This is a genomic window from Streptomyces sp. NPDC006134 (assembly GCF_040628835.1).
GTDB lineage: Bacteria > Actinomycetota > Actinomycetes > Streptomycetales > Streptomycetaceae > Streptomyces.
In genome coordinates, this window is the sequence record NZ_JBEXTV010000064.1 from 1 (window position 1) to 43,696 (window position 43,696).

At 70.9% G+C, this 43,696-nt stretch carries 36 protein-coding genes and 1 pseudogene; 15 read left to right on the plus strand and 22 right to left on the minus strand.

Annotated features, from left to right (window positions below; all coding sequences use genetic code 11):
• Positions 1-119: 119 nt before the first annotated feature.
• The gene (locus tag ABZ340_RS30865; protein ID WP_358785156.1) at positions 120-1,583 is read right to left on the minus strand and encodes an MFS transporter; all 1,464 of its coding nucleotides are present in this window, start codon (positions 1,581-1,583) and stop codon (positions 120-122) included.
• A gap of 210 nt (positions 1,584-1,793) precedes the next feature.
• On the opposite strand from ABZ340_RS30865, the gene ABZ340_RS30870 reads away from it, so the two are divergent.
• Entirely contained in the window at positions 1,794-2,231 is a 438-nt protein-coding gene (locus ABZ340_RS30870; RefSeq protein WP_358785191.1) for a MarR family transcriptional regulator, read from the plus strand.
• Here ABZ340_RS30870 and ABZ340_RS30875 read toward each other — a convergent pair.
• From ABZ340_RS30875 to ABZ340_RS30950, 16 genes and pseudogenes are all read right to left on the minus strand, one after another.
• On the minus strand, positions 2,150-2,713 hold the full coding sequence (locus ABZ340_RS30875) for a helix-turn-helix domain-containing protein (protein WP_358785157.1): 564 nt from the start codon (positions 2,711-2,713) through the stop codon (positions 2,150-2,152). The two genes, ABZ340_RS30870 and ABZ340_RS30875, sit on opposite strands and share 82 nt — an antisense overlap.
• A gap of 191 nt (positions 2,714-2,904) precedes the next feature.
• The gene (locus ABZ340_RS30880; RefSeq protein ID WP_358785158.1) at positions 2,905-3,396 is read right to left on the minus strand and encodes a MarR family transcriptional regulator; all 492 of its coding nucleotides are present in this window, start codon (positions 3,394-3,396) and stop codon (positions 2,905-2,907) included.
• Between the two features lie 123 nt (positions 3,397-3,519).
• Positions 3,520-3,984, minus strand: coding sequence for a DUF6069 family protein (locus ABZ340_RS30885; RefSeq protein WP_358785159.1), 465 nt, complete (start codon positions 3,982-3,984; stop codon positions 3,520-3,522).
• Between the two features lie 161 nt (positions 3,985-4,145).
• A complete protein-coding gene (locus tag ABZ340_RS30890) occupies positions 4,146-5,000 on the minus strand; it encodes an SDR family oxidoreductase (protein ID WP_358785160.1) in 855 nt (284 codons plus the stop codon).
• Between the two features lie 333 nt (positions 5,001-5,333).
• Entirely contained in the window at positions 5,334-5,708 is a 375-nt protein-coding gene (locus ABZ340_RS30895; protein WP_358785161.1) for a DoxX family protein, read from the minus strand.
• A 293-nt stretch (positions 5,709-6,001) separates the two neighbouring features.
• Positions 6,002-6,862, minus strand: a complete 861-nt coding sequence (locus ABZ340_RS30900; protein ID WP_358785162.1) for a triphosphoribosyl-dephospho-CoA synthase — start codon at positions 6,860-6,862, stop codon at positions 6,002-6,004.
• A gap of 216 nt (positions 6,863-7,078) precedes the next feature.
• Complete coding sequence (locus ABZ340_RS30905; RefSeq protein WP_358785163.1) at positions 7,079-7,981, minus strand: intradiol ring-cleavage dioxygenase; 903 nt, start codon at positions 7,979-7,981, stop codon at positions 7,079-7,081.
• 162 nt (positions 7,982-8,143) lie between these two features.
• Positions 8,144-8,458, minus strand: a pseudogene (locus ABZ340_RS30910) (ATP-binding protein); the annotation flags it as partial.
• A gap of 84 nt (positions 8,459-8,542) precedes the next feature.
• A complete protein-coding gene (locus tag ABZ340_RS30915; protein ID WP_358785164.1) occupies positions 8,543-10,309 on the minus strand; it encodes a sulfatase in 1,767 nt (588 codons plus the stop codon).
• A 37-nt stretch (positions 10,310-10,346) separates the two neighbouring features.
• On the minus strand, positions 10,347-11,297 hold the full coding sequence (locus ABZ340_RS30920; protein WP_358785165.1) for a formylglycine-generating enzyme family protein: 951 nt from the start codon (positions 11,295-11,297) through the stop codon (positions 10,347-10,349).
• Between the two features lie 188 nt (positions 11,298-11,485).
• On the minus strand, positions 11,486-12,394 hold the full coding sequence (locus ABZ340_RS30925) for an ATP-binding cassette domain-containing protein (protein ID WP_358785166.1): 909 nt from the start codon (positions 12,392-12,394) through the stop codon (positions 11,486-11,488).
• Positions 12,391-14,166, minus strand: coding sequence for a dipeptide/oligopeptide/nickel ABC transporter permease/ATP-binding protein (locus ABZ340_RS30930; protein ID WP_358785167.1), 1,776 nt, complete (start codon positions 14,164-14,166; stop codon positions 12,391-12,393). The genes ABZ340_RS30925 and ABZ340_RS30930 overlap by 4 nt, the downstream gene beginning before the upstream one ends.
• Positions 14,163-15,125: an ABC transporter permease gene (locus ABZ340_RS30935; RefSeq protein ID WP_358785168.1), complete on the minus strand. Its 963-nt coding sequence runs from the start codon at positions 15,123-15,125 to the stop codon at positions 14,163-14,165. Before ABZ340_RS30935 ends, ABZ340_RS30930 begins: the two co-directional genes overlap by 4 nt.
• A 44-nt stretch (positions 15,126-15,169) precedes the next feature.
• Positions 15,170-16,723, minus strand: a complete 1,554-nt coding sequence (locus tag ABZ340_RS30940; protein WP_358785169.1) for an ABC transporter substrate-binding protein — start codon at positions 16,721-16,723, stop codon at positions 15,170-15,172.
• Between the two features lie 108 nt (positions 16,724-16,831).
• Positions 16,832-17,161, minus strand: a complete 330-nt coding sequence (locus ABZ340_RS30945; protein WP_358785170.1) for a hypothetical protein — start codon at positions 17,159-17,161, stop codon at positions 16,832-16,834.
• Positions 17,162-17,179: 18 nt separating this feature from the next.
• Positions 17,180-18,466, minus strand: coding sequence for an aromatic ring-hydroxylating dioxygenase subunit alpha (locus tag ABZ340_RS30950; protein WP_358785171.1), 1,287 nt, complete (start codon positions 18,464-18,466; stop codon positions 17,180-17,182).
• 254 nt (positions 18,467-18,720) lie between these two features.
• Here ABZ340_RS30950 and ABZ340_RS30955 point away from each other — a divergent pair, with 254 nt between their 5' ends.
• The 5 genes from ABZ340_RS30955 to ABZ340_RS30975 all read left to right on the plus strand — a co-directional run bounded on the left by ABZ340_RS30955 (position 18,721) and on the right by ABZ340_RS30975 (position 23,025).
• Positions 18,721-20,040 (plus strand): cytochrome P450, encoded by a 1,320-nt coding sequence (locus ABZ340_RS30955; RefSeq protein ID WP_358785172.1) that lies wholly within the window; start codon positions 18,721-18,723, stop codon positions 20,038-20,040.
• A complete protein-coding gene (locus ABZ340_RS30960; RefSeq protein ID WP_358785173.1) occupies positions 20,037-20,228 on the plus strand; it encodes a ferredoxin in 192 nt (63 codons plus the stop codon). Before ABZ340_RS30955 ends, ABZ340_RS30960 begins: the two co-directional genes overlap by 4 nt.
• 27 nt (positions 20,229-20,255) lie before the next feature.
• Positions 20,256-20,597: a DUF1330 domain-containing protein gene (locus ABZ340_RS30965; protein WP_358785174.1), complete on the plus strand. Its 342-nt coding sequence runs from the start codon at positions 20,256-20,258 to the stop codon at positions 20,595-20,597.
• A gap of 39 nt (positions 20,598-20,636) precedes the next feature.
• Positions 20,637-21,623 (plus strand): LLM class flavin-dependent oxidoreductase, encoded by a 987-nt coding sequence (locus ABZ340_RS30970; RefSeq protein ID WP_358785175.1) that lies wholly within the window; start codon positions 20,637-20,639, stop codon positions 21,621-21,623.
• 124 nt (positions 21,624-21,747) lie between these two features.
• Entirely contained in the window at positions 21,748-23,025 is a 1,278-nt protein-coding gene (locus ABZ340_RS30975; RefSeq protein WP_358785176.1) for a GDSL-type esterase/lipase family protein, read from the plus strand.
• A 101-nt stretch (positions 23,026-23,126) separates the two neighbouring features.
• Here ABZ340_RS30975 and ABZ340_RS30980 read toward each other — a convergent pair whose 3' ends face one another.
• Both ABZ340_RS30980 and ABZ340_RS30985 read right to left on the minus strand, forming a co-directional pair.
• A complete protein-coding gene (locus ABZ340_RS30980) occupies positions 23,127-24,296 on the minus strand; it encodes an acyl-CoA dehydrogenase family protein (protein WP_358785177.1) in 1,170 nt (389 codons plus the stop codon).
• Between the two features lie 69 nt (positions 24,297-24,365).
• The gene (locus ABZ340_RS30985; protein ID WP_358785178.1) at positions 24,366-25,598 is read right to left on the minus strand and encodes a CaiB/BaiF CoA-transferase family protein; all 1,233 of its coding nucleotides are present in this window, start codon (positions 25,596-25,598) and stop codon (positions 24,366-24,368) included.
• Between the two features lie 126 nt (positions 25,599-25,724).
• On the opposite strand from ABZ340_RS30985, the gene ABZ340_RS30990 reads away from it, so the two are divergent.
• On the plus strand, positions 25,725-26,657 hold the full coding sequence (locus ABZ340_RS30990; RefSeq protein ID WP_358785179.1) for a LysR substrate-binding domain-containing protein: 933 nt from the start codon (positions 25,725-25,727) through the stop codon (positions 26,655-26,657).
• Positions 26,658-26,777: 120 nt separating this feature from the next.
• Positions 26,778-27,650 carry a hypothetical protein gene (locus tag ABZ340_RS30995; RefSeq protein ID WP_358785180.1) on the plus strand — a complete coding sequence of 291 codons (873 nt, stop codon included), beginning with the start codon at positions 26,778-26,780 and terminating at the stop codon, positions 27,648-27,650.
• Between the two features lie 83 nt (positions 27,651-27,733).
• Here ABZ340_RS30995 and ABZ340_RS31000 read toward each other — a convergent pair whose 3' ends face one another.
• Positions 27,734-28,720 carry a LacI family DNA-binding transcriptional regulator gene (locus tag ABZ340_RS31000; protein WP_358785181.1) on the minus strand — a complete coding sequence of 329 codons (987 nt, stop codon included), beginning with the start codon at positions 28,718-28,720 and terminating at the stop codon, positions 27,734-27,736.
• Positions 28,721-28,959: 239 nt separating this feature from the next.
• Here ABZ340_RS31000 and ABZ340_RS31005 point away from each other — a divergent pair, with 239 nt between their 5' ends.
• From ABZ340_RS31005 to ABZ340_RS31035, 7 genes are all read left to right on the plus strand, one after another.
• A complete protein-coding gene (locus ABZ340_RS31005; RefSeq protein ID WP_358785182.1) occupies positions 28,960-30,243 on the plus strand; it encodes an MFS transporter in 1,284 nt (427 codons plus the stop codon).
• 14 nt (positions 30,244-30,257) lie between these two features.
• Positions 30,258-32,810: a glycoside hydrolase family 2 TIM barrel-domain containing protein gene (locus tag ABZ340_RS31010; RefSeq protein WP_358785183.1), complete on the plus strand. Its 2,553-nt coding sequence runs from the start codon at positions 30,258-30,260 to the stop codon at positions 32,808-32,810.
• Positions 32,807-35,176, plus strand: coding sequence for a glycoside hydrolase family 3 N-terminal domain-containing protein (locus tag ABZ340_RS31015; RefSeq protein ID WP_358785184.1), 2,370 nt, complete (start codon positions 32,807-32,809; stop codon positions 35,174-35,176). The genes ABZ340_RS31010 and ABZ340_RS31015 overlap by 4 nt, the downstream gene beginning before the upstream one ends.
• A 67-nt stretch (positions 35,177-35,243) precedes the next feature.
• Positions 35,244-37,727 (plus strand): family 78 glycoside hydrolase catalytic domain, encoded by a 2,484-nt coding sequence (locus ABZ340_RS31020; RefSeq protein ID WP_358785185.1) that lies wholly within the window; start codon positions 35,244-35,246, stop codon positions 37,725-37,727.
• Positions 37,724-38,617 (plus strand): alpha/beta hydrolase, encoded by an 894-nt coding sequence (locus ABZ340_RS31025; protein WP_358785186.1) that lies wholly within the window; start codon positions 37,724-37,726, stop codon positions 38,615-38,617. Before ABZ340_RS31020 ends, ABZ340_RS31025 begins: the two co-directional genes overlap by 4 nt.
• 212 nt (positions 38,618-38,829) lie before the next feature.
• Positions 38,830-39,807, plus strand: coding sequence for a LacI family DNA-binding transcriptional regulator (locus tag ABZ340_RS31030; RefSeq protein WP_358785187.1), 978 nt, complete (start codon positions 38,830-38,832; stop codon positions 39,805-39,807).
• A gap of 323 nt (positions 39,808-40,130) precedes the next feature.
• Positions 40,131-41,588 carry an MFS transporter gene (locus ABZ340_RS31035; protein ID WP_358785188.1) on the plus strand — a complete coding sequence of 486 codons (1,458 nt, stop codon included), beginning with the start codon at positions 40,131-40,133 and terminating at the stop codon, positions 41,586-41,588.
• A gap of 118 nt (positions 41,589-41,706) precedes the next feature.
• On the opposite strand, the gene ABZ340_RS31040 is transcribed toward ABZ340_RS31035, so the two are convergent.
• Together ABZ340_RS31040 and ABZ340_RS31045 are read right to left on the minus strand one after the other, a co-directional pair.
• Positions 41,707-43,182 carry a family 43 glycosylhydrolase gene (locus ABZ340_RS31040; protein ID WP_358785189.1) on the minus strand — a complete coding sequence of 492 codons (1,476 nt, stop codon included), beginning with the start codon at positions 43,180-43,182 and terminating at the stop codon, positions 41,707-41,709.
• Between the two features lie 230 nt (positions 43,183-43,412).
• Positions 43,413-43,696: hypothetical protein (locus ABZ340_RS31045; protein WP_358785190.1), on the minus strand; the 284-nt coding region annotated here is incomplete at its 5' end.

Here is a 43,696-nt window from a genome sequence, read left to right on the forward strand (position 1 = left end):
ACCCCCCAGGTCATCCGTTCGACAGGGGGCAACAGTCATGCCGGGCCCGGAGGCCAGCGGCCCTCTTGCAGGACCGCGGAAAACATAACGGGGGGCGTGCGCACCGGGCGGCGGCAGGCTCAGGCGCGGGCCGGCGCCCGGTCGGCCGGGGCCTTGCCGGCCGCGGAGTCACCGGTGCCGGTGCGCACGGCGGGGATCAGCAGGGCGACAGCGGCCGAGGCCACGGCCACGCCGCAGCCGATCAGCAGCCCGGTGCGGAAGCCGTCCTCGGAAGCGAGGGTGTGGCCGCCCAGAGTGATGGTCATCTGTGCCAGGACCACGCCGATCACGGCCGAACCGATGGTGGTGCCGAGTGAGCGCATCAGGGTGTTGAAGCCATTGGCCGCGGCCGTCTCGGAGACCGGAACGGCGCTCATGATCAGGGCGGGCATCGCGCCGTAGGCGAGGCCGACGCCGCTGTTGATGACGATGCCGACGAGCATCAGCCCCCAAGCCGTCCCCATGAGCGGCAGGGCCATTCCGTATCCGACGGCGATGACCAACGCGCCGCAGATGAGGGTGAACTTGGGGCCGCGGGCGTTGATGAGTTTTCCGCCGAGCGGCGAGACGATCATCATCATCACGCCGCCGGGCGCCATCCAGAGGCCGGCGGCCAGCATCGACTGGCCCAGGCCGTAGCCAGTGGCCTCAGGGAACTGGAGGAGCTGCGGTGCGATCAGCATGGACGCGTACATGCCGACGCCGATGAGAATCGAGGACGCGTTGGTGAACAGGACGCGGGGCCGGACGGTGGTGCGCAGGTCGACCAGCGGTTCCCGGGTACGCAGCTCGTAGAAGCCCCAGATGGCGAGGGTGACGACGGCCAGGGCGAACAGGCCCAGCGTGGTGCCGGAGTTCCAGCCCCAGTCGCCGCCCTTGGAGATCGCCAGCAGCAGCGAGACCAGGCCTATGGCGAGACCGACGGCGCCCGGCGCGTCGAAACGCTGCCCCTTCGCGCCGGCCGGCACGTCAGGGACGAAAACGAAGATCAGCGCCCCGACCAGCAGGGCGAGACCCGCCGACCCCCAGAACAGCACACGCCAGTCCGCGTACTGCGCGACGGCCGCCGCCAGGGGCAGGCCGATCGCGCCGCCGATGCCCATGGAGGCGCTGACCAGGGCGATGGAGCCGCTCAGCTTCTCCTGCGGGACGACGTCGCGCAGCAGTGCGATGCCCAGGGGCACCATGCCCATGCCCATGCCCATGCCCATGCCCTGCAGACCGCGGCCGACGATCATCGGCACGACGGACGAGGCGAGCGCGCACACGACCGAGCCCACCACCAACGGGACGGCGCAGACAAGCAGCATCCTCCGCTTGCCCAACAGGTCGCCGAGACGCCCCGAGACCGGGACGCACACGCCCGCTACGAGCAGCGTGACCGTGACCACCCAGGCCGCGTTCGAGGGGGTGGTGTCCAGGATCTGCGGCATCTCCGCGATCAGCGGGGTCACCAGGGTCTGCATGATCGCGGCCACGGTGCCCGCCAGCGCGAGCGTGGCGACGACAGGGCCTGAGCGGGCGGTCGGCTGGGGGCCGTCCATGGTGGGGCTCCCCTACGGATGTCAGTGAGAACCGGCGCCTGAAGGAGGCGTCTTATGCATCGTACATATTATATGTATCTACCACATCACATGTCTGATGCATACGATGGAACCCAGTGAGCTCCAGGGAGTCGCACCGGAGTCGCACCGCAGAGAAGAGGGCACGTGAACACCGCGGACAGGGCCACGGAGCAGGTCGAGTTCGAGCAGATGCTGCTGGGCCGCTACATGCATCTGCACAAGGGCAAGGGGCGCCGCACCGGCAGCGTCCTGGACCGCAGCGCCTACATCCTGCTCAGCCGGATCCGCACGCAGGGCCCGATGTCGATCGGCCAGCTGGGCGACGCCTTCGGGCTGGACGCCTCCACCCTCAACCGGCAGACCGCGGCCGCCATGCGCGCCGGCCTGGTCGAGCGCATCCCCGACCCCGAGGGCGGCATGGCCCGCAAATTCCGCATCACCGAAGAAGGTGAACGGCGCCTCGACGAGGAACGCACTGGCCTCGTCGCCAGCCTGGACCGCATCATGGCCGACTGGCCGGAGGAGGACATCGCGGCCTTCGCCGGCTACCTCCGACGTTTCAACTCCGATATCGAGCGCCTCCACGGGATGCCCTGGCCACGCCCGCACACGACCGAACGGCTCTGAGCCTCGGGACCGGCAGCCACGGTCGTCGGCGCGCCGCCTGCGCGCCCCGGCGACCTGGCCGCTGCGCCTGCGGTCTCGTCCTCAGGTAGGGCAGGGCATCGATAGTTGATGACGGTCACGGGGGCCGAGAGGCGTTCGAGGAACAGCACGTCGTCACCGTCCAGGACCCCCAACTGGACGTGGTGGCCCACGACGTCGTGCACGCCCTCCATGAACGGCATGGCGGCGTCGCGCAGCGACAGCGTCGGCGAGGCCCGGGTCACCAGTTCCCACAGCCGGACGCCGATCCGCACCCTGCGGTCGGCGTCCCGGCCGAGGAAGCCGTGCGCGACGAGTTCACCCACGAGCCGGGACGCGGTCGCCACGTGCAGCCCGGAGCGGCGCGCGATCTCGGAGACGGACAGCACGGGATCGTCCTGACTGAACGCCTCCAGGATACGAGCGGCCCGGGACAGGACGGACTCGCGATGCGGTGTCTTCATACCCGTACGCTCCCGTGATCCGGCGTGCTGCGCCGTCGCTTCCGATGACCGGTGTCCGGAGACCGGGGTGCGGGTCGGTGCAGCTCGAAGAAGCGCCTGGCGAGGCCGGCCAGGTGGCCGTCGCTGACGGTCGGGGCGGGCTGTTCGGGGTGTGGGGCCCGTGCGCCGCTGGTGAACAGCGCTGCCGCCGGTCAGGTGGTGCGCACCGAAGGGCAGGCGCGCTGGTGGCCGATGGCGTCGTTGACGCGGCGGCTGATCTCCCGGAGCTGCTTGGCCTGCGCCTTGGTCAGGGGGTCGATGACGAGGCGCCGTACTTCTGCGACGTGGCCGGGTGCGGTGGCGGTGACCTTCTCCCAGCCCGCGTCGGTCAGGGTGGCCAGAGTGAACCGGCCGTCCGCGGGGTCGGGGCTGCGGGTGAGCCAGCCTTTGCGTTCGAGGCGTTTGGCGGTGTGGGAGAGGCGGGAGAGGGAGGCTTCCGCGAAGTCGGCCAGGTCGCTCATCCGCAGGGTGTGTTCCGGGGACATGGAGAGTCCGGCGAGGACCTGGTACTCGAAGTGGGAGATGCCGGCGTCGCGCTGCAGCTGGGCGTCCAGGGCGGCCGGGAGGCCGACCAGCATGCTGACCATGGCGAGCCAGGTCTGTTCTTCCTCGTCGTCCAGCCAGCGGGGCTCGTCGGTGTTCATCCCCTCACGGTAACTTGACTTCTCAAGCCCGAGGGTGGCCGTTTCGTCGTGCATGGTGGCCTCCCGACCACGGCTGGTCGGATCAAAGGGCTCCTCGGTGGATGACGCCTAAGGCGGCGCGGGTCAGCTCCGAGGCGTGTCGTTCAGGGGCAGGGCACGCTGGTAGGCGAAGACAGCCGCAGCGGCGACCGCCACGTGCATGGCCATGAGTCCGATGATCCCGGCGGCATCGGCGTGCGGCTTGTAGTCGCTGACGAACATCAGCAGGTCGGGCACGAGGGACACGATCACCACGGTGGGGACCAGCCAGGACAGCAAGGCGCGCGGGTCGGCCGAACGCCGGCGGACCACCGCCCAGCCCACCGCGCCCACGAGTACGCCTATGACGGTGAACGAGACGAACGCCCCGGGCTGGAGGGGCTGGAAGTCCTCCGACGCCCCGGCGGCACGCGCGAGGAGAGCGATGATCTCGTTGAGGACGCTTCCCGCCACGATGCCCGCGATCAGCCACCCTGCGACGGCGGCCCGTCCCGGCCCGGTTCTGACGGGATGCGCCGAGGCAGGGGTGTGGGAGGAGGACGTGGACATGGGAATCTCCTTGGACGAGGGGCGGGCAGGCGACTGTCTACGCATCTCGCGTGGTGCCCGGTGGGTGAGGGGTGCTGCCGACAGACGCCTGCCCGGCACGGGGGGCCGCCCTGGAGCCGGACGGTTCCTCCAGGACGAGCTGAACGGCTGTCGTGCCGGGCTCAGTTGCCGAGCGCGGCCGTAAGGGTCTCGCGCAGCGGGGTGGTGGGCCGGCCGATGAGCCGGGACAAGTCGCCGGAGGCGTCGGCCAACTGGCCGTCGGCGGTGCCCGCGTCGATCGCTACGAGCATCTCCACGACGGGCTCGGGCAGGCCGGCCTCGGCGAGGGCCTTGGCGTGGGCCTCGGCGGGCATGTCCTGGTAGGTGACCGGAGTACCGGTGACGGCGGTGATGTCTGCGGCGAGGTCGTCCATGGTGAAGGCGGTGTCGCCGGAGAGTTCGTGGACGGTGTCGGCGTGGCCGTCGCCGGTGAGGACCGCGGCCGCCGCGGCGGCGTAGTCGGCACGCGAGGCTGCGGCGACTCGGCCGTCGTGGGCGCTGCCGATGATGGTTCCGGTGGCCGCGCCCTGCTGGGCGGTGGGGATGTAGTTCTCGTTGTACCAGCCGTTGCGCAGCAGGCTGTAGGTGAGGCCGCTGGCCTTGATCGCTTCCTCGGTGGCCTTGTGCTCGGGGGCGACGGGCAGGGTGGAGGTGTCGGCGTGCAGGACGCTGGTGTAGGCCAGGAGGGAGACGCCGGCGTTCTTGGCGGCGTCGATGACGGCCTGGTGCTGCGGGATGCGGCGGCCGACCTCGCTGCCCGAGATCAGCAGGAGCTTGTCGGCACCCTGGAAAGCGGCCTCCAGGGTTTCCGGGCGGTCATAGTCGGCCTCGCGGACCTGGACGCCGCGCTCGGCGAGGTCGGCGGCCTTCTCGGGGGAGCGGACGGCCGCGACGATCTGGTCGGCGGGGACACGGGTGAGCAGCTCTTCCACGACAAGGCGGCCGAGCTGGCCGGTGGCGCCGGTGATGACGATCATGGTGATTCCTTTCAGGGTTTTGCCTGTCGTCCGCTCCGTCGGGGAGCGGACGGCACGTCGGTACGACCGGTCGGTCGCAGAAACCGACGATGGTCTTGCCGCGCGCGATGCCCGCGGCGATGGGCGAGGCCGTCGGCGGCCTGAGCCGGGGGAAGGACCTGGTGTCGACTTCGAAGGCGCCTGTGGAGACCTGGGCGGCCGGCGGTCCGAGGGTTTCGCGACCGGGACCGCCTGGATGTCGCCGCCGGTCGGTCCGGGCCCCGGCCGGGCCCTGCTCGTCGGCGGCGCCCGAAGTGTCGACGAGGGCGTGAGGCGTGACCGAGGCGGGTCGGGTCAGAAGGCGTAGGGGCCGAACCGGCCCCAGGCCACGACGGCGGCCAGGACCAGGAGAACGACGTTCACGCCGATCATCTGGTTCTCCTTGCGGCGGCCGTGGACGACCGCGGCGCCGAGCATGGTGATGGCCAGCCCGGTGGCCGCCAAGGGCACCAGGATCGGCGCGATGTCGAAGGCGGCGGGCAGGACCAGGCCGAGCGCGCCGAGCACCTCGACCGCGCCGATGCCCTTCACGGCACCGGTGGAGAAGTCATCGGCCCAGGCCATGCCCGAGGCGGCCAGTTTCTCCTTCGGCCGGCCCGCCTTCATCAGGCCCGCCAGGAGGAACGCGACGGCCAGGATGCTCGCGATGATCCAGAGGGTGACGTTCACGGTGTCGGACCTCCCCCAATCACTTGACGTTTCAAGTAACCGTAGAGCGAATCACTTGAAGCGTCAAGTAAAGGCGGGAGGGTGCGGACCGGGCGCTGTCGCGGGTGCCGTCGGGCCGGCTTTTTTTGGGGGCGGGCAGGGCTCGAAGAGGAGCCGGTCCGTGCCCGCGGACGTGTCGCGCGGCCGGTCCGGCCGGGAGAAAGCGCCGTGGCGCACGCCGGCGCTGACCGGAGGTGATCGGTGGGCGCCCTGACGTCCGCAGATCCTTCGCCGCCCGAGAGCCGGCGGTTGGATCAGCGATGGCTTGCCGAGCCCCGCGGCTGGGAGATTCCGGAGCGGGTCTGCGCGGGCAGAGCGTCCAGGAACAGCGCTCCCGCGAGGATTGCGGCGCTGCCGCGGGGGCTCCAGCCCCGTGCGTGCAGATCGGCGTCCAGGGCCGCGAGTGCCTCGGCTCCCTGGGCGGTCGCGGTGCCGCCCGCGTCCAGGACGGCGCGGGCGCCCGCATGGACGTGGCGCAGCCCCATCGGCCCGGCGCTGTAGAGGAGTTCGCTGTCGCGGAGGGTCGACATCACGGTCAGCAGGGCGTCGAGGCGTGCCTGCGTCTCGGTGGCGCCCGCCTTCCGGGAAGCGGCGAGTGCGTCGAGCGCACGGCACACATGCGGAAACCCGGCGCGGGCCTCGCCGCGGGCGCCGGCCGCCCCGTACTTCACCGCCATCGTCGAACCGTGCGAGGGCCGTCGCGGGGCCTTCCGGTCGGGGTACGCGGCGATCCGCTTGGCGGTCGCGGCGACCTCGGCGCCCTTGGCGGACGGATCGAGTGCGGCGCCCGCGACGAGCAGGCCGAGCGTCCACAGGGCCCCCCGGTGGCCGCCGCCGGCCAGGTCCACCGAGTGTTCGGTGCACCGTCCGATGGCGCCCAGTTCCTCGCGCAGCAGGGGCGTGGGCTGCCCGGAACGGCGGGCCGCGGCGGCCATCGCCGTCAGCCCCGGCACCAGCGCCCGCGCCGACCAACGCAGGGCCTGGTGGTCCTTGCCGGTGGTGCGTGCCGCGAGATCACGGGGATCGGGCAGCCCGGGTTTCGGGGCCAGGGCCAGTTGTTCGGTCAGAGCGGATACGGCGATGTCGGCGAGCTGCTCGTCGTGGTGCTTGGTCATGGCCACCTGCGGAAGGAGTGGGGCGGTGGCTTCGCCATGGCGTCGGAAGTGTTACCTCGGCGCAACGCATCACCGCTCGGTCTGGAGGCGTGTGCGGGAGCGGGCCCAGGGGGACCGGACGGTTCCCGACCGGCCGGGCTCCTGTGCCCGCTCCCTGCGCATCCCGGCGTCCGTCAGCGGGCCATGCGGCCCGCCCGGTCACGCCCGCAGCACGCCCTACGCCGACGGCGCGGGCGAGGTGGTGGGAAGGGCCAGTTCGTCACCTTCGTTGGTGGCGTCCTGGTCGACACCCAGCGTGATCGAAGCGGCGACCCCCTTCGCGATCCTCTTCTTGTCGTAGCGAAGGGTGAGCAGGCCGCCCGTGGCGCCGCTGTCGTCGTAGATCACGTCCTCCGGGAGGGTGACACGCCTGACGGTGCTGGTCGAGTACGGCTTCTCCTTCGCGACGGCCAGGACGGCCTCCTCCTCGAAGTAGAGCTGGCCGGTGTGGCAGGTGCGGCCGCCCTCGTAACCGCCCTTGGTCCACTTACCGTCCACGTGCACCTTCGTGTGGATGTGCACGGCCCGGCCCTCGTACCAGCCCGGGAAGATGCTGGTGAAACGGACCTTGCCCGCGTTGTCCGTACGCCAGGTGCCGCGCAGGTACGTCTTGCTGTCGGTGGGCTCCAGGTGCATGTCGCCTCCCTCCGGGGGTGGCGCATCGGTGGCCATGCCGGAGGGCAGGGCGGAACCCTGGGCCTCGTATCCGGAGTAGACGCCGAGCGCGTCGCAGTGCCAGATGTCGACCGCGGCGTTCCGCACCGGCTTGCACGTCTCGGAGTCGATCACCTTGATGGTGAGGGTCAAGGGGACGCCCTTGCGGTCCTCGGTGACGTCCGTACGGATCTGGTCCGCGTCGATGTAGTAGGGGCCCTCGATGGCCTCCGTGCTCAGCCGGTAGCAGGTCTCCCCGGCCCCGCCTTCCGGCGCCTTCGGCTTGGCCTTGGCCGGTGTTTCCTCGCCAAGTGCGTTCGAGGCCAGCACACCGCCCGCGCCGACCGCGGCGACCGCTGCTCCTCCGGCGACGAGGACCCGTCGACGTGACGTGTTCCTCTTGTGCCGCGCGTCGTCCTGAGTCATACCTACCGGCTCCTTCCGCTCGGGTTGGTTCGCTTCGACCGGCCGTGGACCCTCACCCTTGCGGACCTACCTGAGGCGAAACTGAAATGAACCGCGGTCCGGTGCCCCGGGCGGACGATGTGCCTCGTTCCGGTACCTGTGAACGGGGTTCCGCAGGTCTGGTCACACTCTGTGGTTCACCGGCGGCGCGTGCCGGGCCAGCGGCAGCCATACGGTGAACTCGGTGTCGCCCGGTTCACTGCGCGCCTCGACCCGGCCGCCGTGCGCCCTGACGATCGCGGCGGCGATGGCGAGCCCCAGACCGGTGCCGCCCTCCCGGCCGGCGGTGCGGGCCCGGGAGGCGTCGGCCCGGGTGAAGCGTTCGAACACCGACGGCAGGACCGCCGCGGGGATGCCGGGCCCGTCGTCGTGGACGCGGACGACGCACTCGGCGCCGGTCGCCTCCGCGGTCACCGTGCCCCTCGTCCCGGCCGGCGTCCGGCATACGCCGCCTGGAGCGCGGCCCCACATGCCGTGTCCTCCGGGTGCAGGCCGGATGCCGCACTGTGCGTCCTGCCCGTTTCACAGCGCCGCGAGTTCCTCCGCCAGTAGGCGCAGTGTCTTCGTGGGGATCATGCCACCGGACAGGGCGGCGAGGGAGATCAGAGAAGTCGAGCCGATCGTCTGGAGAAATTCGGTGTGGACAAGGGTGGGAAGGCGGGCACGCAGGACCTCGACGGCCAAGGGATCGGCCAGGAGCGCCGAGACCGGGGTGCGCAGGGAGAAGCGGCCGGCGGGGAAGTCCTCCGGGCGCGGCAGCGGCTCGGCGGCCTGCTGCGCCTGGTGGCGTTGTTTGCGCACCAGGAGGTGAGTGGTGCTGACGGGACCGTCAGCGGGCAGGCCCAGGCGTTCGTACTGGCTCGGCGGGGCGTCGTTCGCGCGCATGAGGGCGACGAGCAGGTCGGCCATGCGGAGCTCCACCTCGTCGTCGACGATCGGTGAGCGCTGTTCGGGATCGGTCCGCAGGTCGTAGAGGAGTGTGCCGAACCGGAACGGGTTGAAGAAGGTCCGCCCGGTCGTCCGGATCGTGCGGACGCCCTTGGTGAAGGTGAAGGGTTCGGCCAGTTCGAGGTCGGTCAGTTCCTCGGTGGTGAAGCGCCCGCGCATGTGGGTCGGCATCAACGTGTGCTCGTGCAGCGGTGTGTTGCCGGCACAGACGGGTGCGCGCATGTACACATACCGGCCGTCGGTGACGTTGACGTGTCCTCCGTGGATGCCGAACAGTCCTGCTTCACGGACCGGTCGGTCGGTGGCGACGGGCAGGGGGACGCCCTGCATGTCGGCGGGGCGGTCCACGCCGAAGAACTCCAGCAGGGTGGGTGCCAGGTCGATGGTCTGGACGAGAGCCTCGCGCCGTTTGCCGGCGGCGCCTGTCCGGGGGTCCCAGACGAACAGCGGGAGGTGGACCAGCTCGTTGTACCAGGGCTGTACCGACTTGCCCCACCAGTTCTTCTCACCGAGCAGCAGGCCGTGGTCGGTGCAGACGACCAGCAGGGTGTCCTGCCAGAGGTCGTACTCGTCCATCGCGTCGAGGACGCGGCCCAGCGACCTGTCGCACATGGAGAGCAGCGCGGCGTACTCGAGACGGGCGTGTTCGACCTGTGCGTCGGTCTCGGTGACCTGCCGGTAGTCGGGCCAGTCGAAGTGCGGACCGTCGTAGTCGTGCGGGTAGAGGTCCTTGTACTGCTTGTGGCTGAAGAACGGTTCGTGCGGGTCGAAGGTCTCGATCTGTACGAACCAGCGGTCCTGTTCGTGGTTGGTGCGGATGAACTCCAGTCCCGCGTCGAAGGTGAGCGTCTGGGAGTGGCGGTCCTCCGTCTGCATGTACAGCCGGTTCACCCAGTCCTGCCGGTAGCTGTCCGGGCGCAGCTCCTTGACGTCCTCCTCGGGCATGGGCGGGTTCGCGACGTGCCCTTTCCACGGGTCGCCCTCCTGGCCGCGGAAGAACTCCCAGGTGCTGTAGCGGCCGTGGTAGGTCGCTCCGCCGTCCTCCCAGTAGTGGGGATGGTCGCTCGCCAGGTGGGTGTGCACACCTGCGAGCCTGAGCAACTCGGGCATCGAGTCGTCGAAGGGTTCCAGTGGGCCCCAGCTGCGGTGCAGGAAATGGTGACGTCCGGTGTGGATCTCCCGTCGGGCCGGCATGCACGGCATGGAGCCCGCGTAGCAGTTGTCGAACGTCGCGGCCCGTTCGGCCAGCCGTGTGAAGTGGGGGGCGTGCGTCCAGTCGCAGCCGTACGGCGGCAGCATGTGCCGGTTGAGGCTGTCGAACATCACCATGATGGCTTTCATGCCGCGGTGCTCCTTCGGCTGTCGGATCGCGTGTCTCTCAGGCGTCCCGGGCGCAGCGGAACCCGGTGTGCCCGCTGCCTCCGTCGGGTGTGCCGGCGGTGCGGGCGGCGACGCGATAGCGGTTGCAGTAGGACCGGTGGCACAGGTGGGAGCCCCCGCGGATGACCTTCTCCTGACCGGTGTCCGGCCCCTTCGGGTCGATCGCTGTACCAGCCGGGTGGGCCGTGCTCCACCAGTCGGCGCACCATTCCCACACGTTGCCCGAGGTGTTGTACAGCCCGTACCCGTTGGGCTCGAAGGCGTCGACCGGTGCGGTTCCCCGGTAGCCGTCCGCGGCGGTGTTCTTGGTGGGGAAGGTGCCCCGCCAGATGTTGCAGCGGTATACGCCGCCGGGGTCGAGTTCGTCACCCCACGGGTAGCGCTTCTGTTCCAGGCCGCCGCGCGCGGCGTACTCCCACTCGGCTTCGGTGGGCAGCCGCTTGCCCGCCCAGGCACAGTACGCGGCGGCGTCGTTCCAGGAGATGTGCACCACCGGGTGGTTCCCGCGGCGCTCCAGTGTGCTGCCCGGGCCCTCGGGCCGGTCCCAGCGTGCTCCGGAGACCGCGCACCACCAGGGGGTACGGGCCGGCCGGGGCGCTCCGCGCCGCAGCGGACCGGGCAGGAAACCGGCGAACACGTAGGACCAGCCGATGCGTTCGGCCTCGGTGACATGGCCGGTGGCGTCGACGAACGCGGCGAACTCGTCGTTGCTGACGGCGTGCGCGTCGATGTGGAAGGTGCTGACCCGTACCGTCCGCACGGGGCCTTCGCCGTCCGCCGGGAACCCCTCATCGTCGTCGGTGCCCATCAGGAAGTCGCCACCGGGGATGCGGATCATGCCGTCCTGGGAGCCCTGGTGGCCGGCCGGCGGCACCGTCAGCGGCCGAAGGGCCGCCTCGTCGCGTCGGGGCGCGCAACAGGACAGGGCGGAGGGGTGAAGAATCTCCATCGAGCGCGGCTCCTGTTTCCTGTGAGGACACGGGTCATGCGGGTCGCCCGGCGTACCCGGGCCCAGGGCCGACCTGGACACGGGCGGAACTGGGTTCCCGCCGCTCTGAAACACTCGGCTCGGCCCGCCCCGAGGGCCGGCCGAACCGCTCCTCCCACCACCGGTTTCCCGGCCTGGTGCGCCCCCGGTCATCGAGTTCCGCGGTGAGGATCTGCGTTCTGCACCGTTGTCGAACCCGTGCCGTCGAACGTCTGTTGCGTTTCCACCGAGACGGTGAGCCGTGCCCGCGCGGCCCGGCGCTTTGCCTGTTCGACCGGGTCCGCGACCGGGGAGGCAAGTACGAGCCGTCGGGTGTAGGGGTGCCGAGGGGCGGAGGTGACGGCGGGGGCGGGGCCGGTCTCCACCACTTCGCCGCGGTGGAGAACGGCCACGCGGTGGCTGATGTGGCGTACGACGGCCAGATCGTGGGAGATGAAGAGGTAAGCGACTCCGGTGCGGCGCTGAATGTCGATGAGCAGGTCCAGCACCCTTGCCTGGGTGGACATGTCCAGTGCGGAGACGGGCTCGTCGCAGACGATCAGGCGTGGCTCGGGGGCGAGAGCGCGGGCGATGGCGACGCGCTGCCGCTGGCCGCCGCTGAACTCGCGCGGCAACCGCTGCGACGCGTCAGCGGGCAGACCCACCCGGTCCAGCAGCGCGCCCACCTTTCGGCGGGCTTCCCGCGCGTTGACGCCTTGAACGGTCAGCGGCTCGGCGAGGGTGTCACCGACGGTCAGCGCCGGATTCAGTGAGCTGTAGGGGTCCTGGAACACCACCTGGATGTCGCGGGCCAGTGCGCGGCGTTCCCTGCGGTCGGCGTGGGTGATGTCCCGGCCGTCCCAGGTGATCCTGCCCGCGTCCGGCCGGGCCAGGCCGAGCACGGCCCGGCCGATGGTGGTCTTGCCGGAACCGGACTCGCCGACCAGGCCGAGAGTCTCCCCCTCGGCCACGGTGAGAGACACCTCGTGCAGCACCTCCACCGGCCTCGCCCGCAGCCCTCGGCCGCGGCTCCGGTATGTGAGGCGCAGGTCCTGCACCTCCAGCAGGGGTACGGTCACCGTTCCTCCTTCGCCAGGATGCCGGACGCGGAAGCCGGTGGATCCGTACGCACGCTGCGCTCGTCGAGGACGGAGCCCAGCAGCATCCTTGTGTAGGGATGCTCGGCCGCACGGAATATGTCGAGGCAGGTGCCCGTTTCGACGATCTCGCCCTGCCGCATGACGGCGATCCGGCGACAGCTGTCGGCGACGATGCCGAAGTTGTGGGTGACCAGCAGCACGGCCATGTGCAGCTCCCTCTGCAGGTCACGCAGCAGGTCGAGGATCTCGGCCTGGACGGTGACGTCGAGGGCGGTGGTCGGTTCGTCGGCGATCAGCACCTTCGGCTCGGCCGCCACGGCTCCGGCGATGAGCACGCGCTGGGCCATGCCGCCGGAGATCTGGTGTGGATAGGAGGCGAAGGTCCGAGGCGGATCGGGGATCCCCACCCGGTCCAGCAGGGTCAGCATGCGCTTGTGGGCCTCGGCGCGTGAGACGCCGGCTGTCGCCCGGAGGCCCTCGACCAGTTGGGCTCCCACCGTGAAGGACGGGTTGAGGTTGGACATGGGCTCCTGCGGAACGTATCCGATGGCTCGGCCTCGCAGGCGGTGCAGCTCCCGCTCGGTCGCGCCGAGCAGCTCACGCCCGTCCAGGCGGATGGAGCCGCGCGTCACCACCGCTTCGCGCGGCAGTACGCCGAGTGCCGCGAAGGCCGTCTGCGTCTTCCCCGAGCCGGATTCGCCGACGAGGCCGAGCGTCTCCCCCGCCTCCAGGCTCAGGTGGACACCGCTGACCACCTCCTCCAGCTCACCCGAGGGCGTGGGGTAGGCGATCGTCAGGTCTTCGATGACCAGCAGCCCGGTTGGTGTGGCTCCCGGCGGGGCGGTACGAGTGGCGGGGGACGGTCGAGCGGTGTTCTTGGACGGCGCGGAGACGGTTCCTTCCAGTACGTCGCGCAGCGCATTGCCGAACAGGACGAGGGAGACCGTCATGACGCCGAGCAGGAGACTCGGCCAGACGATCTGCAAGGGCTCGATATAGAGGTTGGCGAAACCTTCGGCGACCATGGATCCGAAGCTGGGAACCGTGGCGGATCCGACGCCGAGAAAAGCCAGGCCCGCTTGTACTCCGATGGAGGCGTTGCACAGGAACGCGGCGGCGATGACGACCGGGCCGCGGACGGCGAAGAGCACGTGCCGGCGCAGGATGCGCGCGTCCGGCAGGCCGGAGACCCGGGCGGCGTCCACGAACAGTTCGTTCTTCACCCCGAGCACGAGATTGCGCACCAGCCGGTACACGCCGGGCGACAGCAGCACGCCGAAGATGAGCATGGTCACCCGGTAGTCGCCCTTGGTCATCGGCATGAGCACGATGAGGAGCAGGAGCCCGGGGAAGGTCATCACCAGACTGAACACCCATTCCGTGATGTTCCTGAGACGGTCGTAGTAGCCGCCGACCAGACCGGCCGTGACGCCGATGACCAGGGCGACGCCCGTTCCGATCAGCGCCGAGACGACACTGGTGTTGACCGATCCCAACAGCCGGGCCCAGATGTCCCGGCCGCTGCGGTCGCCGCCGAGCAGGTAGCCGGCAGTGCCGGGGTCCGCGTCGACGTGCTCGAGCGAGGCGTCGTTGACGCCGTGCTGGGTGAGCACGGGTGCCAGCAGGCCGAGGGCGACGACCACCAGCAGGACGGTTGCCGTGATCAGCGCCTGTGGGTCACGCAGCAACTTGCGCAGGGCCGCTGTGCGGCGCGCGGCGCGGGGGCGGGTGAGTCCAAGGCCGTCGGTCACAGGACCCTCGCCTTCGGGTTGAGCCACCCGTTCACGAGGTCGACGGCGAGGTTGACGACCACGACCAACAGGACGGCGAAGAGGGTGATCCCCATGATGACCGGGACGTCTCCCTGGAGGGAGGCGTCGAAGGCGTAGCTGCCGAAGCCCGGTATGGCGAACACCTTCTCGATGATGAGGGCGCCACCCAGCATCGCGATGAACTCGAAGGAGAGCACGGTGAGGGCGGGCCCGGAGGCGTTGCGCAGGGCGTGGCGGAGGATGATGGAGCGCGCCGGTACGCCGCGCGTGCGCAACGTGCGCACGTAGTCCTTGCGGAGCTCGTCGATCATGGTGCCGCGGATCTGCGCGGTCAGTCCCGCCATGCTGGCGATGAGCAGTGCGGTCACCGGGATGGTGATGGACCGGGCCCACGCGGCGGGATCGTCGGTGAGAGGGGTGAAGCCGGTTGCGGGGAGCACGTCGAGGCGGATCGACAGCAGGTAGACGAGGGCTATGGCGATGAGCAGGTTGGGTACGAGGTGCCCGGTGAGGGACACGGCCTGGACCACGCGGTCGACGATGCCCCCGCGCCAGGCGGCCGTGACGCCCAGCGCGACACTGAACGCGGCGGAGAGGAGCAGGGTGACGAGCACGATCGACATCGTCACGCCGAGGTGTTGCCCTACGGTGCGTCCGACGTGCTCGCCCGTGAAGAACGAGTCGCCCAGATCTCCTCGGGCCACGTGTGCCAGCCAGTCGGAGTACTGGGCGAGCACCGGCCGGTCGAGGCCCATCTGCGTCTTCATCGCCCGGATCGACTCGGTGGTGGCCCCCGTGCCGAGCCGGTTGCCCACGATGGCGTCGAAGGAAGGCGCGAGGAGCAGGAAGGTGATCAGGGTCACCAGGAGTGCCAACACCAGCCCGGTGACCAGGCGTCGTGCGACGTAGAAGAGCATGTTGCGTGTCCTTCGGCTCACGGATCGAAGCTCCGGGCGGTCCCCCGAGTCCGCCCGGAGCGGGCTCAGCCGGCGGTGCCGAAATTACGGATGTCGATCGCGGTCGAGGAGCCGTCGCCGAGGTGCTTGACGCCCTTGCCCGTGACCCAGGTGACCCCGATGTCCATGAGGGGCGCGAACCAGGCGTTGTCCACGAAGAACTTGTTGATGCTCCTGTAGGCGGCGCCGGCCTCGGCTGGGGCGCCGGCCCTGTTCGCCTGGTCGATCAGCGCGGTGAGATCAGGGTCGGATGACTTGAACGGGTTCGTGGGAGTGCCGGGGGTGGTGTACAGGGTGGTCAGGACGGCATCGGTGTCGAGGCCGTAGATGACGAAGTACATCGGGTACTTCGCCGCTGCGAGCGTGGTGGCCTGCCGTTGGATCGGCACCGCCTCCCAGGTCACCTTGATGCCGATCGCGGCGAGGCTCTGGGCGATGACGGGCTCGAACGGCTTGGTGGTGACGAAGCTCGGCATCCTCACCGGGAAGCCCTGGGCGTACCCGGCTTCGGCCATGAGTTTCCGGGCGGCGGCGACATCGAAGGGGTAAGCCTTGTCCAGCTGTGCGTCGTACGCCTGCCCTTGGGGGTTGAACAGCTGGGTGGAGGGCACGCCGACGCCCTTGAGGAAGGCGGTGACCAGCTTGGTGCGGTCGAAGGACATGTTGATCGCCCGTCGCACCCGTACGTCGCCGAGCGGCTCGAGTGACGTGCCCGCGCGGTCGGCGAGCACCAGGTTGCCCACCGTGAAGGCCTTCACCGGGCTGATCCGCAGCCCGGCCGACTGCAGCGGCTCCACCTGGGTGGGGTCGACGCTGCCCGCGTTGAGTTCGCCGGCGCGCAACGCGTTGACCACGGCCGCACGGTCGCCCATGACGCGAACCCGGACGGTCTCGAACGGATAGGCGTCGGCGTTCCAGTGCTCCTTGCGTTTCTTCAGCGTGTACTCCGAACCGTTCACGGTGGCGCCCTTGTCCAGGGTGTAGGGCCCCGATCCGACCGGATCCGTCGCCGTGCTCGACCGCGCCATGGTGGCCGGATCCGCGATCACGCCGTTGACGCCGGCGAGGTTCCACAGCAAGGAGCCGGACGGATGCTTCAGCCCGACGACGACGGTCAGGTCGTCCGGGGCGTCCACCGAGGCCACCACGTTCGCGATGTTCGCCTGATTGGGGCCGGGGGTGTCGCGGATGCGCTCCAGGGTCGCCTTCACCGCGGCCGCGTTCACCGGCGCCCCGGACGAGAAGGTCATGCCCTTGCGCAAGGTGAGGGTGAGGGTGCGCCGGTCCGCGGAGTACTCGTAGCGCTGCGCCGCGTTCGGCTGGAGCCTGCCGTCGTTGTCGACGTAGAGCAGCGTGTCGTAGAGCGCCCTCCAGATGTACGACGACTGGCCCGCGTCTATGCGGGTCGGCTCGAACGACGCGGGGGCGCCCTGGATGGAGAGCGAGAGCCTGGCCGCCTTCTGCGACGCGCCGGGCGAGTCCGACGCGTCGCCGGAGCAGGCGGCCGTCATGAGCAGTGCCGCCACGGTGACGGACGCGAGGAGCCGCCGTGGTCTCGGCGGCCTGATCGGAAAGGGCATGAGAGATCCCTGGGGACGGGGTCCGGGAAGGAGGGTGGGGGGTGGGGGTGCCTGTGACCCGCCGGGTGAACGGATCAGCGAGTCACAGCGCTGCTTCGGCGTGACGGGTCAGACGGCCGGTTCGACGATCGCGTCGATGCTGGAGGCCCCCGAGTCGGGAACCCTCGGCTGGCGCCAGGCCTCCACGGAGAAGGCCACGGTCACCAGCGAGCAGAACAGCCACAGCAGGCGCTTGTCCGGTTCGGAGATGTCCTCCATGGAGATGCTCTCCAGACGGGCCGTCCCGGTCTTGAGCAGCGGGAAGGCCACGTCGTAGAACGCGTCCAGCTCGTCCATCGTGCTGGTGATCCGCTTGGTGTAGCGGGCCTTCTCCGTGGGGATCGCCCAGTCGGCGAAGGGTTCCAGGGCCTCGAAGCCCTCGGGAAAGACACGGGCCATGATGAAGTCCTCCTCGGATCAGGACGCGGCCGGGGCGCCGGAGGCGCGGCGCTGGTACTCGCGGACGTACTCCTGCGCGGAGTGGTGCAGGTGGCGCAGGAGCACCTCCTGGTCGTTGAGCGGGAATCGGTCCACCGTGCCCGACTCGAGCATGGTCTGGGTCGCCTCCAGGGTGTTGCCGTCCTGCAGGCCGTACTCCTTGAACGAGACGGCCGCCAGCTCCTGCTGGAGCCGTTCGAAGGCGTTCTTCGGCGGGACGAAGTAGCACGTCCCCTCGAAGATGTGCGTGTTGTACGAAGTGGGCCAGTAGTGGTACGTGAGGACCCAGTTCGGCCGCCAGATGAGCAGCATGAAGTTGGGGAAGAAGACGAAGGAGTCCATCCCCCAGCGCGGGTCCCGGGTGGGGTTGATCGCCGGCGGCAGCTCGTCGGTGGTCATGCCGATGTCCGGGGCGTCCCACGGGCCGAACAAGCCGCTGCGCAGGGCCGCCTCGATGGGCTTGACCATCTCGCGGTCGTGCGGCGGGGCGATGCCGCCCCAGGACGACACCATGCTGTGCGGGCCGTCGATGTCGTAGTGCAGCGCTTCGTAGCCGTACTTCGCGATCCGGCGGGCCTGCTCCGGCATGTACTGGCCGGAGTGCAGGATCGGCGCGTGGTAGAACTCGGCGAACGCGTCGATGAAGAGCTTCCAGTTGCTGCCGATCTCCGCCCGGAACTTGTGGACCTGCGTCAGCTTGTGGAACGGGTAGCCCTCGATGCCCTTGGCCAGCTCGCCCAGGTACTCGCGCAGCGGCGTGGAGTTCTCGGTGTCGAGGTTCACGAAGACGAACCCCTCCCACACTTCGGCCTGGACCTGCTTCAGTCCGTAGTCGGACTTGTCCAGGTCGAAGAACTCACCCTCCTGCTGGACGAAGGCGAGCTTGCCGTCCAGGTCGTAGCGCCAGGCGTGGTACTTGCAGGTGAACTGGCGGCAGACGCCGCTGGTCTCCTCGCGCGGGAAGTCGTTCCACACCAGCTTGTTGCCGCGGTGCCGGCAGACGTTGTGGAAGGCGCGCACCTCACCGTCCGTGCCGCGCACCACGATGACGGAGGTCCCGGCCGCGTCCAGCTCCTTGGTGAAGTAGCTGCCCTTGCGGGGGAGCTGCTCGACGCGTCCGACGTTGAGCCACGTCCGCTTGAAGATGGCCTCGCGCTCCAGCTCGTAGTGCTCGGGCGAGGTGGAGTCCGCGTAGGAGACCGGCTCCGTGCCGATTTTGAGGTGCTCGGTCCAGGTGCCCTCTTCGGGCTTCTTGAAATGTGCCATGGGGGTCGGTTCCTCCCGTTGACGACACCGCTTGTTCGGTAACTACGATCTCGATTACGAGAACGCTATTCTCACTTTTGCTCAACCGTCAAGGAGGACGGCGCAGGCGCCGCTCCCGGGCCGGGCCGCGAGGAGACCGGACAGCGCCGTCAGCACATAGAAGATGACGGGTCGTTGGTAATGGTCTTCTCCTCACGCGAGAGGAGGACTATCGTCCCCGTTGCCGGGCACGACGAAGGGAGCGTTCCCATCCCATGACGGACTACGACGCGATCGACTTCTTCCGGGACGAAGCACTCGTCACCGACCCCTACCCCTACTTCGAGCACCTGCGGGCCCGGTGCCCGCTGCAGCGCGAGCCGCACCACGGGGTGGTGATGGTGACGGGTTACGACGAGGCGGTGCAGATCTACAACGACCACGAGACGTTCTCGTCGTGCACCTCGGTCACCGGCCCGTTCCCGGGATTCCCGGTCCCCCTGGACGGCGACGACGTCAGCGAGCTGATCGAACGGCACCGTGCCGAGCTGCCCATGAGCGATCAGTTGCCCACCCTGGACCCGCCGGTGCACACGGCCCATCGCGCCCTGCTGATGCGTCTGATCACGCCCAAGCGCCTCAAGGAGAACGAGGCCGCCATGTGGCACATCGCCGACGCGCTCCTGGACGACTATCTGGCCCGGGGCGAGGGGGACTTCGTCCGCGACTTCGCGGGGCCCTTCACCCTGCTCGTCATCGCCGACCTGCTCGGCGTGCCCGAGGAGGACCGGGCGGAGTTCCGGGCCAGGCTCCAGCGCCCCGAGGCCCACGAGCCGGGCATCGGCAGCACCGGCGAGGAGACCATGGAGCACACGCCCCTGGAATTCCTCTACGGGCGGTTCACCACGTACATCGAGGAGCGCCGTCGCCGGCCCCGCGAGGACGTGCTGACGGGCCTGGCCACCGCCGCCTTCCCCGACGGTTCGACACCCGAGGTCGCCGACGTGGTACGCGTCGCCGCCAACCTGTTCGCGGCCGGCCAGGAGACGACCGTCCGCCTGCTCGGTTCGGCGGTGCGCACGCTCGCCGAACGTCCCGACCTGCAACGGCTGCTGAGGGCCGAGCGTCAGCGCGTTCCCCTGTTCATCGAGGAGTCGCTGCGCACGGAGAGCCCCGTCAAGGGCGACTTCCGGCTGGCACGGACGGCCACGACGGTGGGCGGGGTCGAGCTGCCCGCCGGCACCACGGTGATGCTCGTCAACAGCGCTGCCAACCGCGATCCGCGCCAGTTCACCGACCCGGAGCTCTTCGACATCGAGCGGGCGAACGCCCGGCGTCACATCGCCTTCGGCCGCGGCGTGCACAGCTGCCCCGGCGCCCCGCTCGCACGGGCCGAGGCACGGGTGGCGATCGAGCGTCTCCTGGACCGCACGACGGACATCAGGATCTCCGAACGGGCGCACGGCCCGGCCGGCGACCGCCGCTACAGCTACGTCCCCACGTTCATCCTGCGCGGCCTGACCGAACTGCACCTGGAGTTCGACCCCGCCGATACCCCCGGCACCACCGGGACTTCCGAGAGCGAGGAGCGATGAAGGTCACGGTCGACGACGACCGCTGCCGCGGCCACGGTGTGTGCTGCGGCATCTGCCCCGAGGTCTTCGACCTGAGCGAGGACGGGTACTCCGTGGTGCTCCTGCCGGAGATCCCCGCCGAGCATGAACAAGCGGTCCGCCGGGCTGCCGCGCTCTGTCCCGAGCACGCCATCAGGACCACGGGCTGACGCCCGGTTCCCCGAAGGAGACCTCCGATGCCCAAGGGCTACGTCATCATGACCGAGGCCATCCGCGACCAGGAGGGCATGGCCGCCTACGGCAAGGCCTCCGCCGCGTCGATGGCCGAGGCCGGCGCACGCGTCCGGGTCGTCGACCCCCACCCCCAGGTCCTCGAGGGCGAGTGGCACGGCGACCGTACCGTCATCGTCGAGTTCGCGTCGGTGGAGGCCGCACGCGCCTGGTACGAGTCGGCCGGCTACCAGGAGGCCAGGCCGCTGCGGCAGGCCGCGGCGGTCACCAACGCCGTGATCGTCGCCGGTTTCGAGCCTCCGGCGCAGGCTCCACGGCAGCCCCCGAGGCAGGAGGGCACGCGGTGAAGCGCCCTCCGGAGCACCGTGCGACGGGCGGTCGCCGGCATGGGTGACCTGGAACTGTCCTGCGGCCTGCCGCCGGGACCCGACTTCGCCGAACTGGCCGCCCTGGCCGAGCGGCTGGGCTATCAGCGGGTGTGGATCTACGATTCGGCACCGCTGTGGGAGGACCCGTTCGTCCACCTCGCTCTGGCCGCGCGACGCACCACGCGGATCGGTCTGGCGACCGCCGTCCTCATCCCGGACGAGCGGTCGGAAATGGCCATGGCCTCCGCGATCGCCACCGTGGCCCGGCTCTCCCGGGGCCGCTTCCGCGCGTGCTTCGGCACAGGCTTGACCTCACGCCTGGCCATGGGGCAGCGCCCGATGACCCTGGCCGCGCTGGAGCGGTACGTCACCGCGGTGCGGGCGCTGCTCGCCGGTGACGCGGTCGAGGTGGGCGGCTCCCTGGCCCGCATGCTGCACGCCGACGGGCTCACGGCGCCACGGCCGATCGACGTTCCGCTGTGGATCAGCGCGTTCGGCCCCCGGGGAGCCGCGCTGGCCGGCGAGATCGCCGACGGCGTCATCGGCCCGCCCCACCCTTCACTGCCCACCGCGACGATCGCGTCCGGCACCGTACTGGACACCGGGGAGGATCCCGCCTCCGACCGCGTCCGCGAAGCGATCGGACCGTGGCGGATCGTGGACTGGCACAACGCCTACGCGACGAAGGGCGCCGAAGGCGTCGACGCCCTGCCCGGAGGCCGGGCCTGGCGCGAGGAGCTGGAGTCCCTCGCCCCGGAGGGTGAACGCCATCTGCTGGCCTTCGAGGGCCACGTCACCCACCTGCTCCCACGTGACCGACGGCTCCTCGACCACATCGACGTCAAGCGCATGGTGGGTGACGAGGACCGGGTGGGCGTCCAGTTGGCGCGGCTCGCCTCCCACGGTTTCCGGGAGGTCGTCTACACGCCGACGGGCCCCGACGTGCCACGGGAACTGCGGGCCTTCGCACAAGCCGGACGGAAGCACTTGGCGAGCGCGAGCTGACGCCGCTCCGGGGGGAGCGGGAATCCCGGGCACCCGCCTCCCCGGTCGCCTCGCTCTCCCCGGGTCCGGGCCTTCCGCCGTCGGCCGGCCATGCGACCGGCCTCGACCGAGAAACGGATGCACCGTGCGCCTCACCACGAAGACCGGAACGTCGGCGGCAGCCGCCCTCCTCCTCGCCTGCCTCACCACCTCGGCGCCCGCTCTGGGTGCCGACTCCGCCGCCGGACCGGGCGGCGGGTCCTGGCACACCGTCTGGGCGCAGTCCCAGCACGCGCTCTCGGCGACTTCCCTCACCGATCGGACCGTCCGCTCCATCGCCCGCCTGAGCCAGGGCGGAGACGCCGTACGCGTGCGCGTCCAGAACCAGTTCGGGGACTCGCCCCTGACCATCGGGCACGGGGCCGTGGCCATCAGCGACGGCGGACCGGCCACCCGTCCCGGTACCACCCGCGTCCTCACCTTCGGCGGGCACCGCGGCGTCACGGTGCCCGCCCGCGGTGAGGTGTGGAGCGACCCGGTGTCCCTGGACACCGCGCCGCAGACGGATCTCGCCGTCAGCCTCCACGTCCCCGGCACCGTCCGGCCCGGCGAACACGGCATCTCCTTCCGCGGGAACTACCTCACCGCACCGGGCAGCGGCGACCACGTCACGGACACCGACGCCGCGGCGTACACGGAGAAGACCCCCGCCACCTACATGGTCAGTGCCGTGGACGTCCGCACCCCGCACGTCACGGGCACGATCGTCGCCTACGGCAGCTCCGTGGTGGACGGCGTCGGGAGCACCGACTGCGGTCCTGGATGCACGCCGACGACCACCGACAACCGCTGGAGCGACGTACTCGCCCGCCGGATCGTCCGTGAGCTGCCCGCCCACCGCCAACTGGCCGTCGCGAACGCGGGGGTCAACGGCACGACCGCCTCCGCGCACTGCCCGCACAACCCGCCCGCGATCGCGGGCCTCGACGCCGGCGCCCGACTCGAACGCGACGTCCTGTCCCTCCACGGCGTCACCGGAGTCATCCTCTTCTACGGCACGAACGACCTGCAGAACGGCTGCACCGCCGGGCAGATCGTCACCGCCTACCGGAAGGTCCTCGCGCGCCTGCACCGCGCGGGAGTCGAGGTCTACGTCGTCCCCGTCACCCCCCGGCCGATCTACACGGACCGGATGAACCGGTACCGCTGGGACGTCGGCATGTACGTCCGCGACCAGGGGGGCTGCGGCGGCGCCTGCGAGGGAGTCATCGACTTCGACCATGTGATCAAGGACCCGCTCGCCCCCAACAGCATCGACGAACGGTACGACGTGGGCGACGGGATCCACGTGAACATCGCCGGTCACCGGGCGGAGGCGGCGACGGTCTCGCTGCCCCTGCTGGCCGCCTCGGCCCGCCGCTGACGCGGGGCGCGGTGCGTACCCGGCGGATTCCGGCGAGGGAGGCAGGCGGGCGGCGGGTCGCCGTGCCGCCCTCCGTCTCCCTTGAGCCGCCGGTCCGTTCCTCAGACGTCGAGGCCTCCCCGTTCGACGAGCTGGCGCACGATCACGTTGCGCTGGATCTCGTTGGTCCCCTCGCCGACGATCATCAAAGGGGCGTCGCGGAAGTAGCGTTCCACGTCGAACTCGGTCGAGTAGCCGTAGCCGCCGTGGATGCGGACCGCGTTCAGGGCGATCTGCATGGCAGTCTCGGAGGCGAAGAGCTTGGCCATGCCGGCTTCCATGTCGACGCGGCGCCCCGCGTCCGCCGCGCGTGCGGCGTACAGGGTGAGCTGGCGCGCCGCGGTCAGCGACGTGGCCATGTCCGCCAGGTAGTTGCCGACCGACTGGTGCCGCCAGATCGGCTTGCCGAAGGAGTGGCGCTCCCGGGCGTAGGCCAGGGAGTCCTCGAGTGCCGCGCGGCCGACACCGAGAGCGCGGGCGGCCACCTGCAGCCGGCCTGTCTCCAGCCCCTTCATCATCTGGGCGAACCCCTGTCCCTCGACGCCGCCGAGGACGGCTTCGGCGGGTGCCCGGTAACCCTCGAAGGACAGCTCGCAGCTCTCCACCCCCTTGTATCCGAGCTTCGGCAGATCGCGGGAGACCGTGAGGCCGGGGCCGTGCTCGACGAGCAGGACGGAGATGCCACGGTGGGCGGGGGTGGCCGCCGGATCGGTCTTGCACAGCAGGGCGATCAGTTGCGAGCGCCGGGAGTTGGTGATCCAGGTCTTGACGCCGTCGATCACGTAGTGGCCGTCCGCTGCCCTCCGGGCGACCGTGCGCAGCGCCTGGAGGTCGGATCCCCCGCCCGGTTCGGTCAGGGCCATGGTGGCCCGGATCCGGCCCGTGGCCATGCCCGGAAGATAGCGGCGCTTCTGCTCCTGGGTACCGAAGTGCAGCAGCAGCTTCGCTACGACCGTGTGGCCGCCCATGGCCCCGGCCAGGCTCATCCAGCCACGGGCCAGCTCCTCGGTGACCAGGACGTAGCAGGGGGTCGACACGGGGGTACCGCCGTACTCCTCGGGGACGGCGAGTCCGAAGATGCCGAGCCGTTTCATCTGCTCGATCTGCGCCTCCGGGTAGGCACCGGCCTGTTCCAGTGCGCGGACGACGGGTTTGACGTCCTTGTCCACGAAATCGCGCACGGTGCGCACGACGAGCCTCTCGTCATCGGTCAGGTCGTCCGACGTGCTCATGCGATGCCCCTCCTTGTCCGGTGCGGTGGCGCGTCCGCGCGGTCCGGACGCGGCGAACGGGCCGGCGGGTCAGACGACGCCGTCGGCTCTCAGGGCGTCCCTCTCGGCCGCGCCGTGTCCCAGTTCGGCGAGGATACGGTCGGTGTGCTCCCCCAGGGCGGGTACGGCGCCCATGCGCGCGGTGACACCGGACAGGTCGGCCGGGGGGATCAGCGCGCGTACCGTACCCCCGCCGGGCAGCGGCACGTCTCTCCAGCGCCGCCTGGCGTCCAGCACCGGATGGCCGAGGAACTGCCGCATGTCGTTGACGGGAGCGTGGGCGACGCCCGCCGCGTCGAGCAGCTCCGCCGCGCGGGCGCCGTCCAGGGCACGGAACCGTTCGGCCAGGATCGCGTCGAGCGCGTCCCGGTGGGCGACCCGCGCGGAGCCCGTCGCGAACCGGGGGTCCTCCACGAGTCCGGGACGTTCGAGGAAGTGCCGGCACAGCGCGGCCCACTCCCGCTCGTTCTGCACCGAGATCAGGACCCCCTCGCCGTCTTTCGCCGTGTAGGTGCCGTAGGGCGCGATGGTGGCGTGCCGTACGCCCATCCGCGGCGGCTGGCTGCCGGTGTGGGCGGTGTAGTACGCGGGTTGGTGCATCCACTCCGCCAGCGCCTCGAACAGCGAGACGTCGACGGTGCGGGCGACTCCTGTGGTGGCGCGGGTGAACAGGGCCGTGAGGATGCCGGAGTATGCGTACATGCCGGCGGCGATGTCCGCGATCGAGATGCCGACCCGGGCGGGCGCGTCCGCGCTGCCGGTCAGGGCGACGAGGCCGGTCTGGCACTGCACGAGCAGGTCGTACGCCTTGCGGTCCGCCCAGGGGCCGGTGGCACCGTAGCCGGTGATGGAGCAGGCGATCAGTGCGGGGAACCGCCGTGCGAGCGAGGCCGGGTCGAGTCCGAGGCGGCCGATGGCGCCGGGAGCCAGGTTCTGGACGAAGACGTCGGCGCGGCCGAGCAGCCGGGCGGCGATCTCCCGGCCGCGGGCGGACTTCAGGTCGAGGGTGATCGACTCCTTGGACCGGTTGAGCCACACGAAGTAACTCGACTCGCCCCGCACGGTGGTGTCGTACCGACGGGCGAAGTCGCCGCCGTCCGGCCGCTCGACCTTGATGACACGGGCGCCCAGGTCGGCCAGTTGGCGCGTGGCGAAAGGTGCCGCGACCGCCTGTTCGAGGCTGACGACGGTGACACCGGACAAGGGAAGGGCGGGGTCCGGTCCATCGGTCCGGACCGGCGGCGCCGGGGCCTCTGCGGACATGATGCGAACTCCTTCACAGGGGCCGTGCCGATGAGGGCGGGTCCTCATCATCGACGCCCGGCGCGGCCCGCGGGTAATAGCAAGTCCTGATGAGTCCATGCCCGGCATGGATGACGGAAGGGTGAGATGGACGTCAAGCAGCTCAGAGCCCTTGTCACGGTGGCCGAGGTCGGCAGTGTCACACGCGCCGCCGCACTGCTCCACCTCGTGCAGCCGGCGGTCACCCGGCAGATCCGCGCGCTGGAGCACGAACTCGGCGTCGCGCTGTTCGAGCGGACACGGCAGGGCATGCTGCCCACCGAGGCAGGCGTGATCATGGCCGACCGGGCGCGTCGGGCGCTCGGGGAACTCGAGCGCGGGCGCAGCGAGGTGCGGCCGGCGGCCGGTGCGGTGACGGGTACCGTCACCGTGGGCCTGCTGGACAGCGCGAGCGACCTGCTCGCGGGACCGCTCGCCTCCCGGCTCGCCCTGAGCCATCCCGGCGTGGAACTGCGCCTCGTCACCGCGTACTCGGGTCACTTGCGCCAGTGGCTCGACGAGGGGCGGCTCGATCTGTCGCTCCTCTATGACCTGCACGGTACGGCATCCCTCACCACCCGTCCCTTGGTGAGCGAGCGCCTGTGGGCGGTGGCGCCACCCACCGAGCGCCTGCCCTTGGGACACCCCGTCCCCTTCGCCGAGCTGGCCCGGCACCCGCTCGTCCTGCCGATGCCCGGACACGCGTTGCGCTCGCTGATCGACACGGCGGCGGCCAGAGCCGGTGTGTCCCTGACCGTCGCCGTCCAGAGCGACTCGATGCGTGTGCAGAAGCACCTCGTCCTGGCCGGGCACGGCTGGACCGTCCTGCCGGGGGTCTGCGTCACCCGGGACATCGCGGATCAGGAGCTGAGGGCCGCGCCCTTGTGCCGCCCCGTCGTACGGCGTTCCGTCGTCCTCGCGACGCCAGGTCCCACGCGCACCACACCGGCGGCCGACGCGGTGGCGAAGGCGCTGGTGTCGGCGGTCACCACGTCCGTGCGTCAGGGGGACTGGCCCTCGGCCCCGGTGCGCGGCGGGTGAGTACGTCCCGCACCGTTCCGTCCCGCTCCATCGTCCTCGCCCGTCCCGTGGCGGCGGGGCCCCATCAGACCGTCACGGCGCCTGCACGGCACCGTGTGCGGAGACAGGGAGATCACCGACGTGACCTCGTCATCCGCGCCTCTGGAGTCCTACGTGGAGTCCTGGCGTCCCGCACCCACGACCCAGAAGGACCCCATGGCCCCGGGTCCCGCCGCCGCCCTGTCGGCGCTGCTCGACCAGCCGGAGCCGACGGCGGCCACCGGCGGTCCCCTGCCGCCCCTGTGGCACTGGCTGTATTTCCTCTCCTGGCCCGCGCAGAGCGAACTCGGCCCCGACGGCCACGTACGGGACGGGACGTTCCTGCCGCCGGTCCCAGACCGCCGTCGGATGGTCGCCGGGGGCCGTTGCCGGATCACCGCGCCCCTGCGCGTCGGCGTGCCGGCCGAACGGGTCAGCAGCCTGGCTTCGGTGGTGCCCAGGGCCGGCCGCAGTGGAGCGCTCCTGTTCGTCACGACCAGGCACGAGATCCGGCAGTCCGGCCGGACGTGCCTGGTCGAGGAACAGGACATCGTCTATCGCTCGGGGACCGGTACCGGTCCTCGCGGCACCCCGGCGGCCGACTCCGTGCCGCTTCCGGACGCCGAGGGTAGTTGGGCCCGGCGGACGCTTCCGGACGAACGGCTGCTGTTCCGGTTCAGCGCCCTCACGGCCAATGCCCACCGGATCCACTACGACGCCCCGTACTGCCGTGACGTGGAGGGGTACCCGGGGCTCGTCGTGCATGGTCCGCTGCTGACGCTGCTCATGCTGGAACTGGTCCGCGCGCAGGAAACCGGGCGCCGGGTGCACTCACTGGCCTACCGGTTGCGGCAGCCGGTGTTCGCGGGTGAGGAGGTCTGGGCGATCGGCGCCCCCGGCGATGAGGGGGCGCGGCTGCGGATCGCGACCCGGAGCCAGGCACATCACGCCACAGCGGAGGTGGCCTTCGGCTGACGCCCGCGGAGAACGGCGACGGGCGGAAGGTCTCACAGGCACGACGAGCTCGCCGGGACGGTGCCGGCCGGCAGTCGGAGGCCTCATGTCGTGGCACCCGCCACGACGCGGAGCATTCTCCCGCCGGCCCCGCGCCCGGCCGGCCTCTTCTGTCCCAGGGCAATGGCCAGTTCGTCGACGACGGTGTCCACGAAGGCGTGCATGTCGACCTCGATCGTGGTGAGCCGCGGGGTCCACAACTGGCCGACGTCGGTGGCGTCGACGCCCACGACGGCCAGGTCGCCGGGGACCGCCCAGCCCAGGTGCGCGGCCGCGGCCAGGACGGCCAGCGCGACCTCGTCGTTGTAGGCGGCCACGCCGAGCGGGGCCTGACGGGGCAGCTCGCGGAGGACGGCGACCGCCGGCTCCAGGACGGTGGGCACCGGTACGGACAACGGCGCGGCCAGCCCCCGCCGCTCGCACGCGGCGCTGACACCGGCGTACCTGCCGGGCCCGTACGGGTCCGTGCGCCGGTCCGAGATCGACGCGTAGACGATCTGCCGGTCGCCGCTCCGGGTCAGCTCCGTGACCTGGAGTTCGCCGATCTCCTCGTGGGGGCCCGGGGACCGGCGAGGCCGGGCGCCGGGGTCCGGAACGACGGGCACCCCCTGTGCGGCCAGCCGGTCGCGGGCGGGCAGGTCCAGCGAGCCGAAGTCGACCACGGCGAGCGGGCGGAGTTTCACCAGCGCGTCGGCGGTCTTCTGCGGGTCCGAGCCCGCGAAACGCAGGACGACGTTGGAGCCCAGTCCCATGGCGTTGTCACCGAGGTACTCCAGCGCGTTCTGGAGGTTCTGTCCGACGGTGGTCTCCGGCATGACGACGACGATCGTGTCGCTGCGTCCGGTGACGAGGCTGCGCCCGGCCGGCGAGGGCCGGTAGTCCAGCTCCTCGGCGGCGGCCCGCACCCGCAGACGGGTCTCTTCCGGGAAGCGTCCTTCACGCCCGTTGAGGATGTGACTGACCGTGGCACGCGAGACCCCGGCACGCGCCGCCACATCGGCTGCGGTCGCGGGGCGCGGGCTGTTCTTCATCCTCGTCGGCGCCTTCCGAGTCTTCGGGCCGGTCGCTCCGTCCCGGCCGGGTGGACGCCAACGACCCTATCCGACGGGCAGGTATCACGTGCTACCCCCTAGGCGGCCCTGAGTATCACGTGATACCAATGCCGCGAGCACCCGCCGAGCCGGCGGTGACTCGCGACGAAGGAGCCGCCGTGTCTTCCGTGCCGCCCCACTTTTCCGCATCCTCCTCACCACCCCCGCCCCCCGCGGCAGTGCCGTCGACCAAGGCCGCCCTGCCCGGCCGGCCCGCCACCGCGAAGGCCGACGACCGGCCCAAGGTCGGCACCACCTACATCGTGCTGCTGGTCCTCGCCCAGTTCGGTCTTTACGCGGCCATCGTGGCGCCGATGGGCTACTCCCTGAGCGTCCGCGTCGATCAGCTCTCCCCCGGCAACGAGGGAATCCTCGGTTACGTGGTGGGCGCGGGATCCCTGGCCCTCGTCCTGTCCGGACCGGTGCTCGGGGTGCTGAGCGACCGCACCCGCTCCCGTCTCGGCCGGCGCCGGCCCTGGCTGCCCCTCACGGTGGCCGTCGGCCTGGTGGGCTTCTGCTGCGTCGCCCTCGCACCCTCGGTCGCCGTCCTGATCACCGGCTGGGTCGTCGTGCAGCTCGGGTTCGGCAGCGCACTCGCCCTGCTGGGCGCGTCGATGGCGGACCGCCTGCCCGAGTCCCAGCGCGGCAAGGTGGCGGGCCTGGCCGGTGTGGCGCAGATGGCCGCGTCGATCATCGGGGTGGGGATCGCCTCCATGCTGACGTCGTCGAACCTGCTGCTGTTCCTCGTGCCCGCGGGCCTGGGCGCCGTGACGGTGGGGCTGTTCTTCCTTCTCGTCCATGAGGAGAGCAGCCAGGGCATCCCCCTCGGCGAGGCCCTGACGGCGAAGCTGGTGCTGTCCAAGTACGTCTTCGACGTGCGCCGCCACTCCGACTTCTCCTGGAACTGGCTGGGCCGGTTCCTGTTCATGTTCGGGCTGACGCTGGCGACGACGTTCACGACGTTCTTCTTCGCCGACAAGCTGGACCAGCCCGTCACCGAGATCGGCGGGCTCGTCGCGGTGGTCGGCGGCATCGGTCTCGTCGCGACCATGGGCGGCGCCGGCTTCAGCGGGTTCCTGTCGGACAGGCTCCGGCGCCGCCGCGCCTTCGTGTTCGGCGCGGGGCTGCTGTTCACCGCGGGAACGCTGACCATGGCCGCCGCGCCCGGCCTGCCCGTGCTGGTGGCCGGCTCGTTCCTCACCAACCTCGGTCTCGGTGTCTTCTCCGCGGTCGACCAGGCCCTGGTCCTGGACGTTCTGCCGGAGCGTGACACGGAGGCCGGGCGCTACAACGCGATCAACCAGTTCTCGACCACGGTGCCGCAGGCGGCGGCGCCCCTCGTGGCCCCCCTGGTCCTGGCGCTCGGCGGAGGCGACAACTACCCCCTGCTCTACGTCGTCGCCGGTGCCTTCGCCTGCGTCGGCGGGCTCATCATCCTGGCCCGGGTCAAGGGCGTTCGGTGAAAGGGAAGACAACCATGACGTACGCGGACTTCAACACCGGCTGGAGTTACCGCCGCAAGGTGACACCGTTCCAGGAGCTGGGCGGGACGGCGGCGGCGCCCTGGACGCCGGTGACCCTGCCGCACGACGCCCTGATCACCACCGAGCGGCGCCCGGACGCGCCGGACGGACACACCAACGGCTACTTCACCGGCGGCGCCTTCGAGTACCGCAAGACGTTCACCGTGCCCGAGGAGGACCGCGGAAAGCTGCTGTTCCTCGAGTTCGACGGCGTGTACCGCGACGCCGTCGTCTCCGTGAACGGCGCTTTCGCCGGGCGTCACGCCTTCGGCTATTCCCGGTTCCTGGTGCGCATCGATCCGCATCTGCGGTTCGGAGCCGACAACCCCGACAACGAGGTGCGCGTGTCATGCCGCACCCACCTGGACAGCCGTTGGTACACGGGCTGCGGCATTCACCGGGACGTGCGCCTGATCGTGAAAAGCCCCGCGCGCATCGCCGTGGACGGCGTCCGTGTCACGACCCCTGACGTCGATGAAGAGCTGGCGGTCGCCGAGGTCGCCGTGCGGGTGGAGAACGCGGGAGCGATGACGTCCACCCTGCGGCTGACGGCCGTCGTCACCGATGACGAGGGCGTCGAGGTCGCGCAGGGCCGGGCACCGGTCACCCTGCTGCCGGCGGACGCCGAGACGGCGCGCCTGCGCCTGCTGATCGACCGTCCGCGGCTGTGGAGCGCCGAGACACCGACCCGCTACACGGTCCGCGTGCAACTCGGCGACGGCGATCAGGTGGTCGACGAGGTGTCCGTACCGTTCGGCATCCGCACGGTCCGGGTCGACGCCCGGCGCGGCCTGCGGGTGAACGGCACCGCGGTCAAACTCCGCGGCGCCTGCCTGCACGGGGACAACGGCCCGCTCGGCGCCGCGGCCATCGGGCGCGCGGAGGAACGCAAGATCGAGTTGCTCAAGGCCGCCGGGTTCAACGCGATCCGCAGCTCCCACCACCCCGCGAGCAGTGCCCTCCTCGACGCGTGCGACCGCCTCGGCATGTACGTCATGGACGAGGCCTTCGACATGTGGACGCAGGGCAAGAACGACTTCGACTACTCGGCCGACTTCCCCGAGTGGTGGGAACGCGACCTGGAGGCCATGGTCGCCAAGGACTTCAACCACCCGAGCGTCATCTTCTACAGCATCGGCAACGAGATCCCGGAGACCGGCGCCCCGGACGGCGCCCGCTGGAGCAGACGGCTCGCCGAGAAACTGCGCGCCCTCGACGGCACCCGCCTGGTGACCAACGGCATCAACGGTTTCGTGTCCGTCCTCGACCTCGTCCTGGACGGCATGGCGAAACGGCGGGCGGCGGCACAGGAGGCCGGCGCGTCGGACACCGGCCAGGACGCCGGGGGCGGCGTCAACGGCATGATGAACGCGTTCGGCGAGATGATGGGCCACATCGTCTCCTCCCCCATGGTGGGCGAGCGCACGGAGGAGTCCTTCGCGGCCCTCGACGTCGCCGGCCTCAACTACGGCGAGTCCCGCTACGCCCTGGACGCCGGTCTCTTCCCGGACCGCGTCATCGTCGGCACCGAGACCTGGCCGACCGTCATCGACCGCAACTGGGCCCTGGTCGAAAAGCATCCGCACGTCATCGGCGACTTCACCTGGTCCGGCATCGACTACCTGGGAGAGACCGGCATCGGCGTCGTCAAGTACGCGGACGCCGCGGGCGCCGCCCAGGGCTTCTCCACCGCCTATCCGGGACTGTCGGCGTACTGCGGTGACCTGGACCTCACCGGGCACCGCCGGCCGGTGTCGTACTACCGCGAGATCGTGTTCGGCCTGCGCACGGAGCCCTACATCGCCGTGCGGCGCCCGGAGCGCCACGGCATGCCCGTCGCCGTGGCGACACCGTGGGCGTGGACCGACTCGGTCTCCAGCTGGAGCTGGCCCGGCTTCGAGGGCGCCCCCGTGCACGTCGAGGTGTACGCCGACGCCGACGAAATCGAACTGCTGCTGGACGGCGAGTCCGTCGGACGCGCTCCCGTCGGCGGCGAGCGGGCTCTCCGGGCCGACTTCGAGCTGCTGTACCGGCCCGGTGAGCTGGTCGCCGTCGCCTACCGTGCCGGTGCCGAGACCGGCCGTACCTCCCTCACCTCGGCGACGGACGATCTGCGCCTCACCGCCGCCGCCGACCGCGACGTGCTGTACGCCGGCACACGTGACCTCGCCTTCGTCGAGATCACCCTCACCGACCACGCCGGCGTCGTGCACACCGCCCTCGACCGCGACGTCCGGGTGACCGTCTCCGGCGCCGGAGTCCTGCAGGGCCTCGGCAGCGGCGCACCGGTCACCGAGGAGACCTTCGGATCGGACGTTAGGCGCACCTTCGACGGACGCGCCCTGGCGGTGGTCCGCCCGACCGGGCCCGGCACGATCACCGTCGAGATGGTGGCCGAGGGCTGTGCGGCGGTTCGCCTCCGGCTCACCGTCGCCGAAGCGCGAGGCCCCCTGCCGGGCTTCCCCTCCCCTGCCGACACCACCACCGACCTGGAGATTCCCGCATGAGCGACCTCAGCGCACTCGTCCGCAAACTTGACCTCGACGAGAAGATCGCCCAGCTCCACGGGATGATCTTCCCCGAGCTGTTCTCGATGCGGCAGGACACGGACGTGGACCTCTCCACCGAGGAGGGCCGCACGACGGCGTTCTTCGTCGACACCGACCGGATCGCGAACCTGCGCCCGCACGGGCTCGGGCACCTGTCACTGGCCTGGATGCTGCCGCTGCCCGCCGGCGAGCTGCGGCGCGTGTTCGCCGACGTCCAGGCGAAGGCCCGCGAGGTGAGCCGCTTCGGCATCGGCACCCTCGTCCACGCCGAGGGACTCAACGGACTGGTCCACGGTACGGGCATCCAGTTCCCCACGGCCTGGGCGCAGGCGGCCACCTGGATGCCCGGACTCATCAGGCGCAGCACCGCCCTGACGAGCGCACAGTTCCGGGACTACGGCATCCATCTGTGTTTCTCCCCCGTCCTGGACCTGGCACGCGACCCGCGCTGGGGCCGGGTCCACGAAACGTTCGGCGAGGACCAGGAACTGGCGGCTCAGATGGGCGTCGCCTTCATCCGCGGAGTGAACGGACCCGAGGGCAATTCGGGTGTGCTCGCGACCGGCAAGCACTTCCTCGGATACGGCAGCTCCGACGGCGCCCTCAACCAGGCGCGGACGAGCCTTGGGCGCAGGCAGCTCACCGACGAGTACGCCGTCCCCTTCCGGCGGGCGATCGACGAGGCCGGGCTCTCGGTCGTCATGAACTCCTACAACGAGATCGACGGCGTACCGGCCGCGGCGAACCGGTGGCTGCTCACCGACCTGCTGCGCGGCGAGCTGGGCTTCACGGGCCTGGTGGTGAGCGACTACGACGCCGTCACCATGCTGCACTCGGTGTACCACACCGCCCGAGACCAGCGGGAAGCCGCCGCACAGGCGCTCTCGGCCGGTCTCGACGTGGAACTTCCCGCGGACGAGAGCTTCCGGAAGCTGCGCGAGGCCGTCGAAGCCGGCCTCGTCGGTGAGGAGGCGGTCGACACCGCCGTGGGACGGGTGCTGGACGTCAAGCGCGACTTGGGCCTGGTGCCGGACTATGTGCCGCGCCGACGTCCGCGTGCGCCCGAGCCGCTCGACCGCACGACGGCCACCGCCGTCGGCCGGGAGATCGCCGAGCACGCGGTGACACTGCTGCAGAACGACGGCACGCTGCCGTTGCGCCCCGGTACCAAGGTGGCGGTCGTCGGCAGTCTCGCCGACGAGCTGCGCATCCATTTCGGCGCCTACACGGACGTGGCCAACGCCGAGGTGCCGCTGGCGATGCAGCTGATCAGGTCGGGTCAGGTGCCCGGCATCGACCCGGAGAAGTACATCTTCACCGAGCTGTTCAACACGCGTATCCCCGGCATCGGCCCCCGTTTCGAGGCCATGACCCGCGAGCAGTACCCGGACACCCCCACGCTGCTGGGCGCACTGTCGGCCGTGCCGGGGACCGACGTGACGTTCGTCGACGCGGGATCCCCGGACACCACCGGCCCCATCGACGCCGACGCGGTGCTCGGCGCGGCGCGGGACGCGGACGTGGTCGTCGCGGTCGTCGGTGAGCGCACCGGCTGGGCGGGCGAACACACGGCCGGCGAGGGCCAGACCTCGGCCAGGCTGCGGCTGCCCGGCAACCAGCACGAACTGGTGTCGGTGCTCGCACGGGCCGGCGTCCCGCTGGTGACCGTGCTCGTCACCGGGCGGCCGCTCGTCGTCCCCGATGTCGCCGAGGCGTCCGCGGCGGTGCTCCTCGCGCCGCTCCTCGGCGCCCACGGCCCGGCGACGGTGGCGGACGTCCTGACCGGTGCCGTGGAACCCGGCGGCCGCCTGCCGATGACCTTCCCCCGGGACGTCGGACAGATCCCCCTCTTCCACGGCCATCCGTACGGCAGCGGCTACGCCCACCCGACCGGCCGCCGCCCCGGTTACAACGACCTGGACAGTGGCCCGCTCTACCCGTTCGGGCACGGTCTGGGCTACGCCGATCTCCAGGTCAGGCTGGAGGACGCGGCCCTCTCGGACGACGGCTCCACGGTCACGGTGCGCACGCGCACCACCAACAACAGCGACCGGGACGGCTCCACCGTCGTCCAGGTCTACGCCCGGGACGAGCACGGCTCGGTCGTACGGCCGGTGCGTCAACTGCTCGCCTTCGCCCGCGTCACGGTGCGGGCGGGCAGGAGCGCCGAGACGGTGCTGGAGGCACCGCTGGAGCGGCTGTTCCACACCCTGCCCGACGGCGCCCGCGGTATCGAGGCCGGTGACGTCACGGTCCTCGTCGGCACCAGCAGCGAACAGATCGCCGGCAGCCGCACGCTCACGGTCCCGGCCCGGTACGCCTGAGCGCGCTGAGCGGAGGACCGCCATGTCGACCTTCACACATCCACAGCACCCGCAAGGAGACCCACCCATGCCGCACCCGTGGCAGGCCCGGTTCATCAGCGCCGCCGCACCGTCCGCCGAGGGCGACCCGGCACCGTACTTCCGCCGGGACTTCGAGGTGGCCGACGGCCTCCGGCGCGCCGTGCTGCACGTCACCGCCCTGGGCATCGTCGAGCCGTACGTCAACGGTGTCCGGGTCGGCGACGACCTCCTCGCCCCCGGCTGGACCAGCTACCGGCACCACCTCGTGGTCCGGGAGCACGACGTCACCGACCTGCTGCGGACGGGCGCGAACGCCTTCGGCGCCGTCGTCGGCGAAGGCTGGGCGGTGGGTGCTCTCACCTGGGAGAACCGGCGCCACAACTACAGCGACCGGCCCGCTCTCTTCGCCCAGCTGGAGCTGCGCTTCGACGACCGCGTGGAGGTCGTCGGCACCGACGAGTCCTTCCGCGTCGGCACCGGGGCCGTGCGTGCGAACGGCATCTACGCCGGCGAGACCCACGACGCCCGCCTCGAACCCGACGGCTGGAACCGGCCCGGTTTCGACGACTCCACTTGGGACCGTGCCACGCCCTTCGAGTGGAACCTCGACACCCTGCGGACGCCCACGGCGCCCCCGATCCGGCGCATCGAGGAACTCGCGCCGGCAGCGGTGCTCACCAGTCCGTCCGGCCGCACGATCGTCGACTTCGGGCAGAACATCTCGGGTTGGGTCCGTCTCAGGGTCGAGGGCCGGCGGGGAGACACCGTCACCCTCCGGCACGCCGAGATCCTGACGCCCGAGGGCGAGCTGGAGACGGAGACGAACCGCACGGCGGCCGCCACCGACCGGTACACGCTGCGCGGCGGGCGCGAGGAGACGTGGGAGCCGCGCTTCACCTTCCACGGCTTCCGCTACGCCGAGATCGACGGCTGGCCCGGTGACTTCGACGCCGACGCGGTACGGGCCGTCGTCGTCCACAGCGACATGGTGCGCACCGGCTGGTTCGAGACGTCCCATCCGCTGGTGAACAAGCTGCACGAGAACACCGTCTGGTCGATGCGGGGCAATTTCGTCGGCGTCCCCACCGACTGTCCCCAGCGCGACGAACGGCTCGGCTGGACCGGTGACCTCAACGCGTTCGCCCCCACCGCCGTCTACCTCTACGACGTGCGGGGCGTCCTGGAATCCTGGCTGCGGGACCTGGCGGCCGAGCAGGCGGAGACGGGGAACGTGCCGATGGTCGTCCCCGACGTGCTGCGGACCGGGTCCTCGCCGACCGCGCTGTGGGGCGACGTCGCGATCAGCCTGCCCTGGCAGCTCTACCAGGAGTACGGAGATCCGGCCGTGCTGCGTTCCGCGTACGCCTCCATGACCGCCTTCATGCGGGCGGTCGAGCCCATGCTCGACGAGCACGGCCTGTGGAGCAGCGGCTTCCAGTACGGTGACTGGCTCGACCCGGACGCTCCCGCCGACAACCCGGCCGGCGGGAAGACCGACGCGCACCTGGTCGCCTCCGCCTACCTGTGCAAGACGACGCGGGAGCTCGCGCGGACCGCCGAGATCCTCGGCGAGACCGAGGACGCCGAGCACTACACCCGGCTCGCCGAGCGGGTGCGCGCGGCGTTCCGCAGGGAGTACGTGTCGCCGGCCGGCCGGGTCGTGAACGAGTCGGCGACCGCCTACGCCCTGGCCATCATGTTCGGCGTCCTCGACGAGGACCAGCTCCCGACCGCCGGCGAGCGGCTCGCCGCGCTGGTACGCAAGGCCGGCTTCACGGTCGCCACCGGTTTCGCGGGGACACCGCTGCTCGCCGACGCCCTGACGGCCACCGGTCATCTCGCCGAGGCCTACGACCTGCTGCTCCAGGAGAAGGCCCCGTCCTTTCTCTACCCGGTGACGATGGGGGCGACCACCATCTGGGAGCGGTGGGACTCCGTCCTGCCGGACGGCACGCTCAACTCGACCGGGATGACCTCGCTCAACCACTACGCCCTCGGCGCCGTGGCCGACTGGCTGCACCGGGTCGTCGGCGGCCTGGAACGGGTGGAGCCCGGCTGGCGTCGCTTCCGCGTCGCCCCGCGGCCGGGAGGCGGCCTCACCCGGGCACGTGCCGCGCACGACACCGTGCTCGGCCGGGCCGAGGTCTCCTGGCGTCTCGACGGCGAGGACATGGAGGTCCGCGTCACCGTCCCCGGGGACGCGGCCGCCGTCGTCGAACTGCCCCTGCACCCGGAGCAGCGCGTCGAACACGTCGGTGCCGGTGAGCATGTCTGGCGCTACCGCGCCGCGGGCACGAGCGACCGGGCCGGCATCACCATGGAGACACCGGTCCGGGACATCCGGCGCGACCCCGACCTGTGGTCGGCCGTACTGGACGTCCTGGAAAGCCACTTCCCCGGTGTCCCCATCAAGGCGGCCGGGGACCACATCGACGGCATGTCGCTCGCGGCCATGGCGGCCCGCGCCCCCGGCGGCGCCGCCGACCTGGAACGCGACCTGCGAGCCCTGTTCGGCGGAACCGGCGCATGAGGGGCAGGACCGCACGGGCGATGGCGGCGCTGCTGGACGGCGTCGACTTCACCGACGGCTCCGTGGGCGGCCGCCACGGCGCCGTCCCGGTCCGGCGTTACCGTCCCGCCGGCCCCGCCGCGGGCACGCTGGTCTGGCTGCACGGCGGCGCGTTCTCCGGCGGCGGCCTCGACCAGTGCGAATCCCACGCCGTGGGCGCCGCCCTGGTCCGGCACGGGATCGAGGTCGTCGCGGTCGACTACCGCCGGGTGCCGCGATGGAACCCGTGGCGTGACCCCGGCCCCGGCCGGCTGCCGGGCGTGCGCTTCCCGGTGCCGCTCGACGACGTGGTCGACGCCTTCGGTGCCGTGGCGCGCGAACAGGGCCCGGTCATGCTCGGCGGCGCCAGCGCCGGCGCCTGCCTCGCCGCGGCCGCGGGGCTGCGCCTGCACGCGGAGGAAAAGCCGTCGCCCGCGGGTCTCGTGCTGGCCTACGGCACCTTCCACGCGACGCTGCCGCCGGTCCCGGAGACAGTGCGCGACCGGCTTCGCGGCCGTCACGGACTCGTCCAGTTCCGCCCGGACACCGTACGGCGGATGAACCACAACTACGCGGGCTCCGCCGAGGCCATGGCCCTGCCGTTCGCCTTCCCCGGCGGCCACCGGCTGCCACCGATGCCGCCCACCCTGATGGTCGACGCCGATCGCGACACCCTGCGTGCCTCCGGTGAGGCGTTCGCCAGGGAGCTGGTGGACTCCGGCACCCGGGTCGACCGCCATGTCGTCCGGGGGTCCACCCACGGGTTCCTGGACCGCCCGCACGGGCCCCACTTCGTCACCGGGACCGCTCTCATGGGCAGCTGGATCGCGGAGGCGGAAAAGGGAGGTGGTGAAGCAGGACAGCGAGGCTGAGCCGGTTCGGGAAAAGGCCCCCTCATCGCAGAAGGGCCGGCGAGCGGTCACGTCGGCGGTGGTGACCGCACGGCTCCGCATTCATCGGGCCCACCGGCCGCTTCCGCGTCAGCGCCTGGAACGTATCATCGACGCATGTCGCCGTGTGCGGCGAGCAAGGCTGCCGCGGGCCCGCACCGCGTCGAGCCGACGGCTGATACGGGCTGGAGACGATGACGCACCCCGGGAAGCGGACCACCAGCGCCGACGTGGCCAGACTCGCGGGCGTTTCGCGCACCACTGTGAGTTACGTGCTCAACAACCGGCCCGGTGAAGTGATCCCGGAGGAAACCCGTCGGCGCGTCCTGGAGGCCGCCGAGCGCCTGCAGTACCGGGCGAACTCCTCCGCGCGGGCGCTGGCAGCGGGCCGGAGCGACATCGTCCTGCTGTCCATCCCCGACCTGCCGATCGGCCCCAGCATCAGCCGTCTCGTGGAGGAACTGGCCTCCGCCCTCGCCGAGCACGGTCTGACCCTGGTCACCCACCTGATGGCAGGGCAGACCCGCGGCCTGCCCGACGTGTGCGCCGCCGTGGGCGCGTCCGCGGTGCTCGGCTTCGAGGCGTTCGACGACGACGACGTCCAGGCCATGCAGCGGCTCGGCGTCACGGTCGTGCCTCCCCACACCGCCGGCCTGTTGCCTCCGATGTCCCCGTTGGGACGACTGCAGGCGGAGCATGTGATCGCCCGCGGCCACCGCCGGATCGGCTACCTTCTGCCGTCCCAGGTCAGGTTCCGGAACATGGCGGAGGAAAGGCTGCAGGGAGTGGCCACGGCCTGCGCGGACGCCGGGGTGGAGCCCCCCGTGGCCCTGACAGCCGAGATGGAGATCGAGGATCTCCTCCGGCCGCTCAGGCTGTGGAGCGAAGCGGGCGTCACAGCCGTCTGCGCCTTCAACGACGAGCACGCGATCGCCCTGCTCGCGGCGATGCAGCACGCCGGACTGAGAGCTCCGACAGACCTGGCCGTCGTGGGAGCCGACGACATCCCGATGGCCCGTTTCGCTTCACCCGCCCTGTCCACGGTCTACTTCGATCTCCAGGAGGCAGGGCGCCGTCGGGCCGAAGCGGTGGTGGCCGGCCTGCGCGAGGGACGTCCGTGTCCCCCCTCCCCCGCCACCAGCCTGCGGCTGGTGCAGCGGTCCTCCACCTGAAGGCAGGTCCGGGCCCGCCTTCCGCCGTTACGGACTCGTGACCGGCAGACGTCTTGATGGACCGGCCTCGATCACTGTTGGCTACTGACGCGCGCCACTGACGCGCATCAGTAACGCAGCGCGACCGAAGGCAGCGCAGCCTGCGCCGACCACCAAGATCACCTCACCCCCCGGGGGACCGACGTCCGCACACCAGGACGCTCCAGTTCCAGAGCATGGATTGAATCGTTTCACCCCCCTGATTCCGCGCCCGTCGCCCGGCGGCACCGCCCGTAACCCGTCCCCACGACCGCGCGCCCGTCTCCACCCGTGAAAGGCGAACCATGTCTCCGACCGATACCGTGCAGGGCACCAGACCCGAGGAGAGCGGCTTCTCCGCCCGTCACGCACTCGCCCTCGTCGCCTTGCTGTGGACCGTCGCCCTCAACCCGATCACCGGGCTGCTGGCCGGCAACGCCCAAGCGGAAGTGGCGATCCACTTCCGCACTACACACATCGCGTGGTTCACCCTGGGCGCCGCTCTGATCGGCACCTTTCTGACACCGTTCGCCATGAAGGCCGCGGCCATGTACGGCAAGAAGCGGGTACTGGTCGTCATCACCGTCCTCGGGCTGGTCGGCGATGTCGTCGCGGCGCTGGCGACCAGCTATGAACTGCTGCTGGTCGGGCGCGTCTTCGCCGGCGTCTACGGCCCGTCCGCGTTCATCGCCTACGCGATGGCCCGCGACGTGTTCCCCAGGCGCCTGGTGGGCGCGGCCAGCGGTGTCCTCGCGGCCAGCGTGGGACTGGTCGGTCTCGGCGGACCCTTCCTGTCGGCCTGGCTGCTGGACAGCAACGGTTTCCGCGCCGCGCTCTGGTTCATCGCCTGCTCCGCGGCCGCGTGTCTGCTCCTCCAGCTCTTCTGCATCCCCGAGAGCCCGGTACGGGAGTCGAACCAGCGCATGGACTGGATCGGCGGCCTGCTGCTCGGCGGTGGTCTGACCGCCGTCGTCTACGCCATCGGCGAGGGCTCCCACTGGGGCTGGACCAGCGGCAAAACCCTCACCTGGATCGGCCTGGGCGTACTGGCGGTGCTCGTCTTCATCCCCTACGAGACCAGGACGGCACATCCACTGCTCCCTCTCACACTCATCAAACGGCGCCGGGTGTGGACGGTCTTCCTGGCCACCTCGGTGGCGGCGGGCGCCACCTACGCGGTGGGGACGGTGACCATGATCCTCACTCTCATGCCCGAAATCCCCGGCGTTTCCGACGGACTGGGCTGGTCGGTCACCAAGAGCGCCGTGGTCAGCGCCCCGACCAGTGTCCTGGTCGTCGTGGTCGCCGTCCTCGCGGGCAGGTTCGCCGGCCGGTTCGACACCAGGGTCCTGCTGGCCGCCGGTGGCGGACTCGTCACGGTCGGATACGCGGTCGCATCCCAACTGCACCACAGCGAATGGCAGTTCATCGTGTGGGGGTTGATCAGCGGTCCCGGTATGGGTCTGGTCGTCGCCATCATGCCGATCATGGTGATCCAGTCGGTGGCTCCGGAGGAGCAGGCTCTCGCCAACGGCTCGCAATGGCTCGTGCAGGGCGTGATGCAGGTCGTCATCACCCAGTTGGTCTTCACGACGATGACCCGCGACGGTGTGGTCGCACAGGGCACCCAGTTCTATCGCGACTCCGGCTTCACCAACGCGTTCCTTCTCGTGGCCGGGGCCTGTGCGATCGGCACCCTTCTGGTGGCGGCCGTCCCGAAGGCTCGTCCGGTCGACACCGTGGAGGCCGGTCAGGCGGCCTGACGTCACCTCTCCGGGCCGGCTCCCCGCAAGGAGCCGGCCCGGCTTCATTGGCTCCCGCCGCCCGCGTGACGCGCAGGCAGGCCTCTTCCTCGTCGCCCCCGGTGCCTTGCCGTGCCCCTCATCCCAGGTGTGACGAGTAGGTCACCTCCTCGATCACGACCCGGCCCCGGACCAGTTCGGCACCGAGCATCCGTCCGGTGAACCCCCCGGCCACCTCAGTGGAGAGGTAGCGTCCGTCGAAGGTGCCCAGGACGTGACTCGTGCCGTCGTCACCCACCACGGCCAGTTCCACGAGGTCGGGTTCGTCGGGTCCACCGAACGGCCCGGGCCGGTCGGAGTCACGGACGGTGATGCTCAGGAGCACGGCGCCCCCGGCAGGACGAGGTATCCGTGCGACCGTACTGACGGCGGGGCCGATCGAGACCGTCGCCTCGACGGTGTCCGCGTCGGCGGTCAGCCCGTACCAGTGGTCACTGTCGATGCGCAGCAGGAAACGCCCGGTGCCGGCGGAGGTGTCCATCCGTGCCCGTGCCGTCCACTGGGTGTCCCGGACACGCGTCAGGAGCAGCGCCGGCGTCTGCTGGTGCGGCCGGCTCTCCAGCAGAAGACCGCTTCGGCTCCCCCGGCGGGCGAAGTCCGCGGGGCTCGTGCCGGGCGCTACCCAGCGTGGATGGAGTTCCGGCGTCTCGAAGCGGTCGGTGAAGGAGTGGTCCTGCGTCTTCACGGCGAAGCGCTGTTCGTCCACGACCGGCCAGCCGTCCGCCCAGTCCACCCCGGCGAGGAAGGTCTCACGCCCATTGACATGGAACTTGGGGGTCCTGCCGCGGGGCCGGACACCGAGGTAGACCATGGCCCACGAGCCGTCGGCCAGTTCCACGAGATCGGCGTGCCCGGTGTTCTGGACCGGGTGGTCCGTACTGCGGTGCGTGAGGATCGGGTTGTGCGGCGCCGCCTCGAAGGGACCGTCGAGGGACCGGGCTCGGGCGACGGTGACGGCGTGGCCCCTCTCGGTGCCGCCTTCCGCGAGCAAGAGGTACCACCACTCCCCCAGACGGTACAGGTGGGGCCCCTCCGGGGCCGCGAGACCGGTGCCGCCCCACAGCAGCCGGGGCTCGGCCAGCATGGCGCCGGTCGCGGGATCGATCGGCACGGTCGCGATGCCACGCAGGCCGGGCAGGAAAGAAGCCCACGTGAGGTGACATACCCCTGCGTCGTCCCACACCAGGTCCGGGTCGATGCCGATGGTGCCTGCCACATGGACCGGATCGGTCCACGGTCCTTCCGGGTTCTCGGCCGACACGATCAGGTGACCTCGGCGTACTTCGTGGATGTTCGTCGTCACCAGCCAGAACCTGCCACCGTGGTGACGGAGTGTCGGCGCGTAGATGCCCGAGCCGGCGGTCCCGGCGTGCGGCGCGAGCTGACTCGGACGGGTCAGGACGTGGCCGATGTGGGTCCAGGTGACCAGATCGGTGCTGCGGTGGACGGGGACGCCCGGTACGTACTCGAAGCTGGAGTTGGCGAGGTAGTAGGTATCGCCGACGCGGCACACGGAGGGGTCCGGGTGGAATCCGGCGATGACGGGCGTGGTCATGGACGCGATCTCCTAGCGATGCGGGATGTCAGGGATGTCCGGCCGGTCGGGGCGCGCATGTGGCGGGCCGGCGGCCGGTGACAGCCGTACCCCCGGTCTGTTCGATCTCCTCGACCACCATGCCGGCGACGGGGACCCGCACGTACGCCCGCGCCGACGCGAGAGCCGTGGCCCGTCCGACGACGGACGCCCACCGGTCGTGATGACGGCGTGCCCCGCCGGGCCGCTGCTCATGACTGCTCCTTGTCGGCCTCGGCCCGGTCGGCTCGATGGGGCACGCGGCGCGCCCACTGACACGCGTCAGTCGCTGTCAGCAGCCAATAGGAAGCCGGGGCCGTCCACAAGGCGCACTTCATCAATATCGGATAACGGTCGGGCCGGCCGGACAGGCCACCGCCGCACGGGACGGACGGCAGCAACCGGCCCGCGCCCGTGGCGGGCCCATGCTCCGGTGGGGAGGGAAGAGCAGCCTGCTGGATGGGGCCGGGCCCGGCGGTGAGCTTGGTGCGCTCAC

Bases quoted from the DNA above. Each gene is read 5' to 3' on its own strand.
- ABZ340_RS31025 (WP_358785186.1), top strand. From the start codon at position 37,724: ATGAGGGGCAGGACCGCACGGGCGATGGCGGCGCTGCTGGACGGCGTC.
- ABZ340_RS30965 (WP_358785174.1), top strand. From the start codon at position 20,256: ATGCCCAAGGGCTACGTCATCATGACCGAGGCCATCCGCGACCAGGAG.
- ABZ340_RS30900 (WP_358785162.1), bottom strand. From the start codon at position 6,862: ATGACCAAGCACCACGACGAGCAGCTCGCCGACATCGCCGTATCCGCT.
- ABZ340_RS30945 (WP_358785170.1), bottom strand. From the start codon at position 17,161: ATGGCCCGTGTCTTTCCCGAGGGCTTCGAGGCCCTGGAACCCTTCGCC.
- ABZ340_RS30905 (WP_358785163.1), bottom strand. From the start codon at position 7,981: ATGACTCAGGACGACGCGCGGCACAAGAGGAACACGTCACGTCGACGG.
- ABZ340_RS30875 (WP_358785157.1), bottom strand. From the start codon at position 2,713: ATGAAGACACCGCATCGCGAGTCCGTCCTGTCCCGGGCCGCTCGTATC.
- ABZ340_RS30980 (WP_358785177.1), bottom strand. From the start codon at position 24,296: ATGAGCACGTCGGACGACCTGACCGATGACGAGAGGCTCGTCGTGCGC.
- ABZ340_RS30955 (WP_358785172.1), top strand. From the start codon at position 18,721: ATGACGGACTACGACGCGATCGACTTCTTCCGGGACGAAGCACTCGTC.
- ABZ340_RS30870 (WP_358785191.1), top strand. From the start codon at position 1,794: ATGCTGCTGGGCCGCTACATGCATCTGCACAAGGGCAAGGGGCGCCGC.
- ABZ340_RS31015 (WP_358785184.1), top strand. From the start codon at position 32,807: ATGAGCGACCTCAGCGCACTCGTCCGCAAACTTGACCTCGACGAGAAG.
- ABZ340_RS30960 (WP_358785173.1), top strand. From the start codon at position 20,037: ATGAAGGTCACGGTCGACGACGACCGCTGCCGCGGCCACGGTGTGTGC.
- ABZ340_RS30920 (WP_358785165.1), bottom strand. From the start codon at position 11,297: ATGGAGATTCTTCACCCCTCCGCCCTGTCCTGTTGCGCGCCCCGACGC.
- ABZ340_RS30885 (WP_358785159.1), bottom strand. From the start codon at position 3,984: ATGTCCACGTCCTCCTCCCACACCCCTGCCTCGGCGCATCCCGTCAGA.
- ABZ340_RS31030 (WP_358785187.1), top strand. From the start codon at position 38,830: ATGACGCACCCCGGGAAGCGGACCACCAGCGCCGACGTGGCCAGACTC.
- ABZ340_RS30950 (WP_358785171.1), bottom strand. From the start codon at position 18,466: ATGGCACATTTCAAGAAGCCCGAAGAGGGCACCTGGACCGAGCACCTC.
- ABZ340_RS30915 (WP_358785164.1), bottom strand. From the start codon at position 10,309: ATGAAAGCCATCATGGTGATGTTCGACAGCCTCAACCGGCACATGCTG.
- ABZ340_RS30985 (WP_358785178.1), bottom strand. From the start codon at position 25,598: ATGTCCGCAGAGGCCCCGGCGCCGCCGGTCCGGACCGATGGACCGGAC.
- ABZ340_RS30880 (WP_358785158.1), bottom strand. From the start codon at position 3,396: ATGAACACCGACGAGCCCCGCTGGCTGGACGACGAGGAAGAACAGACC.
- ABZ340_RS30890 (WP_358785160.1), bottom strand. From the start codon at position 5,000: ATGATCGTCATCACCGGCGCCACCGGCCAGCTCGGCCGCCTTGTCGTG.
- ABZ340_RS31020 (WP_358785185.1), top strand. From the start codon at position 35,244: ATGCCGCACCCGTGGCAGGCCCGGTTCATCAGCGCCGCCGCACCGTCC.
- ABZ340_RS30865 (WP_358785156.1), bottom strand. From the start codon at position 1,583: ATGGACGGCCCCCAGCCGACCGCCCGCTCAGGCCCTGTCGTCGCCACG.
- ABZ340_RS31000 (WP_358785181.1), bottom strand. From the start codon at position 28,720: ATGAAGAACAGCCCGCGCCCCGCGACCGCAGCCGATGTGGCGGCGCGT.
- ABZ340_RS31040 (WP_358785189.1), bottom strand. From the start codon at position 43,182: ATGACCACGCCCGTCATCGCCGGATTCCACCCGGACCCCTCCGTGTGC.
- ABZ340_RS31010 (WP_358785183.1), top strand. From the start codon at position 30,258: ATGACGTACGCGGACTTCAACACCGGCTGGAGTTACCGCCGCAAGGTG.
- ABZ340_RS30970 (WP_358785175.1), top strand. From the start codon at position 20,637: ATGGGTGACCTGGAACTGTCCTGCGGCCTGCCGCCGGGACCCGACTTC.
- ABZ340_RS30990 (WP_358785179.1), top strand. From the start codon at position 25,725: ATGGACGTCAAGCAGCTCAGAGCCCTTGTCACGGTGGCCGAGGTCGGC.
- ABZ340_RS30940 (WP_358785169.1), bottom strand. From the start codon at position 16,723: ATGCCCTTTCCGATCAGGCCGCCGAGACCACGGCGGCTCCTCGCGTCC.
- ABZ340_RS31035 (WP_358785188.1), top strand. From the start codon at position 40,131: ATGTCTCCGACCGATACCGTGCAGGGCACCAGACCCGAGGAGAGCGGC.